A 57,671-nucleotide genomic window follows, 5' to 3' on the forward strand; every position below is an offset into this window, starting at 1 on the left:
TACGTGGTGTCATACTCCGTCTTGCACCCGGGGGGTTGGTGTGTGTGGGGGGGGGGGGGGGGGTATTTGGCTGGGGGGGGGGGGGGGGGGCCGCCCCCCCCCCCCCCCCGGACTTGGGCATAAACGCGCGGACTTGGGCATAAAAAGAAGCCGGTCCCCGAGGGGACCGGCTTCTTAAAGCAACCAGCTAGGTGGCCGCGCAATGGGGTATCCCCTGCTCGAGTGTGTTCGAGAGCTTGGGGAAGTTACGTCAGCGCGAGACCTTGCCGGCCTTGATGCACGAGGTGCAGGCGTTGAGGCGCTTCGGCGTCCCACTGATCACGGCACGCACACGCTGGATGTTCGGGTTCCAGCGACGGGGCGTACGGCGGTGCGAGTGGGAGATGCTGTTGCCGAAGCCCGGCCCCTTGCCACAGACGTCGCAGTTGGCAGCCACGGGTCACTCCAAAGACTTCAGATGCTCTTACGGTTGATCCCGGCATGCCGGGATCAGGATCGGAGGATCTGAGTGGCGGTGCCAGGGGGATGGCCCGATGGATATCGGGCAACCCGAGCAGCATACAACGGCTGCGTCGGTAGAACGAAACTACCATGGCTGGTGGGACCGCCCGCCCGGGCTCCGGACCTGGTCGGGGTCGGCTTCCGGGTCGCCTTTCGGACCGGGCCCGCTTTCCGGACGCTTACCTTCCGCGGTCTACTGTGCGGTGCCAGTCCAGCCGCTCGAGGAGGCGCAGGTGCCGCAGGTGCTCGACGTGATCGCGGTGCGCGCCTGGTGCTCACTCGCGCTGGAGGCGCTCGGCCGCGACCGCGCGGAGATAGACGCGATCAACGTGTATCCGGTCGCCGACGGGGACACCGGCACCAATCTCTATCTGACCCTGGAGTCCGCCCAGCAGGCGGTCGAGGCGGTCTTCGCCGGGCTCGGGGCGGGCCCCGAGCCGACCGCTCCCGCGCTCCCCGAAGTGATGCGAGCCATGGCGCACGGCGCCCTCATCGGCGCCCGGGGCAACTCCGGGACGATCCTCGCGCAGCTGTTCCGTGGCATGGCCCAGGTCCTCGCCGAGGGCGGGGCCAGTGAGGGAGATCACGCCGCGGGAGCCGACGCGGACGCCCTGCGGCTCGCGCTGGGCCGGGCCGCCGAGGCCGCGCGCGAGGCGGTCGCCCACCCCGTGGAGGGCACCGTCCTGACCGTGGCGACGGCGGCCGCGGAGGCCGCATCCGGGACTGAAGGGGGCTGCCGCGACGTCGTCCGTGCCGCCTACGAAGGCGCGTGCGTGGCGCTCGACGCGACGCCGGGGCAGCTCGCCGCCCTGGGCAGTGCCGGGGTCGTGGACGCGGGTGGGCGTGGGCTCGTGGCCGTCCTGGGGGCGCTGAGCGAGGCGGTCTCGGGGGAGGCGGTGCCGGTACGCCGGGGTGGAGCGGGCCCCCACGCGCGCGTGGCCGCCGTCCCCGATGGCGTACCGCTCGAATGCCCCGAGGGCGAAGGGAGCGAGGGCGAAGGGAGCGAGGGCGAAGGCGCGCCCGGTCCCGCCTTTGAGGTCATCTACCTGCTCGAAGCGGACGACAAGGCCGTGGCCCGGCTGCGGACCCGGCTCGACGCCCTCGGGGACTCGCTGGTCGTCGTCGGCGGGGACGGCCTGTGGAACGTCCACGTACACGTGGACGACGCGGGCGCGGCCGTGGAGGCGGGCGTCGAGGCCGGGCGCCCGTACCGCATCCGCATCACCCACTTCGGGCTCGGTGACGTGCACGCGACACATGCCTCGGCGCCGCGGGAGCGTGCGCAGCGGGCCGTGGTGGCGGTCGTGCCGGGCGACGGGCTCGCGGGGCTCTACCGGGAGGCGGGCGCGACGACCGTGCCCGACCGGCCCGGTGAGCCGCCCGCGAGCGGGGAGCTGGTCGACGCGATACGGCGGGCCCACGCGCGCGAGGTGGTGCTGTTGCCGAACGACGCCGAGCTGCGGCACACCGCCGCGGCGGCGGCCGAGCAGGCCCGCTCCGAGGGGCTGCGGATCGCGCTCATCCCGACCCGCTCGGCGGTCCAGGGCATCGCCGCGCTCGCCGTCCACGAGCCCGACCGGCGCTTCGACGAGGACGTCGTGGCGATGACCTCGGCCGCGGGCGCGACCCGGTACGGCGAACTGGCCGTCGCCGAGCGGCAGTCGTGGACCATGGCGGGAATCTGTCAGGCGGGCGACGTCCTCGGCCTCATCGACGGCGACGTGGCGGTGATCGGCGGCGAGGTCCCCGCGACGGCCCGCACGATCCTCGACCGGATGCTGGCGGCGGGCGGCGAACTCGTCACGCTCGTCCTCGGCGAGGAGGTCTCCGACGAGGTCGCGGGCGCGCTCGAACAGCATGTGCGCGAGTCCTACCTGGCCGTGGACACGGTGGTGTACCGCGGCGGGCGGCAGTCGGCGCTGATGCTGATCGGCGTCGAGTAGAGCTCTACCGGATGCCCTTGCGGCGCAGGTTCGTCCGCGTACCGGCGGCATCGAGCAGCTGATCGCGTCGACCTCGGCCGGGGTGCGCTCGGCGAGCAGGGCCTTGCCCAACGAGGCGTTCTTCGCTGCCACTTACCCCCTGGAACGTCCGGATCATCGTAGGCGACAGGGTGCCGGAAACCCTTGGCCCGACCCCCTGAAATCACATACGCAAGCCTTGTCTACGTACGTAGACGCGTGTCAGGATCCGATCATGGCTGACACTGAGAAGCACCGGATCTCCGAGGTGCGCGTGACGCCGGTGGCGTTCCGCGACCTTCCGCTGCTCAATTCCGTAGGTGTGCACGAGCCCTTCGCGCTGCGCTCGGTCGTCGAGGTCGTGACCGACAGCGGCCTGTGCGGGCTCGGTGAGTCCTACGGGGACCTGCCGCATCTGCGCCGACTGGAGCGGGCCGGGCAGCACTTGGTCGGCATCGACGTCTTCGACCTCAACGGCGTTTGGCGCGCGGTCAACGAGTCGCTGGCCGCCGACAGCGGCGTGGGCGGGCACGGGATGAGCGGGATGGTGACCGACAGCTCCCTCGCCGACCGGGTCGTCTCGCCCTTCGAGGTCGCCGCGCTCGACCTCCAGGGCAAGGTCGTCGGCCGCCCGGTGAGCGACCTGCTGGGCGGCGCCGTGCGCGACCGCGTCGCCTACAGCGCGTACCTCTTCTACAAGTGGGCCGGCCATCCGGGACAGGAGGAGGACGGGTGGGGCGAGGCGCTCGACCCCGAGGGGCTCGTCCGGCAGGCGCGGCGCATCATCGACGCGTACGGGTTCGGCGCGATCAAGCTGAAGGGCGGCGTCTTCCCGCCCGAGGAGGAGATCGAGGCGGTCCGCGCGCTGCGCGCCGCCTTCCCCGGACTGCCGCTCCGGCTCGACCCCAACGGGGCCTGGAGCGTGGCCAGTTCGGTCAAGGTGGGGCAGGAGCTCGACGGGGTCGTCGAGTATCTGGAGGACCCGACGCCCGGCATCGAGGACATGGCCCGCGTCGCGCGCGAGGTGTCGATGCCGCTCGCCACCAACATGTGCGTGGTCGCCTTCAAGCACCTGCCGCCCGCGGTGCGCCAGGAGGCCGTCCAGGTGGTGCTCTCCGACCACCACTTCTGGGGCGGGCTCCGGCGCTCCCAGCGGCTCGGCGCGATCTGCGAGACGTTCGGCATGGGGCTCTCCATGCACTCCAACTCGCATCTGGGCATCAGCCTCGCCGCCATGACGCACCTCGCCTCCGCGACCCCGAACCTCGACTACGCCTGCGACACGCACTGGCCGTGGAAGGACCCGGCCGAGGACGTCGTCGTGCCGGGCGCGCTCACGTTCGAGGACGGCGCCGTCGCCGTGCCCACCGCCCCCGGCCTCGGCGTCGAGCTGGACCGGGACGCGCTCGCCCGGCTGCACGAGCAGTACCTCACCAGTGGCATCCGCGAGCGCGACGACACCGCCTACATGCGCCGCTTCCAGCCGGAGTTCGACCCGACGGTGCCGCGGTGGTGAGCGGGGGAGCGGCGCGGCCGCTGGAGGTCCTGGTCACCGAACCGGTCATGGGGCGGTTCAGGGACGTACTCACCGAAGGCGGCGCGCATCGCTGGACCTTCGCGTACGGGGACGACCCCGAGGCCCGCGCCGCCGCCGCGGCCACCGCCGACGTCCTCGTGTGCTCGGCGGCCGACCGCGAGCTGCTGGCCGGGATGGGGCGGCTGCGGCTGCTGCACGTCACCGGGGCCGGCTACGACAAGATCCCGCTGGACGCGCTGCGGCCCGGGGTGCGGGTCGCGAACACCTTCCACCACGGCCGGTCCATCGCCGAACACGTGGTGATGGTGTCGATGATGCTGCTGCGCGACGTCGCGCGCGGCGAGCGGGACATGCGGGCCGGTGTCTGGCGCAACGCCGTCGTCGACGAGGGCTACCCCTTCGGCGGGGTCCTCGCCGGACGCACCATCGGTGTCCTCGGCATGGGCGAGATCGGCGGCGAAGTGGCGCGGGTGGCGGGCGCGTTGGGCATGCGGGTGCGTGCCGTACGGCGTGATCCGGGCGCTCCACCGCCTGCCGGTGCGGACCTGGAGTGGGTGGGCGGTCAGGACCGGCTGCACGAGCTGCTGGGCGCCTGCGACGTGGTCGTGGTGACGGTGCCGCTGAGCGAGGAGACGCGTGGGCTCGTGGACGCCGCCGCGCTCGCCGCGATGAAGCGCTCCGCCGTCCTCGTCAACGTCGCCCGCGGCCCGGTCGTCGACGAGAAGGCGCTGCACGCGGCGCTGAGCGACGGCACGATCGCCGGGGCGGGCCTCGACGTGTGGTGGCGCAACCCGCGCGAGCCCGCGGCGCCGCCGCCCTCGCACCTGGACTTCACCGGGTTCGCCAACGTGGTGCTCACGCCGCACCAGTCCGGCCACACCGAGGAGACCTTCCGCGGCCGGGCGGAGGACATCAGGTCGAACGTCGAGGCGCTCGCGGAGGGGCGGCCGCTGCGCAATCTGGTGCGGAGCTGACGGCCGTGTGCGGAGCTGACGGTCGTACCGCAGGTCAGGTCACACGAGTTGCTCCCCGATCAGCAGCACCGCCCCCAGCGTCGACACTCCGATCGCGGCCCAGCGCAGCCGGCGCGCGTCCATGAAGCGGTTGACGTAGCGCGAGAGCACGTAGCCGAGGACGGATGCGGGAGCGAGTACGGCCGACATCCGGAGCGTGTGTGAACCGATGGCCCCCGTGGTCGCCAGCGTCGCGACGGACAGCACCGAGCCGATGAGGAAGAAGCCGCTCATGGTGCCGCGCAGCACCGGTGCGTCCTTGCCCTGCCACACCAGGGCCATCGGCGGGCCGCCGATCGAGGTCGCGGTGCCGAGGAGCCCCGACGCGGAACCGGCGAGGACCAGGACCGGACGGTGCGGTCGCGGCGCCCAGCCGAAGCAGGTCAGTACGACGCCCAGGAGCACCACGCCGGACAGCATCAGGGCGAGGCCCTCGGGCGGCAGCGCGGTCACGAGCAGCGCCCCCGCGACGGTGCCGGGCACCCGGCCGACCAGCGCCCAGCCCGTGCCCCGCAGATCGATGTGCTGCCGCTCGGCCACCGTCACGAGGAGGGTGAGCACGCCCGCCTGGATGATCAGCGTTCCCGGCACGAGGGACGGGTCCACGACGGCGACCACCGGTGCGGCGAGCATCCCCATGCCGAAACCGATGGACGCCTGAAGACAGGACGCGAGCACCACCGCGACCGCGACGGCCAGATAGCCGGTGAGTGTCACGCGCCGTCGCCGCCCGCGGTCACCAGTCCCGAGGTCTCCTCCAGCGGATGGAAGCAGGCCGCCGTGTGCCCCGGGTCCCGTGGATCGACGGCCGGGTCGGGCGCCGCCGAGGCGCACACGTCGGTCGCCTTCCAGCAGCGGGTGCGGAAGCGGCAGCCGGACGGCGGCGAAAGCGGGGACGGCAACTCGCCCTGGAGGACGATGTGTTCACGGCGCGCGTCGGCGTCGAGGGACGGCGCGGCCGACATCAGCGCCGAACTGTACGGGTGCAGGGCGCGGTCGAAGACGGACTCCGTGTCGCCCTGTTCGACGACGCCGCCCAGGTACATCACCATCACACGGTCCGCGACGTGCCGGACCACCGACAGGTCGTGGGAGATGAAGAGGTAGCTGACGCCGAGCTGCCGTTGCAGGTCGTTGAGGAGGTTGAGCACCTGCGCCTGCACGGACAGGTCGAGCGCGGAGACCGGCTCGTCGCAGATGATGACGTCGGGGGAGAGGGCGAGCGCACGGGCGATGCCGATGCGCTGGCGCTGGCCGCCGGAGAACTCCTGCGGGTAGCGCTGCTCGTCACCCTTGCGCAGCCCGACGAGATCGAGCAACTCCCGTACGCGGGTGGAGCGTTCGGCCGCCGTGCGGTGCAGGGACCTGTGGGTGCGCCACGGTTCGCCGATGATCTCGCCGGCCGTCATCCGGGCGTTGAGCGAGGCGAACGGGTCCTGGAACACCATCTGGACCTGGCGCCGCCACGCCAGCAACTCCGCCCCCTTGAGCGCGAACGGGTCCACGCCGTCGAAGCGGACGCTGCCGCCGTCGGGCCGCTCCAGCATGAGCAGGGTGCGGGCGAGCGTGGACTTTCCGCAGCCCGATTCGCCGACGAGGCCGAGGGTCTCGCCGCGCTCCAGATCGAAGGAGATGCCGTTCAGGGCGCGCAGCCGGCGCCCCTTGCCTGCGCCCTGGGCCGGGAACGTCTTGGTGAGCTCGCGTACTTGGAGCAGCGGCTTGTCGGTCATCGGGTCACCTCGTCGGAGAAGTGGCAGGCGGCCGTGCGGTCCGGCGCGACCTCGGCCGGTTCGGGGCGCCGCGCGCGGCACAGGTCGCGCACCAGCGGGCAGCGGTCCTGGTAGACGCAGCCGGGTGGGATCGAGTGCAGGTCCGGCGGGGAGCCGCCGATGGACCGCAGCTCCTCGCCGCGTGCCGCGTGCACCGGCACCGAGTCCAACAGGCCCTTCGTGTACGGGTGTCGGGGCGCGCCGAACACCTCGCGTACGGGACCCGACTCGACGACCGTGCCCGCGTACATCACCACGACCTCGTCGGCCTGCTCGGAGACGAGGGCCAGGTCGTGGGTGATCAGTACGACGCTCATGTCCCGCTCCGCGCGCAGGTCCCGCAGCAGCTGCATGATCTGCGCCTGCACGGTCACGTCGAGCGCGGTCGTCGGCTCGTCGGCGAGGAGCACGGACGGCGAGAGGGCGACCGCGATGGCGATCAGGAGGCGCTGGCGCATGCCGCCGGAGAACTGGTGCGGATAGGCGTCCACCCGGCTCTCCGGCTCCGGGATGCCGACCCGCGCCATCAGCTCGATCGCTTCCTTGCGGGCCTGCTTGCGGGACATCCCGCGGTGGATGCGGAACGGCTCGGCGAGCTGGGTGCCCACCGTGTAGACCGGGTTGAGGGCGGTGAGCGCGTCCTGGAAGACGATGGCCAGCTCGGGCCCGGCGAGCGCGCGGCGGGTCCGTTCGTCGGCCGCGACCAGATCGGTGCCGTCGAGCAGTACCCGGCCCGCGCTCACCTCGGCGGCCGGGTCGAGCAGCGAGACGATGGCCTGCGCGGTCATCGACTTGCCGCAGCCGGACTCGCCGAGCAGGGCCAGCGTACGGCCGCGTCGCGCCCGGAAACCGACCTTGTCCACGGCGCGTACGGTGCCGTGCGGGGTGCGGATGTCGACGCTGAGGCCGTCCACTTCAAGGGCGGTTGCGGTCACGACGTGGCCTCCTTGGGAGCCGGGGCGGCGCGGCGTCGCGCCTTGCGGGGCAGTGCGAGACGCCAGCGCTGCGCGGGGTCGGTGGCGAGCCGCGCCCAGGAGGCGAGCACGGTCGCGGAGACCGTCGTGACGACGATGGCCAGGCCGGGGAAGAACGTCAGCCACCACGCGCTCTGCAAGTACGTCCGCCCCTGCGAGACCATCAACCCCCAGCTGACATCGGGCGGTTGGATGCCGATGCCGAGGAAGCTCAGCGAGGACTCGGCGAGCATCACGTAACAGAATTCGAGCGTCGCGAGGGTCAGCAGCGTCGGCAGCACGATCGGGAACACGTGCCGGCGGATGATCGCCCCGCTGGACGTGCCGAAGGTCCGCGCCGCGTCGACGAAGAGGCGGCTCTGCAGCTCGGAGGATTCGGAGCGGGCGGTGCGCAGATAGACCGGGAGCCGGGTGACGGTCAGGACGAGCACGAGGTTGGCGACGCTCGGCGAGAAGACGTACAGCACGACGACTGCCATGAGCAGCGAGGGGAAGCTCATGATGACGTCGGCCACGCGCATCGCGACCGTCTCCCTGCGGCCGCGGTGGTAGCCCGCCCACATGCCGATGACCGAGCCGACGGCCAGCGCGAGCAGCACCGCGGGCACGGCCACGCTGAACGTGGTGCGGGCGGCGACGATCAACCTGGCCAGCACGCTCTGACCGAGCGGATCGGTGCCGAGGACGCCCAGCCAGCCGTGGTCGAGGGAGAAGGGCGCCTGGTTGGCGTTCTTCAGGTCCTGGTCGGTGGCGGAGTCGCCGAGCAGCGGCGGGCCGAGGACCGCGGTGAGCGCGATCAGGACCAGCAGCACGGCCGCCACGGTGGCGACGCGGTCGCGCAACAGCATGCGCCACAAGGGGACTTGACTGCCGCGGGACGCGGAAGCGCCCTCCGTCAGGGCGGTCGGGGCATCGGAGGCGGGCTTGTCTGTCGAGGTACTCACGGCGTCCTCCTCAGGCCGTCGCCGTCTCGCGCACGCGCGCGTCGAGCAGCGCGTAGCAGACGTCGATGACGATGTTGAGCGCGAAGATGGTGATCGCGGTGATCAGCACCGCGGCCTGCAGCACCGCGAAGTCGCGGCCCAGGATGGAGTCGATCATCAGCTTTCCGATGCCCGGCCAGCCGAAGATCGTCTCCACCACCACGGCCCCGTTGACCAGCGAGACGGCGAGGTCGCCCGCGACGGTGAGCGCGGGCGCGGCGGCGTTGCGCAGCGCGTGGTGGCTGACCACGCGGACGCTCCCGGCCCCCTTGCTGCGTGCAAGGCGCACGTACGGTGCGGAGAGCGCGGAGACCATGGCGCCGCGCACCACCTGGGTGAGCACGCCGAGCGGCCGGATCACCAGCGTCGTCACCGGCAGCACCCACGAGAGCATCCCGTCGGTGACGCCCGAGGTGGGCAGCGCACCGAGCGTGACGGCGAAGATCCATACGCCGGTGATCGCGAACCAGAAGTCGGGGACGCTCGCGGCGGTCATGGACAGGAACGAAGAGACGCGGTCCGCAAGGGAGTTGGGCCGGAACGCCGCCCAACTGCCGATGGCCACCGCGCCGATCACGGCGATCAGCATCGTCGCGAAGGCGAGTTGCAGCGTGGCGGGGAAGGCCCGCAACGCCATCGTCGCCGCGGACTCGCCGGTACGCAGCGACTCACCGAAGTCCAGCTGGAAGACGCCACCGAAGTAGTCGGCGATCTGCTGCCAGATCGAATCGTCGAAACCATTGCGGGCGGCGAAGGCGGCGCGCTGGGCCGGGGTGGCGGACTCGGGCAGATACAAGGACGACGGATCGCCGGTGAGCCGCGCGAGCACGAACACCCCGAGGAGCACGGCGAGCAGCGGCAGGATGCTGGTGAGTGTCCGACGGCGGAGGAAGGGGAACATCGCTGTCCCTAGGTTCGGAGGGAGTTGGTCAAGCCCGGGAGGCTGGGCGGTCCGCTTCTCATGGAGGGCGAGGCGGCCCGTCTTTCAAGCCCCGCCGGCGATTGACGCGCGGGGCCTGTTTTCAAGTCCCGCCCTCGGAGGCGAGTCGGCGGGGCCTGTTTTCAAGTCCTGCCTTCGGAGGTGAGTCGGCGGGGCCCGCATTTCAAGCCCCTGCGGCGATTGAGCAGCGGGGTCCGGGGCAGCGCCCCGGGAGCGGAGGAGGTCCCACCGCCATCACTCGGCGTGGCGGAACTCGGCCAACCGCATCTCGTCCCCCGTCGCCGAGTTCGGCCGGTACCGAACCGCATCGCCCAACGCAGTGATCCCATACATGTGCGCCACATACGCGTACTGCGCAACCTCCACCGGCTCCCGGGCGAACACCTCCCCCAGCGCCCGCTGCCTCCGCTCCCCGGTGAGCGCCTCCGCCGCACGGATCTTCCGGTCGAAGGCCACCGTCCCGCCGGAGCTCTGGAACCCCTCGCTCAGCAGGTACTGGTCCATGGAGAAGGCAGCGTCACCGGCCTGGTTCCCGTGCTGGATGAGCAGCAGGTACGGCCCCGTGTCCTTGGGGAACGGCCGCTCCTGGAACTCCGTGCTGCCCGCGGTGTCCTTCATCTGGATCTTGACGTTGAGCCCGATCCCCGCCAGCTCGTTCTGGATGACCTGCACGGTCTCGTCGACCTTCGGGAAGAGCGCGGTCCGGCTGATCAGCCGGATCTGCTTCCCGACATCGACCCCGTCGGCCTTCGCCTCCGACAGGAGCTTGCGCGCTTTGGAGAGGTCGGTCGGCCAGGGCTTGAGACCCTTGTCGTACCCGGTGATCCCGGAGGGCACGAGCTGGGACGCGGCCTTGGCGTCGCCCTGGTAGAGGGAGTCGACGATGCCCTTGCGGTCGATCGCGTAGTTGATCGCCTGGCGCACCCGCTTGTCGTTGAGCGGCGCCTCACCGAGCTGCATGCGCAGCGCGGTGGTCTCGTTGTTCGGATACGTGACCGCGGTGTCGCCCGCCCCGTCCTGCGGGCCGAGCGAAGTGGCCACGTCCGCCTCGCCGTTGGTGACCATGGCGGCGCGGACGCTGCCTTCGGGGCGCCACTGGTAGAGGGCTTTGCGGTAGTCGGGCGTCTTGCCCCAGTACCGCTTGTTGGCGGCGAGGGAGAGCCGCAGACCCGGCTCCCAGTCGGCTATCCGGTACGGGCCCGTGCCGATCGGCTCGCGCACCTTCTTCTTCGCGTCGGTCGACGTCGGCACCATCTCGACGAAGGAGAGCCGCAGCGGCAGGATCGGGTCCGCCTCGGGGGTCGTCACCTTCAGCGTGCGGGCGTCGGGCGTCGACAGTTTCACGTCCATGTCCCCGAAGACGTAGCCCTCGACGTTGCAGCCGAGCTTCGAGTTGACCGCGCGGTCGATGGAGTACGCGGCGTCCTTCGCGTCGAACCGCGAACCGTCACTGAACCGGACTCCCTCGCGGACGGTGTACGTCCACTGGGTGGCGGAGGTGCGCTTCCAGGAGGTCGCGAGCTTCGGCCGGAGCTCGCCCGAACGCGGATCGCGCTCGGTCAGCGGCTCGGTGATGTTGGAGCGCACCACCACGCCGGTGGAGGTCAGCGAGGACTCGCAGGGTTCGAGGGTGGGCGGCTCCTCCGGCAGTACGACGCGCAGTGTGTCCTTGCCCGCCGTCACCGACGCGCTGTTGGCCACGGTGCAGCCGCTCGCGGCGAGCGTGCAGACGACGAGCGCCGACGCGAGGGCCGCCCGCCGGCGGAGCGCGCCGGCTCGGGCCCGGCCGGGGATGGGAACAGGGGGCATGGGGCTTCCTCCACCGCGACAGGCACCAGCATGTCCACGGATGTAGACGCCGTTTCAATTTGTGGACGCAAGGTAAGTGTAGTTTCTGAGACGCGTCAAGAGATTGCGCAGGCAGGGGAGTTGGTCGTGAGGCCCGCAAGGGATGGAGGATGACGTTCTCGTATGTAGACGCTATTCCTGTCCATGATCGACGTCTGCTAGCTTGCGGCCAGCCGGATTCATCCGCCAACGACCCTGGAGCCGCCCCATGGCCCGCTTCTCGCCCGATGATCTGCGCCGTGTCCTGGGCTCCGGTCTGCTGTCCTTCCCCGTCACCCACACCACGCCCGACCACTCCTTCGACGCGCCGGCCTACCGCGCGCACCTGCAGCGCCTGACCGGGTACGACGTGGCGGGCCTTTTCGCCCCGGGCGGCACCGGCGAGTTCTTCTCGCTGAGCCACACCGACGTCGACGCGGTGCTGCGGGCGAGCGTCGCCGAGGCGCGGGACGGGCTGCCGATCATCGGGGCGGCCGGATACGGCACGGCGACCGCGGTGGAGATGGCCCGGCGGGCGGAGGAGCTCGGGGCCGACGGCATCCTGCTGCTGCCGCCCTACCTCACCGAGGTCGGACAGGAGGGGCTCTACGAACACGTGGCCAGGGTCTGCGCGGCCACCTCGCTCGGCGTGATCGTGTACCACCGGGCCAACGCCCGCTTCAAGGCGCCGACCGTCGACCGGCTCGTCGCCCGGTTCCCCAACTTCATCGGGTTCAAGGACGGCGTCTGCGACATCGACCTCATGGCCCGGCTGCACGCCGAACACGACGGGCGGCTCGTCCTCATCGGGGGACTGCCGACGGCCGAGACCTACGCCCTGCCCTATCTCGAACTCGGCGCCACCACCTATTCGTCGGCCATCTTCAACTTCGCCCCGCAGTGGGCCTGCGACTTCTACGCGGCCGTGCGCGCCCACGACACGGCGCAGGTCTACGACCGGCTGCGCGAGTTCGTCCTGCCGTACATCGGCATCCGCGACCGGCAGCCCGGCTACGCGGTGTCGATCGTGAAGGCCGCCCTCACCGTCTCCGGGCACGGCGCGGGCCCGGTGCGCCCGCCGCTGACCGACCTCACCGAGGCCGAGCACAGCGAACTCGCCGCGCTCGTCAAGAAAGTGATCTGAACCGGCCCTGGACCGCGAGCCGGTCCGGGAAGGAGTTACCGCATGACCACGTCCTCCGCCGCCGCCGGCCGCGTCCTCGCGGTCGGCTCGCTGAAGCCCTCCCTCGCGCAGACCCTGCGCAGCACGTACGACGCCCTTGTCCTTCCGAAGGAAGGACCCGAACGCGACACCTTCCTGGCCGAGTACGCGGACGAGGTCGGCGTCGTCGTCACCTCCGGCCGTGCGGGTGTCGGCACCGGCCTCATGGCCGCCCTGCCGCGCCTCGGCGCCGTCGTCAACTTCGGGGTCGGCTACGACACCACCGACGTCGGCCTCGCCGTGGAACGCGGCATCGTGGTCAGCAACACCCCCGACGTGCTCACCGACTGCGTCGCGGACACCGCGCTCGGGCTGACGCTCGACGTGCTGCGGGGGATCTCCGCCGCCGACCGCTACGTACGCGCCGGCCGCTGGCCGGGTGAGGGGCCCGTCCCGCTGGCGCGGCGGGTCAGCGGCGCCCGGATCGGCGTGCTCGGGCTCGGCCGGATCGGGCGGGCCATCGCCACACGGTTCGCGGCCATGGGCTGCCCGATCAGCTACCACAGCCGCCGCGAGGTGCCCGGCGTCGACTACGCGTACGCCGCCTCGCCCGCGGAACTGGCCGCCTCCGTAGACGTGTTGGTGATCGCCACCTCCGGCGGCCCCGCCACCAGTGGGCTCGTCTCCCGCGAGGTCCTCGAAGCGCTCGGCCCGGAGGGCTACCTGGTCAACATCGCGCGCGGCAGCGTGGTCGACGAGGCGGCGCTCGTCGACCTCCTGACCAACGGCGGCCTCGCGGGCGCGGGCCTCGACGTCTTCGCCGCCGAACCGCACGTGCCCCAGCCGCTGCTCGCCCTGGACAACGTGGTGCTCACGCCCCATTTGGCCAGCGGCACCGTCCAGACCCGTGACGAGATGGAACGGCTGACGCTGGACAACCTGACCGCGTACCTGGCGCACGGGAAGCTGGTGACGCCGGTCCCCGAGATGGGCTGAGGCCCGTTTCGCCGGATGCGTTCGGCCATTGTCAGTGGCGTGGTGTGCAATGGATCTCGTGCCCGCGCTCGAAGAACCACTGAAGAAGGTGCTCGGCCCCGCCACCGCGAAGGTGATGGCCGAGCACCTAGGCCTGCACACGGTCGGGGACCTGCTCCACCACTACCCGCGCAGATACGCGGAGCGGGGCGAGCTCACCCGCCTCGCGGAGCTGCCGCTCGACGAGCATGTGACGGTCGTCGCGCAGGTCGCGACCGCCCGCATCCTGAAGTTCAACGGCGGCAGGGGCCAGCGCCTCGAAGTCACCATCACCGACGGCAGCGGCCAGCTCCAGCTCGTCTTCTTCGGCCGCGGCATCCACAAGCCGCACAAGGACCTGCTGCCCGGTACGCGCGCCATGTTCGCCGGCAAGGCCTCGGTCTTCAACCGGAAGATGCAACTGGCGCACCCCGCCTACCAGTTGCTCAACGCCGAGTCCTCCGACGAGGCGGCCGAAGCCGTCGGCTCGTGGGCGGGGGCGTTGCTGCCGATCTACCCGGCCACGGCCAAGCTGGAGTCCTGGAAGATCGCCAAGGCCGTCGACCTGGTGCTGCCCAGCGCGCGCGAGGCCGAGGACCCGCTGCCCGAGTCGCTGCGCGAGGGCCGCGGCCTCGTCCCGCTGCCCGAGGCCCTGCTCAAGATCCACCGGCCGCAGACGAAGGACGACGTCGCGGGCGCCCGGGACCGCCTCAAGTGGGACGAGGCGTTCGTCCTCCAAGTGGCCCTCGCCCGGCGCCGCTTCGCGGAGACCCAGCTGACCGCCGCCGCGCGTGCGGCGAAGCCGGACGGCCTGCTCACGGCCTTCGACGCGAAGCTCCCCTTCACGCTCACCGACGGCCAGCAGAAGGTCTCCAAGGAGATCTTCGACGACCTGGCCACCGAGCACCCGATGCACCGGCTGCTCCAGGGCGAGGTGGGCTCCGGCAAGACCATGGTCGCGCTGCGCGCCATGCTCGCCGTCGTCGACGCGGGCGGTCAGGCCGCGATGCTCGCGCCCACCGAGGTCCTCGCCCAGCAGCACCACCGGTCCATCACCGAGATGATGGGCGAGCTGGCGCAGGGCGGGATGCTGGGCGGGGCCGAGCACGCCACCAAGGTCGTCCTGCTCACCGGTTCCATGGGCATGGCCGCCCGCCGCCAGGCGCTGCTCGACCTGGTCACGGCCGAGGCGGGCATCGTCATCGGCACGCACGCGCTGATCGAGGACAAGGTGCAGTTCGACGATCTGGGCCTGGTCGTCGTGGACGAGCAGCACCGCTTCGGTGTGGAACAGCGCGACGCGCTGCGCTCCAAGGGCAAGCAGCCGCCGCACCTCCTGGTCATGACGGCGACGCCGATCCCGCGCACGGTCGCCATGACGGTCTTCGGCGACCTGGAGACGTCCGTCCTCGACCAGCTTCCGGCGGGCCGCTCGCCGATCTCCAGTCACGTGGTCCCGGCGGCGGACAAGCCGCACTTCCTCGCGCGCGCGTGGGAGCGCGTACGCGAGGAAGTGGAGAACGGGCACCAGGCGTACGTGGTCTGCCCCCGCATCGGCGACGACGAGGACGAGAAGAAGGGCAAGGCCAAGAAGTCCGCCGAGGACGAGGCGGAGAAGCGGCCGCCGCTCGCCGTGCTCGACGTCGCGGAGGAGCTGGCGCGCGGACCGCTCCAGGGCCTCAAGGTCGAGGTCCTGCACGGCCGCATGCAGCCCGACGACAAGGACGCCGTGATGCGCCGCTTCGCCGCGGGGGAGACGGATGTCCTGGTGGCGACGACCGTCATCGAGGTCGGGGTGAACGTGCCGAACGCGACGGCGATGGTGATCATGGACGCCGACCGGTTCGGCGTCTCGCAGCTCCACCAGCTGCGTGGCCGTGTCGGCCGTGGCTCGGCGCCGGGCCTGTGCCTCCTGGTCACCGAGATGCCGGAGGCCGCCCCCGCGCGGGCCCGCCTGGGCTCGGTCGCCGCCACGCTCGACGGTTTCGAGCTCTCCCGGATCGACCTGGAACAGCGCCGTGAGGGCGATGTGCTCGGCCAGGCCCAGTCCGGTGTCCGCTCCTCGCTCCGCATGCTGGCCGTGATCGAGGACGAGGAGGTCATTGCGGCGGCGCGGGAGGAGGCCACGAAGGTGGTCACAGCCGACCCGGCCCTCGACCGCCTCCCGGCCCTGCGCATCGCCCTGGACGCGCTGCTCGACGAGGACCGCGAACAGTACCTCGACAAGGGCTGACCCAACGCCACCCTCCCGGGGCCCCGCCCCAGACCCCGCTGCTCAATCGCCGCAGGGGCTCGAAGTGCCCATGCCGCCGCACCGGTTTGAAAGGCCTGCTCAAGCCCCTGCGGCGATTGAGCAGCGGGGTGCGGGGCAGAGCCCCGATCTTTTGGAGCCCCGCCGGCGATTGAGGCGCGGGGGCCGGGGCGGAGCCCCGTGGCGTAGGGGGACGGGTGCCGACAGGCGGTACCGGGGGCGTGGCTGACAAACTGGGGCCGCACCGATATCCGCCCAAGGACAAGGACGTACCAGCGCGATGACCCGCGTGATCGCCGGAACCGCCGGCGGACGCCGCCTCACCGTGCCGCCAGGCACCGGCACCCGCCCCACCTCTGACCGGGCACGCGAGGCCCTCTTCTCCACCTGGCAGGCCCTCCTCGGCGGCAGCCTCGCCGGCACCCGCGTCGCCGACCTGTACGCCGGCTCCGGCGCCGTCGCCCTGGAGGCACTCTCCCGCGGCGCCACCCACGCACTCCTCGTCGAGGCCGACGCCCGCGCCGCCCGCACGATCCGCGAGAACATCCGCGCCGTCGGCCTGCCAGGAGCAGAGGCACGTACCGGAAAAGCGGCACAAATCCTCGCGGGCCCGCCCCCAACCGCCCCCTACGACCTGGTCTTTCTCGACCCCCCGTACGCCGTCTCCGACGACGATCTTCGCGAGATTCTGCTCACACTCCGCACGCGGGGCTGGCTCGCGGACGAAGCACTCGTCACCGTGGAACGCAGCACCAGAGGCGGCGAATTCCGGTGGCCCGACGGCTTCGATGACCTGAGGTCCCGTCGCTACGGCGAGGGCACGTTTTGGTACGGTCGCGCCGCCTTGAACACCACCCTCACGTGCGACGACGCACGATGACCGGACCGGAGAGCGAGGGACTTCCCGTGCGCCGCGCAGTCTGTCCGGGGTCGTTCGACCCCATCACCAACGGCCATGTCGACATCATCGCGAGAGCCTCCAAGCTCTACGACGTCGTGCACGTCGCAGTGATGATCAACCAGTCGAAGCAGGGCCTGTTCACGGTCGACGAGCGGATCGACCTGATCCGCGAGGTCACCGCCGAATTCGGCAACGTCGAGGTGGAGGCCTTCCACGGTCTCCTCGTCGACTTCTGCAAGCAGCGCGACATCCCGGCCATCGTCAAGGGCCTGCGCGCCGTCAGCGACTTCGACTACGAGCTGCAGATGGCCCAGATGAACAACGGCCTGTCCGGCGTGGAGACCCTCTTCGTCCCCACCAACCCGACGTACAGCTTCCTGTCGTCCTCCCTGGTCAAGGAGGTCGCGGCCTGGGGCGGCGACGTCTCGCACCTGGTTCCGGCGCAGGTCCACGAGGCATTGACGGAGCGCCTTCCCAAGAAGTGACGCGCACCCGCACGTTGGGCTTACAGTCGTCTCGTCCGTCTCCAACACCCCAGCCGATTCCGGCGTCTAGACGAGAGAGTGGCGAGCACACGGTGGACGTGCAGAAGAAGCTCGACGACATCGTCGGCACGGTCGGCGGCGCGCGCTCGATGCCCATGTCGGCCTCGTGCGTGATCAACCGCGCCGACCTGCTGGCGATGCTCGAAGAGGTGCGCCAGGCGCTGCCCGGCTCCCTCGCCCAGGCCCAGGAGCTCATCGGCGGCCGCGAGCAGATGGTCGAGCAGGCCCATGCCGAGGCCGAGCGGATCATCGAGGGCGCGCACGCCGAGCGCGGCACCCTGATCGCCGACACGGAGATCGCCCACCGCGCCCAGGCGGAGGCCGACCGCATCCTCGCCGAGGCCCGCCAGGAGGCCGAGGAGGTCCGCGCGGAGGCCGACGACTACGTCGACTCCAAGCTGGCCAACTTCGAGGTCGTCCTCAACAAGACGCTCGGCTCGGTCGGCCGCGGCCGCGAAAAGCTGCTCGGCACCGGACCGGGCGTCGACGAGGCGGGCTACGAGGACGAGGACGCCCCCGAGCGCAGCCACGACCCGGAGACGTTGCGCCAGGACGCCGACGCGTACGTGGACACCAAGCTCGGCGCCTTCGAGGCGGTGCTCGCCAAGACGCTCGACGCCGTCGGCAAGGGCCGCCAGAAGCTGCACGGCCGCATCGCCAGCGACGACCTCGGCACGCTGACCCTGGACGGCGAGGGGCAGCCGCACACCAGCGACGCCGACTACCTGGCGGGCCTCGCCGACATCGGTGGCGCCCAGGCCCAGCAGTCGGCCGCGGCCCAGCCCCCGCAGCAGCCGCAGCCCCCGCAGGCCCCCCAGATCCCGTCCCAGGCCCCCGAGCCCGCGCCCGCGTACGCGCAGCAGGGCCAGGACCCGTACGGCGGCTACCAGCAGCAGCCCTACGTCCAGCAGGACGCCTACGGCACCTACCAGCAGGACCCGTACGCGGCGTACCAGCAGGACCCGTACGCGTATCAGCAGCAACAGCACCAGCAGCAGGACCCGTACGCGTACCAACAGCACCAGCAGGATCCCCAGCAGCTCCAGCCGCAGGCCCAGGACAGCGCGCTCGACGAGACGAGTCTGTTCGACACGAGCATGATCAGCCTGGAACAGATGCGCCAGTACGAGCAGGGGCGCTGAGCCGGTCCCGTACCGGGTTCAAGGGGCAGATTGGGCCGTGAGCCAAAGGTCCAGTACTCTGGTTCTTCGGTCGCGCGTAGCACGTGCGTTCCGAGCTGCCCGGATATTTCGGGGCGGCACCCCACATGAGCTTCGAAGAACGAAAGCAGGACCAGCCCTGAACACCCACCTCGACCACCGCAACCCGTTCGTGTTCGATACGCACGAGCTGGGTCGGCGTCCTGGTGCCATGCAGCGGCTGTCCCGCACGATCGACGCTCCCAAGGAGTTCGGCCTCCTGGGAGTCATCGAGGTGCCGGAAGGCGCCCCGGTGGAGCTCGACCTCCGCCTGGAGTCGGTCATGGAAGGTGTGCTTGTCACAGGCACCGCCCGTGCATCGGCCAAGGGGGAGTGCGTAAGGTGTCTGGAGCCGGTCGTCCAAGAGGTCGACGCGGACTTCCAGGAGATGTTCTCGTACCCTGACGCCGACGACCGGGGCCGCGCAAAGGCGGAACCGGCCGACGACGCCGAGGACGACGAGGACACGCTCTTTCTCGAGGACGGCTTGTTCGACCTCGAGCCGGTGCTGCGTGATGCGGTGGTGCTCGCACTGCCGATGCAGCCGGTGTGCCAGGAAGACTGTGAAGGTCTGTGCTCCGAGTGCGGAGTGCGGCTTTCGGACGAGCCGGGCCACCACCATGACGCCGTCGACATCCGTTGGGCGGCTTTGCAGGGACTCGCTGGCACCATCCAGGACGGCGAGAAGGACGAGATGAGCGGCGCCGAAGCGCAAGCGGGCGTCGACGAGAAGCAGGAGAAGTAGCCGTGGCTGTTCCGAAGCGGAAGATGTCGCGCAGCAACACGCGCCACCGCCGGTCGCAGTGGAAGGCTGCGGTCCCCACCCTGGTTTCGTGCGAGCGTTGCCAGGAGCCCAAGCTGCAGCACATCGCGTGCCCGGCTTGCGGCACCTATAACAAGCGCCAGGTCCTCGAGGTCTGAGCGGCTGGTGAGAGGCACAGTGTCGAGCCCCAAGAAGGCGGATGACGCCAAGAAAAAGGTGGACACGACAGCCTCGTCCCACACGCTTCTGGAAGGGCGGCTCGGGTACAAGCTCGAGTCCGCCCTTCTGGTGCGTGCGCTGACGCACCGTTCGTACGCGTACGAGAACGGTGGCCTGCCGACGAACGAGCGCCTGGAGTTTCTGGGCGACTCGGTCCTCGGCCTCGTGGTCACCGACACTCTCTACCGAACCCACCCCGACCTGCCTGAAGGCCAACTGGCCAAGTTGCGGGCCGCGGTGGTCAATTCGCGTGCACTTGCGGGGGTCAGCCGTGGGCTGGACCTGGGCTCCTTCATCCGGCTTGGCCGGGGCGAAGAGGGCACGGGTGGCCGGGACAAGGCGTCGATTCTCGCCGACACCCTTGAAGCGGTGATCGGTGCGGTGTACCTGGACCAGGGTCTGGACGCGGCGGGCGAACTCGTCCACCGGTTGTTCGACCCGCTCATCGAGAAGTCCTCGAATCTCGGTGCCGGCCTGGACTGGAAGACCAGTCTCCAGGAGCTGACGGCGACGGAGGGGCTCGGCGTGCCCGAGTACCTGGTCTCCGAAACCGGCCCGGATCACGAGAAGACCTTCACTGCTGCCGCCCGCGTCGGAGGCGTCTCGTACGGCACCGGCACCGGCCGCAGCAAGAAGGAAGCGGAGCAGCAGGCCGCTGAGTCCGCGTGGCGTGCGATTCGCGCTGCGGCGGACGAGCGGGCCGAGGCTGCGGCTGCGGTGGTCGATACGGCCCCCGGAGCGTAACCGCTCCGCTTCCTGAGCCCGCCCTTAACCGGCCCACCCGGTAGGGGCGGGCTTCGCATTTCCCCCCGCCCCCGGGGCTCCGCCCCGGCCCCCGCGCCTCAATCGCCGGCGGGGCTATTTATAGCCCCTGCGGCGATTGAGCAGGCCCGTCCGGCAGGACCCGGGGGCGTGCGCGATACGCTCCCCGGGCCCAGCCCACCCGCTCCCGTCCGGAGGACCCCCGTGCCAGAGTTGCCCGAAGTGGAGGTCGTCCGGCGCGGTCTCGAGCGGTGGGTGGCGCATCGGACCGTCGCGGAGGCCGAGGTGCTGCACCCGCGCTCCGTGCGCCGGCACATCGCGGGCGGCGAGGACTTCGCGGCCCGGCTCAAGGGGCGGACGATCGGCGAGCCGAGCCGCCGCGGCAAGTACCTGTGGCTGCCCCTGGAGGACTCGCACACCTCCGTCCTCGCCCACCTCGGCATGAGCGGCCAGCTCCTGGTGCAGCCGCACGACGCCCCGGACGAGAAGCACCTGCGCATCCGCATCCGCTTCGCCGACACGCAGACATCGGCCGCTACCGCGGCGGGCGACACTGAGCTGCGCTTCGTCGACCAGCGCACCTTCGGCGGCCTCTCGCTGCACGAAACCGACGACAACGGCCTCCCGGACGTCATCGCGCACATCGCCCGCGACCCCCTCGACGCGCTCTTCGACGACGCCGCGTTCCACACCGCGCTGCGCGCGAAGCGCAGCACCATCAAGCGGGCCCTGCTCGACCAGTCCCTCATCAGCGGCGTCGGCAACATCTACGCCGACGAGGCACTGTGGCGCGCGAAGCTGCACTACGAGCGCCCCACGGGCACGTTCACCCGCCCCCGCACGGCCGAACTCCTGGGCCACGTAAGGGATGTGATGAACGAGGCGCTGAGCGTCGGCGGGACGAGCTTCGACTCCCTGTACGTGAATGTGAACGGGGAGTCGGGATACTTCGACCGGTCGCTCGACGCGTACGGGCGCGAGGGGCTGCCGTGCCGGCGCTGTTCGACGCCCATGCGCCGGCGCGCGTGGATGAATCGGTCCAGTTACTACTGCCCGCGCTGTCAGCGCCCGCCGCGCACGATCGCGTAAGCGGTTCGCGATGCGTCAGTAGCCGAAGTCCTGCGTCCACCACGGCCCGCCCGAGCCGAAGTGCACGCCGACGCCCAAGGTCTTGAAGTCGCAGTTCAGGATGTTCGCCTTGTGGCCGGGGCTGTTCATCCAGGAGTCCATGACCGACTGGGCGTTGGCCTGGCCACGCGCGATGTTCTCGCCGCCGAGGTCCGTGATGCCCGCCTTCTTGGCGCGGTCCCAGGGCGTCGCCCCGTCCGGGTCCGTGTGGTCGAAGAAGTCCCGCGCGGCCATGTCGTCGCTGAACGCGGTGGCGAGTGAGGCGAGTCCGCTGTCCGCCGTCACCGGGGAGCAACCCACCTTGGAGCGCTCCTGGTTGACGAGGGCGAGGACCTGGGTCGATGCCGCCTTCTCCGACGAGGTCGCCGAGCCGCCACCCGCTGAGGAGGGCGCCTTCGTCCGCGCCGGCGCAGCGGGGGCGGACGTCGATGGGCTCGCGCTCTTCGTCCTCGTACCGCTGTCGTCCGCGGACCGGGACGGCTGCGTGCGCTTCGACGGTTCGGAGGACCGCGGCGCGGCGCTGGAGGCGGAGCGGGACGGCGTCGCGGACGGCGTGGCCCGCTCGGTGTCGCGGCTCGCGGCGGACGGCGCCCGGTCGTCGACCGCACCGCTCGTGCCGCCCTGCGCCGTGACGTCGGGGGAGTCCGCGGCCTGCACCCTGCTGCCGCTGTCGCCGCCGAACTTGAAGCCGCCGCCCCCCGGTATCAGGCCCGTGGTCACCGCGACCGCGCCCATCGCGACCGCGGCCGAGGCGCCGAGCAGACTGGTGCGCAGTGGGACGCCGTCGCGCCTCTTGCGGTGGTGGGAGGTGCCGGGCTGGGCGGGAGGCGTGGGGTGCGGCGGGTACTCCGCGTAGCCCTGCGCAAAGTCGCTCGCGTGCGGGCGGCCGGCGGCGGAGCGTCGGTGGCGTCCCATGTCCTTGCCTTCCTCGTCCTCTGGATCTTCGCGGGGTCGTCACTGTTGTGCGTGCTTCTCACTCGTACGAGTGAGGCGCGATGGTCGGGGACGCTACCCCAACTCCCCAGTGGGCGAAGTGCTCCGAGTGCTTTTGGCCGGTTAGCGTGCACCCATGAACGAAGAAGTACGGATCACCGCCTGGGTGCGGGGGCGCGTCCAACGTGTGGGTTTTCGGTGGTTCACCCGTGCACGTGCGCTGGAGATCGGCGGCCTGAGTGGTTTTGCTCTCAATCTGGAGGACGGGCGTGTCCAGGTGGTCGCCGAGGGGCCGAGCGACGGATGTCAGCAACTGCTCGACTGGCTCCATGGCGACGACACACCCGGCCGGGTCGATGGTGTGACTGAGATCTGGGACACCCCCCGTGGCGGCTACGACGGGTTTGCCATTCGCTGAGTCGTTACGGCAGGTGGGCCCGGGGGAGGGGGTGCGGGAAGTGCCGCGGGCACCTGCGTGCGGCAGAAACGCCCTGGTGGTTGCCAAGAACGGGGACTCGTGGCAGGCTCCGCGGGAACGGATGATCTCTACGCCCCCGGGCCCCGAACGTGAGGCCGTACCGCAGGTTCTGCGGCGCGAAGCCCCCGGTTTGCCCGCCAATACGGGGCGTGATCGTGTTGACCGTCAAACTTTTTGGTGAGACTCTGGAAGTCCCCGCGCACCTTAGCTGTTTGGCATGTGAGAACGGCAGCAATACAAGAAGTGCCAAGCACCGCGGGTGCGATTCCCTCACGACCCACACCGCTTCGGTCGGTCACGCATTGTGGAGGACCATCCATCATGGCAAAGGCGCTTCTCGGTTACGTCGGCGGCAGCGACCCGCGACTTCTCGCCGAGATGCGACGGCTCCAGCAGCGCGTCCAGGATCTCGAATCCGAGCTCGGCCGTATTCAGGCCGAGAACGACACGCTCGCGGCTGCCGCTTCTCACGACTCTCTCATCGAGGGTATCGACGTACCCCAGGCGGAGCCTGCGCTCACCTGACCACTCCCAGCGATCTGGGTGGTCGGGCGCCGCCCGTAAACAGCCGCTCGACAGAGCCATCCAAGGGACGCTTCGGCGTCCCTTTTCTCTCTCGACCCTGCTCCCAGGCGCCCCCGCGCACCGTTTCCCCTGACGTTCTCTACGTCTGATGTGCCCTGCATGTTCCCGGGTGAAACCGTGGGTTCATGGAGTGAGACAGGGGTGCCGGGTAGAGTCCGACGGCGTGCACCTCAAGGCCCTGACCCTGCGCGGGTTCAAATCGTTCGCCTCGGCCACCACGTTGCGGTTCGAGCCGGGCATCACCTGTGTCGTGGGTCCGAACGGCTCGGGCAAGTCCAATGTCGTGGACGCCCTGAGCTGGGTCATGGGGGAGCAGGGCGCCAAGTCGCTGCGCGGCGGCAAGATGGAGGACGTCATCTTCGCCGGCACCACCGGGCGGCCGCCGCTCGGCCGCGCCGAGGTCTCGCTCACCATCGACAACTCCGACGGCGCGCTGCCCATCGAGTACGCCGAGGTCACCATCACGCGGATCATGTTCCGCAACGGCGGCAGCGAGTACCAGCTCAACGGCGACACCTGTCGACTTCTCGACATCCAGGAGCTGTTGTCGGACTCCGGCATCGGCCGCGAGATGCACGTCATCGTCGGTCAGGGCCAGCTCGACGGCGTGCTGCACGCCGACCCCATGGGCCGCAGGGCGTTCATCGAGGAGGCCGCGGGCGTCCTCAAGCACCGTAAGCGCAAGGAGAAGGCGCTGCGGAAGCTGGACGCGATGCAGGCCAACCTCTCGCGCGTACAGGACCTGACCGAGGAGCTGAGGCGGCAGCTGAAGCCGCTGGGCAGACAGGCCGCCGTCGCGCGGCGGGCCGCCGTGATCCAGGCCGACCTGCGCGACGCGCGGCTGCGGTTGCTCGCGGACGACCTCGTACGGCTGCGGGGAGCGCTCAGCGCCGAGGTCGCCGACGAGGCGGAACTGAAGCGGCGCAGGAGCGCGGCCGAGGAGGAGCTGAAGAAGGCGCTGCTGCGGGAGGGGCACCTGGAGGACGCGGTCCGGCAGTTGACGCCCCGGCTGCAGCGGGCGCAGCAGTCCTGGTACGAGCTGTCGCAGCTGGCCGAGCGGGTGCGCGGGACGGTGTCGCTGGCCGACGCGCGGGTCAAGAGCGCCACGTCGGCGCCCACCGAGGAGCGGCGCGGGCGTGAGCCCGAGGAGCTGGAGCGCGAGGCCGCGCGGGTGCGCGAGCAGGAGGCCGAGCTGGAGGCCGCCCTCGAAGCGGCGCAGATCGCGCTCGACGAGACGGTCTCCCACCGGGCCGATATGGAACGGGAGTTGGTGGCCGAGGAGCGCCGGCTCAAGGATGTCGCACGGGCCATCGCCGACCGGCGGGAGGGTCTCGCCCGCCTTCAGGGGCAGGCCAACGCCGCGCGTTCGCGGGCCGCCGCCGCGCAGTCCGAGATCGATCGGCTCGCGGCGTCCCGGGACGAGGCGCGGCAGCGGGCGGTCACCGCGCAGGAGGAGTACGAGCAGCTGCAGGCCGAGGTCGACGGGCTCGACGCCGGTGACGAGGAGCTGTCCACGCGGTACGAGGAGGCCAGGGCCGCACTCGCGGAGGCGGAGGCCGCGCTCACTGCCGCGCGGGAGGCCGCCACGTCCGGGGAGCGGGGGCGCGCGGCCCTCGCGGCCCGCCACGAGGCGCTCGCGCTCGGACTGCGGCGCAAGGACGGCACGGGTGCGCTCCTCGACGCGAAGGACCGGCTGACCGGGCTACTCGGCCCGGCCGCGGAGCTGCTGTCGGTGGCGCCGGGCTACGAGGTCCCGTTGGCGGCGGCCTTCGGCGCGGCCGCCGACGCGATCGCGGTAACCACCCCCACAGCCGCCGCCAACGCCATCCGCCTCCTCCGAAAACAGGACGCCGGCCGGGCGTCCCTGCTCCTGACATCCGACCCGGGCTCCGACCCCACCGGCCCCGCCTCCCCCACCTCTCCGCCGCTGGACGCTTCCGCTACGGTCTCCACCAACCAAGCCGCTTCCCTTCAGGGTGCTCCCCCTGACCCCTCCGCTACAGGCCGCACAAACCAAGCCTCTTCGGTGCTGGGCGCTTCCCTTGAGGGCTCCGTTGCGGGCCGCACAAATCAAGCCCCGCCGGCGATTGAGGCGCGGGGTCTGGGGCAGAGCCCCAGCGGTGCCGCGCACACCGGCCCTCGGGGCCCGCACCCCGACGCCGCCGAACTCGTCCGCGGCCCCGCCGAGTTGCTGTCCGCAGTACGACGCCTGCTGCGCGACACCGTGGTCGTAGGAACCCTGGAGGACGCCGAGGACCTGGTGTACGCCAGGCCCGAGCTGACCGCGGTGACCGCCGAAGGGGACCTGCTCGGGGCACACTTCGCACACGGCGGCTCGGCCGGCGCACCGAGCCTCCTGGAAGTGCAGGCATCCGTCGACGAGGCCGCCGCCGAACTGGAGGAGCTGGCCGCCCAGTGCGAACGCTGGGCCGAGGCACAGCACACCGCGGCCGAACGCCGCACCGAGTGCGCCGCACTCGTCGAGGAGTTGGGGCAGCAGCAGCGGGTCATGGAGCGCGAGCGCTCCGGCCGCGCCCAGCAGCTCGGCGCACTCGCCGGACAGGCCCGCGGCGCCGCGGGCGAGGCCGAGCGCAGCGCCGCCGCGGCGGCCAAGGCGCAGGACGCGCTGGAGCAGGCCGCGGCGGACGCCGAGGAGCTGGCGGAGCGCCTCGCGGTGGCCGAGGAACTGCCCGCCGACGAGGAACCCGACACCTCCGTGCGCGACCGCCTCTCCGCGGACGGGGCCAACGCGCGGCAGACGGAGATGGAGGCGCGCCTCCAGGTACGTACCCACGAGGAGCGCGTCAAGGGCCTCGCGGGCCGCGCCGACTCGCTCGACCGGGCCGCCCGCGCCGAGCGCGACGCACGCGCGCGTGCCGAGCGACAGCGCGCCCGCCGCCAGTACGAGGCCGCCGTCGCCGAGGCCGTCGCCTCCGGCACCCGGCAGCTGCTCGCGCACGTCGAGGTGTCCATCACCCGGGCCGACGAGGAGCGGACCCTCGCCGAGCGGGCGAAGGCGGCGCGGGAGCAGGAGCTCGGCACCGAGCGGGCCCGCGGCCGCGATCTCAAGGAAGAACTCGACAAGCTGACGGATTCGGTCCACAAGGGCGAGGTACTCGGCGCCGAGAAGCGGCTGCGGATCGAGCAGCTGGAGACCAAGGCGCTGGAGGAACTCGGTGTCGAACCGGCCGGACTTGTCGCGGACTACGGTCCCGACCAGCTCGTACCGCCCTCGCTCCCCGCCGAGGGCGAGGAGCTGCCGGAGGACCCGCAGCACCCGCGTAACAGCCCCCGCCCGTTCGTTCGTTCGGAGCAGGAGAAGCGGCTCAAGTCCGCGGACCGCGCGTACCAGCAGCTCGGCAAGGTCAACCCGCTTGCGCTCGAGGAGTTCGCGGCGCTCGAGGAGCGCCACAAGTTCCTCAGCGAGCAGCTGGAGGACCTTCGGAAGACGCGCGCCGACCTGCTTCAAGTGGTGAAGGAGGTCGACGAGCGTGTCGAGCAGGTCTTCACCGAGGCCTACCGGGACACGGCGCGCGAGTTCGAGGGCGTCTTCAGCCGGCTGTTCCCCGGCGGTGAGGGGCGGCTCGTCCTGACCGACCCCGAGAACATGCTCACGACGGGTGTCGATGTCGAGGCCCGCCCGCCGGGCAAGAAGGTCAAGCGGCTGAGCCTGCTCTCGGGCGGTGAGCGGTCCCTGACCGCGGTGGCGCTGCTCGTCGCCATCTTCAAGGCGCGGCCGAGCCCGTTCTATGTGATGGACGAGGTGGAGGCGGCGCTCGACGACACCAACCTGCAGCGCCTCATCGGCATCATGCGGGAGCTGCAGGAGGCCTCGCAGCTCATCGTGATCACGCACCAGAAGCGCACGATGGAGGTCGCCGACGCGCTGTACGGCGTCTCCATGCAGGGCGACGGTGTGTCGAAGGTCATCAGCCAGCGGCTGAGCTAGACCGTCGCCCTGGACCCCCTAGCAGTGTTCAAGTCTTGAACATGTTGCGACACTCCCATGCCTGAAATTCACAGGACCCGAAGTATTGACTTCAAAACATGAAGGCATAGTCTCTGCAACGTTGCTTTTACCTTCAGGTGGTGGGTGGCGTGAACGTGTGCGCCACTGGAATCGGATCTGAAGGGCTCGCCCCCACCCCCGGCAGCGAGGCCGGTGGCCCGAGGAGTACATGTGACCAGCAGTGCGGCACCGACAACGGGAGCCAGGCAGGAACAGCCCGGCAATCTCCGACGTGTCACCTTGATCGCGGCAGGTGCCGCCATGGGTGGCTTCCTCTTCGGCTATGACAGCTCAGTCGTCAACGGAGCCGTCGAAGCCATCCGTGACCGGTGGGACATCGGCTCCGGGACCCTCGCCCAGGTCATCGCCATCGCGCTGCTCGGCTCGGCCGTCGGCGCGGCGACCGCCGGACGGATCGCCGACCGGATCGGTCGCGTGCGGTGCATGCAGATCGCGTCCGTGCTCTTCATCATCAGCGCCCTCGGCTCGTCCATGCCGTTCGCGCTGTGGGATCTGATGCTGTGGCGCATCATCGGCGGTTTCGCCATCGGCATGGCCTCGGTGCTCGGCCCGACGTACATCGCCGAGGTCGCGCCGCCGGCCTATCGAGGCCGGCTCGGCTCCTTCCAGCAGGCCGCCATCGTGCTCGGCATCGCCGTCTCGCAGCTGGTCAACTACGGTCTGCTGAACGCCGCGGGCGGCGACCAGCGTGGTGAGCTGCTCGGCCTGGAGGCCTGGCAGGTGATGCTCGGGATCATGGTGATCCCGGCCGCGCTCTACGGCGTGTTCACCTTCATGATCCCGGAGTCGCCGCGCTACCTGCTGGCCAAGGGACGGTCCGAAGAGGCCCGCAAGGTCGTCCGGCAGGTCGAGGGCGACGGCGCCGACGCCGAGGCCCGCATCGCCGAGATCGAGCACGGCATGAAGAACGAGCGCCTGTCGACCTTCAGGGACCTGAAGGGCAGCTTCATCTTCAAGCCGATCGTGTGGGTCGGTATCGGCCTCGCGGTCTTCCAGCAGTTCGTCGGCATCAACGTCGCGTTCTACTACTCCTCGACTCTGTGGCAGTCGGTCGGCGTCGACCCGACGGACTCGTTCTTCTACTCGTTCACGACGTCGATCATCAACATCATCGGCACCGTCGTGGCGATGCTCCTGATCGACCGGGTCGGCCGCAGGCCGCTCGCGCTCATCGGCTCCGTCGGCATGGTCATCGGTCTGGGCTGCGAGGCCTGGGCGTTCTCCTCCGACCTGGTCAACGGCCAGCTGCCGACCGCGCAGGGCTGGGTCGCCCTGATCGCCGCCCACTGGTTCGTCTTCTTCTTCGCGATGAGCTGGGGCGTCATCCTCTGGGTCATGGTCGGCGAGATGTTCCCGCCGAAGATCCGTGCCACCGCCATCGGCGTCGCGTCGATGTTCAACTGGATCGCGAACTACCTCATCACCGCGACGTTCCCGTCCCTGTCCGACTGGAACCTGGGCGGTACGTACGTCATCTACACCGTGTTCGCGGCCCTCTCCATCCCCTTCACCCTGAAGTTCGTGAAGGAGTACAAGGGCAAGACACTGGAGGAGGCGGAGACGGTCTGACCGTCACGCCTCCCTCCCCGGGACCCGGGGAGATGGGTCAAGTCCCCGCTGCCATCTCCCCGCTGACGTCACTGCCCCGGCTCATCGACCCGATCACTGGTCCTTGAGCCGGGGCAGTACGTTTTCGCAGTACAGCTGCAGGCTGCGGCGGCCCTCGTCCAGGGGCATGCCGCCGGAGAGCGGATGCAGGATGTAGTTGTCGAGCCCCTGCGCCACGCACTCGTCGGGCGTGAGCACCCGGTAGACGCCCTCGGCCCGCAGCTCGTCGACCGTCGATGCCCCGGATTTCACCGCGGACTTGATGTCCCCCGACTGCCAGGACGCGTACGTCTGCGCCTCGTGCAGGAAGTGTTCGCCGTGCTCGGCCCAGGTGCGGTCCGGGTCGTCGGAGAGGTGCAGGAGCGGGGTCACCTTCCCGGGCATCATGGTCCAGCCCTCGGTCCCGTACTCCTCGAGGCGTTCCTTGTAGTACGCCTCGATCTCCGGCAGATGTGCGCTCGGGAAGAACGGGAGGCCGAGCCTGGCCGCCCGGCGTGCGGCCGCCTGCGAGGAGCCGCCGACCAGGAGCAGCGGGTGCGGCTGGGTGAACGGGCGCGGGGTGACCCGGACCCGGCGGCCCCGGTAACTGAACTCCTCGCCGGTCCAGGCCTTGAGCAGCGTTTCGAGCAGCTCGTCCTGGAGCTTTCCGCGGCGCTTCCACTCCACGTCGAACTGGGCGTACTCCTCGGGCCGGTAGCCGATCCCGGAGACTGTCACCAGGCGGCCGCCGCTGACCAGGTCGAGCACGGCGATGTCCTCGGCGAGGCGGAGCGGGTCGTGCAGCGGGCCGATGATCGCGGAGACGGTGACCGCGATGCGCTTCGTGGCGCCGAGGACCGCGCCCGCGAAGGTGAAGGGCGAGGGCAGCCAGTTGTTGGCGACGCCGTGGTGCTCCTCGGTCTGCACCGTGTCGATGCCCTGCTCGTCGGCGTAGCGGGCCATCTCGACGGCCGCCTGGTAGCGGGCGGCGAGTGTTTCGGGTGTGCCGGCGGGGTCGACGAGGTTGAACCGTACGACGGACACGGGCATGGAAAAGTCCCCCTCCGCGAGGCGTGCAGCCGGATGTGTGGAGGGGGACGTTAGCTGACGGAGCGTCAGGAGGCCATGGCTTCGGCCGCGTCGGCCTCGGCCGGGGCCCCGGTGGTGTCGGCCGGCTTGGGCAGCGCCAGGTACAGCAGGCCGGAGACGACGATCGTGACGATCCAGCCGAGGCCGTACTCACCGATGAAGTTGTTCGAGGCGAGCGGCCCCGAGAACCAGGTCGACGACGTGAACAGCAGGCCGACGACCAGGCCGACCGCCCAGGCGACGCACGCGGCGGGGGAGAAGCCGCCCTTGTACCAGTACGCGCTGGTGCGGGTGGTGTCGATCAGGGCCGCCGCGTCGTAGTGCTTGCGCGTGAACATGTCCGCGCCGAAGACGCCGACCCAGGCGGAGAAGGCCACGGCGAGCAGCGAGAGGAAGGAGATGAACGAGCTCATGAAGCTCGTCGCGACCAGCATCAGGATGGCGCCGAAGACCAGCGAGATCACCGCGTTGATGGAGACGGCCCAGTGCCGCGGCACCTTGAAGCCGAGGGTCTGCGCGGTGAACCCGGCGGAGTACATCGACATGGCGTTGATCAGCAGCATGCCGACCAGCGCGATCAGCAGGTACGGCACCGCGATCCACATCGGCAGGATCTCGCCGAGGAAGGAGACCGGGTCCTGGGCCGAGGCCAGGTCCGGGGTGGAGACCGCCATCACGGCCCCCATCAGAACCATCGGCAGCACGACGATGCCCGCGCCGCCGATCGAGTTCCCGATGATCCCCCTGGTGGAGGCGGTGCGCGGCAGGTAACGGGTGAAGTCGGGGGAGGACGGGATCCAGCTGACGCCACCGGCGGCGATCATGCCGATGCCCGCGACCATCAGCGACGTCTGCCCGGCGCGCTGCCCGAAGACCTCGGACCAGTCGGTGTTGATGACCAGGTAGATCAGCACCAGGACCGAGAAGACGCCGAAGAAGTACGTCGCGTACTTATTGCACTTCTGTACGACGTTGATGCCGAGGCCCGAGATCGCGAACGTGACGCACACGAACACCAGGAGGGTGACGATCACCAGGAAGTTGTTCTGCTTGATGCCGAACAGGATGTCCAGGACGGTGAGCACGGCGTACGCGCCGGTCACCGCGTTGATCGTCTCCCAGCCCCAGCGCGCGACCCAGATCAGCGAACCGGGCAGCAGATTCCCGCGCTGACCGAACACCGCGCGGGACAGCGCCATACCGGGAGCCCCACCACGCTTGCCCGCGATGCCGATCAGGCCCACGAGGCCGTACGACACGATGGGCGCCGCGATGGCCACGACGATGGCCTGCCAGAAGTTGAGCTTGTAGCTCACGACGAGGCTCGCGCCCATCGTGAGAAGAAGCACGCTGATGTTGGCGGCGACCCAGGTGGGGAAGAGCTCGCGGGTCTTGGCGGTGCGCTCGGCGTCGGGGACGGGCTCGATGCCGCGTGTCTCCAGCGCGCCTTCGGCTTCGGCGGTCTTGCTCATGCGGTGGGGTTCCGTGCCTCTCGCTCGGCTCGGCCGTGGGGGACAGCGAGCCGGTGGGGGGTGACGGGCCCGCAGGGCCCTTGTGGAGTGCTGTCGCGATCCGGCGTGGTGTCCTGATCGCGTTGGACTCTACGCGCGTTGATGCGGCGACTGCCATCGTACTTTAGTCCGAGTCGAACCCGTCGGAGCCCTTTGTCCTTTGGGTGAAGGTACGAACACGGCTTGGGCGGGGCCCATGGCTGATACTGGACGAGTTATGGAAACCGTCATCCTTGCTGTAGTCATCGCCGTGGTCGTGATCGGTGCGCTCGGCGGGCTCGTGATCGGCAGCCGCAAGAAGAAGCAGCTGCCCCCGTCCCCGCCGTCGGCGCCCGACATCACCACCGCCCCGCCCACCGAGCCGCACGTCGGCGAAGAGGCCGAGACGCCGCGCGACGAAGCGCGGCGCACGATCGAAGAGGTCGACCTCCCCACCGCCGAGCCGGCCGTAGAGGAGGAACCCGAGGCCCCGGCCGCCGCGGAGCCCGCCGCTCCCGAGGTCGAGGTACCGGAGCCCGCCGCGGGCCGTCTCGTGCGGCTGCGCGCCCGCCTTTCCCGGTCGCAGAACGCGCTGGGCCAGGGCCTGCTCACCCTCCTGTCCCGCGAGCACCTCGACGAGGACACGTGGGAGGAGATCGAGGACACGCTGCTCACCGCCGACGTCGGCGTGCAGCCCACCCAGGAGCTCGTCGAGAACCTGCGTGAGCGCGTCAAGGTGCTCGGCACCCGCACGCCGGACGAGCTGCGCGCGCTGCTGCGCGAGGAGCTCCTCAAGCTGCTCGTCCCCGAGTTCGACCGCACCGTGAAGACCGAGGGTTTCGCCACCGAGGGGACCACTCCCGGCATCGTGATGGTCGTCGGTGTCAACGGCACCGGCAAGACCACCACCACCGGCAAGCTCGCGCGCGTGCTCGTCGCCGACGGCAAGAACGTGCTGCTCGGCGCCGCGGACACGTTCCGTGCGGCCGCCGCCGACCAGCTGCAGACGTGGGGCGAGCGGGTCGGTGCGCGCACCGTGCGCGGCCCCGAGGGCGGCGACCCGGCGTCCATCGCCTTCGACTCCGTCAAGGAGGGCATCGAGGAGGGCGCCGACGTCGTCCTGATCGACACCGCGGGCCGGCTGCACACCAAGACCGGCCTCATGGACGAGCTCGGCAAGGTCAAGCGGGTCGTGGAGAAGCACGCTCCGCTCGACGAGGTGCTGCTCGTCCTCGACGCGACGACCGGGCAGAACGGTCTGGTCCAGGCCCGCGTGTTCGCCGAGGTCGTCGACATCACGGGCATCGTGCTGACCAAGCTGGACGGTACGGCCAAGGGCGGCATCGTCGTGGCCGTGCAGCGCGAGCTGGGCGTGCCGGTCAAGCTCGTGGGTCTCGGCGAGGGCCCCGACGACCTGGCGCCGTTCGAGCCGGAGGCGTTCGTGGATGCGCTTATCGGAGACTAGCGGAGGCGCTCTTCGTGCTTGGCGGGGAACTGCGGTCCGGTTGTTGCCGGTCGTGGTTCCCCGCCTTTGTTATGCGCAGGGCGAGCGGTGCGCCACGTAGGCCAGCGTTCCCAACAGGAGCCTCGCCTGCGGGGGTTGGCTCGCGGTGTCCAGGGACGGCGGCCGCAGCCAGGACGTCGGGCCGAGCCCCCCGCGGTCCGACGGCGGGGCCGTGACGTACGCGCCGGCGCCCAGCGCGTGCAGGTCGAGGGCCGCGTCGTCCCAGCCCATCCGGTAGAGCAGCGTGGGGAGTTCGGCCGCGGCTCCCGGTGCCACGAAGAAGTGGGCGCGGCCCTGCGGGGTGGCGACGACCGGTCCGAGCGGGACGCCCATGCGCTCCAGGCGGATCAGGGCCCGGCGGCCCGCGGCCTCCGGTACATCGATCGCGTCGAAGGCCCGGCCGACCGGCAGCAGCACCGCGGCGCCGGGGAACCGGCCCCAGGACTCGGTCACTTCGTCGAGCGTGGCCCCCGCCGGCACCAGCGCGGCCGGGTCGAGGGGGTGGGCCCCGGGAGCCGGGCAGTCGGCCTTTCCGCAGGAGCACGCGGAGCCGACGGCGCGGGCGCCGGGCACCACGTCCCAGCCCCAGAGGCCGGTGAACTCCGCCACCGTGGTGCAGTCCGAAGCGCGGCCGGACGTGCGGCCGCGGCGACGTGAGCCGGTGCGCATCTCACGCATGCCGCCGATCGTGAAGCCCATGCCCCCTCCAACACATCCCGTACGCCGACGGTTACGCGGCGGAATCGGATCGTTACCCGATGTGCGCGCCGCCCCGGCCGGACCGGAGCCGATTCGCATTCGGGGTGGTGCGCCCGGTGTCGCGCGCCCCCGTCCACCCTCGTCCGCCTACTTCCGGCTGTCGTATGTCAAGTGAATCGCGTGGGGCGGCTGCTGGGTTCATTCGAAGGGGTGGCGAATGGTGGCGTTTCCGTGTTCGCCCTCGCCGGAGGGGTGATCGTAGGATTACTTTCAGTGCATGAGCCCTCAGGGTGCACGCACCCGTGGGTATGCCGGAGGCAAGTCGGTTTCCTGTTCGAGGAGTGACAACTGCCGGACGGGGAGCCGGGTTTGACGGCATCCTGGTAGGGCTTGCGGGCAAGAGTGTGGAGAACAATGGTCGACGGGGCTTCACACACAGCGGCTTAGACGGCAGGGATGGGGGCGTTCCAGTGGGCGGCAGCGGCGGTGGCGTCACGAACGCCGAGAAGCGCCCGAACGAGCTGCTCGGTTCGTGGTTCGTGCGCAGTGGCTGGTCCAAGGGCGAGCTGGCGCGCCAAGTGAACCGGCGGGCCCGGCAGTTGGGGGCGAACCACATCTCCACGGACACCTCGCGCGTGCGCCGCTGGCTCGACGGGGAGAACCCGCGCGAGCCGATCCCGCGGATCCTCAGCGAGCTGTTCTCCGAGCGCTTCGGCTGCGTCGTCGCCGTCGAGGACCTCGGCCTGCGCGCCGCGCACCAGGCGCCCTCGGTGTCCGGTGTCGATCTGCCCTGGACGGCCCCGCAGACCGTGGCGCTCATCGGCGAGTTCTCCCGCAGCGACCTGATGCTCGCGCGCCGCGGTTTCCTCGGCAGTTCGCTCGCGCTCGCCGCGGGCCCCTCGCTGATCGAGCCGATGCAGCGCTGGCTGGTGCCGACCCCCGGCGCCTCGGCCAGGCCGGAGCCGGAGCCGGTCACGCAGCGTCGTGGGAACCGGCTGTCGAAGCCGGAGCTCGACCTCCTGGAGTCGACCACGGTGATGTTCCGCCAGTGGGACGCCCAGTGCGGCGGCGGCCTGCGCCGCAAGGCCGTCGTCGGCCAGCTCCACGAGGTGACCGACCTGCTGCAGGAGCCGCAGCCGGAGGAGACGACGCGGCGCCTGTTCAAGGTCGCCGCCGAGCTCGCCGAGCTGGCCGGCTGGATGAGCTACGACGTGGGCCTGCAGCCCACCGCCCAGAAGTACTTCGTGCTCGCCCTGCACGCCTCCAAGGAAGCGGGCGACAAGCCGCTCGGCTCGTACGTGCTCAGCAGTATGAGCCGGCAGATGATTCACCTCGGCCGTCCCGATGACGCCCTCGAACTCATCCACCTCGCCCAGTACGGCAGTCGCGACTGCGCCAGTCCCCGCACCCAGTCCATGCTGTATGCGATGGAGGCCCGCGCGTACGCGAACATGGGGCAGCCCGGCAAGTGCAAGCGCGCCGTGCGGATGGCCGAGGACACCTTCACGGACGCGGACGACTGGGACGACCCGGACCCCGACTGGATCCGCTTCTTCTCCGAGGCCGAACTGCACGGCGAGAACAGTCACTCGTACCGGGATCTCGCGTACGTGGCGGGCCGCAGCCCCACGTACGCGTCGATGGCCGAACCCGTGATGAAGCGCGCCGTCGAGCTGTTCGGGAAGGACGCCGAGCACCAGCGTTCGTACGCGTTGAACCTGATCGGGATGGCGACCGTGCACCTCCTGCAGAAGGAGCCCGAGCAGTCCACGGTGCTCGCCGGGAAGGCCCTGGAGATCGCCAGGAAGGTGCGCTCCGAGCGGGTCAACACCCGGATCCGCAAGACCGTCGACACCGCGACGCGGGACTTCGGTGACATCGCCGAGGTCATCGACCTCACGGAACAGCTCGCGCTCCACCTGCCGGAGACCGCCGAAGCCGCGGTCTGACGGCGGGGGAGCACCCCACAGACACCGGCCACGGCCACCGTCCCGAAACAGCCCGACTCGGCTCCCCTACGCCAGGTCATCGCGGACGGAGGTCGTGGTCGGTCCGTTTCCGGCATTTCATCCACCCGTAACACCCGCGGGCTCATCGTCACTACGGCGAAACATCAGGGGGCGCGAACGGAAACGGCGCTGCAGCAATGTCATGGCGCATAACCGGCCCCATGACGAGGAGACGCCGATGGCTGCAGCCATCACGCTGGCGGCAGACGCACCCACACTGTCGCCCGCCAATACAGGCTTCATGCTGATCTGTTCCGCCCTGGTGATGCTGATGACACCGGGACTCGCCTTCTTCTACGGAGGCATGGTCCGCGTCAAGAGCACCCTGAACATGCTGATGATGAGCTTCATCAGCCTCGGGATCGTCACGATCCTGTGGGTGCTGTACGGCTTTTCCGTAGCGTTCGGCACCGACAGGGGCTCGCTCCTCGGCTGGGACGGCGACTTCGTCGGGCTCAGCGGGATCGGCCTCACCCAGCTCTGGGACGGCTACACGATCCCGGTCTATGTGTTCGCGGTCTTCCAGCTGATGTTCGCGGTGCTCACACCCGCGCTGATCAGCGGCGCGCTCGCGGACCGCGTGAAGTTCAGCGCCTGGGGGCTGTTCATCGCGCTGTGGGTCACGATCGTGTACTTCCCGGTCGCGCACTGGGTGTGGGGGACCGGCGGCTGGGCCTTCGACCTCGGGGTGATCGACTTCGCCGGTGGTACGGCCGTGCACATCAACGCGGGCGCCGCGGCGCTCGGCGTGATCCTCGTCATCGGCAAGCGCGTCGGCTTCAAGAAGGACCCGATGCGGCCGCACTCGCTGCCGTGGACGATGCTCGGCGCCGGTCTGCTGTGGTTCGGCTGGTTCGGCTTCAACGCCGGCTCGTGGCTCGGCAACGACGACGGCGTCGGCGCGCTGATGTTCATCAACACACAGGTCGCGACCGCCGCCGCCATGCTGGCCTGGCTGGCCTACGAGAAGATCCGGCACGGCGCGTGCACCTCGCTCGGCGCCGCGTCCGGCGCCGTCGCAGGGCTTGTCGCCATCACTCCTTCCGGTGGTTCCTGCTCGCCGCTCGGCGCGATCGCCATCGGCGCCATCGCCGGTGTGCTGTGCGCGATGGCCGTGGGCCTCAAGTACAAGTTCGGCTACGACGACTCGCTCGACGTCGTCGGCGTCCACCTGGTCGGCGGCGTCGTCGGCTCCCTGCTCGTCGGCTTCTTCGCCACGGGCGGCGGCCAGTCCGACGCGGCAGGCCTCTTCTACGGAGGCGGCCTCGACCAGTTCTGGAAGCAGTGCGCGGGCGTCGGCGGCGTCCTCGCCTACTCGCTGATCGTCTCCGCGGTCCTCGCCCTCGCCCTCGACAAGACCATCGGCATGCGGGTCGACGAGGACGACGAGGTCTCCGGCATCGACCAGGCCGAGCACGCCGAGACCGCGTACGACTACAGCGGCGCGGGCGGCGGCACCGTCGCCCGCCAGGCCGTCCCCGCCCCGAAGGACCCACAGAACACGAAGAAGGTCGACGCATGAAGCTGATCACCGCGGTCGTCAAGCCGCACCGGCTCGACGAGATCAAGGAGGCCCTCCAGGCCTTCGGCGTCCAGGGCCTGACCGTGACAGAGGCCAGCGGGTACGGCCGTCAGCGCGGGCACACCGAGGTCTACCGCGGCGCCGAGTACACCGTCGATCTGGTACCCAAGATCCGTATCGAGGTCCTGGTCGAGGACGACGACGCCGAGCAACTGCTCGATGTCGTGGTGAAGGCCGCGCGGACCGGCAAGATCGGCGACGGCAAGGTCTGGGCGGTCCCCGTCGAGACGGCCGTGCGGGTGCGCACCGGCGAACGTGGCCCGGACGCGCTGTAACGGACATGGACGGAACGGGAGTCGCCGGGTGACGAGCGTGAACGACGTACGTGCTGAATCAGAGGATTCCGGACTCGGCGGCTATGCGGCGGCCCGGCTGCGCCTTCTCCAGGGGGAGGCGCGGTCCGGGCCGCCGCGCCGTGCCGCCCTCGCGGAGCTGACCGACGACTGGCTCGCCGAACTCTTCGGCGCCGGGGCGCCGGGCGTCTCCCTCGTGGCGGTCGGCGGGTACGGGCGCGGCGAACTCTCCCCGCGCAGCGACCTCGACCTGCTCCTGCTGCACGACGGCTCGGCGGACCTCAAGGAGGTTGCCGCGCTCGCCGACCGCATCTGGTACCCGGTGTGGGACCTGGGCCTCGCCCTCGACCACTCCGTCCGTACGCCCTCGGAGGCGCGCAAGACCGCGGGCGACGACCTCAAGGTGCAGCTCGGCCTGCTCGACGCCCGGCACCTCGCGGGTGACCTCGGGCTCACGGCGGGCCTGCGCACCGCCGTGCTCGCGGACTGGCGCAACCAGGCGGTGCGGCGGCTGCCCGAACTGCGCGAGCTGTGCGAGGAACGGGCCGGGCGCCAGGGCGAGTTGCAGTTCCTCCTCGAACCCGACCTGAAGGAGGCGCGGGGCGGGCTGCGGGACGCCACCGCGCTGCGCGCCGTCGCCGCCTCCTGGCTCGCGGACGCCCCCCGCGAGGGCCTCGCCGACGCGCGGCGCCGGCTCCTCGACGTACGGGACGCCCTGCATCTGGCGACCGGGCGCGCCACCGACCGGCTCGCGCTCCAGGAGCAGGACCAGGTCGCCGCGGAACTCGGCCTGTTGGACGCCGATACGTTGCTGCGGCAGGTGTACGAGGCCGCGCGCACGGTGTCGTACGCCAGCGACGTCACCTGGCGGGAGGTGGGGCGGGTGCTCAAGTCCCGCTCCGTCAAGCCGCGTCTGCGAAAATTGGCAAGGGAGCGGAGCGACTTCCTTAGAAGGGCGGTGGTGGGCGACGGGCGGGCGCTCGGCGGCGGGAAGTCGGCGCCGGTCGAGCGTTCGCCGCTCGCCGAGGGCGTCGTCGAGATGGAGGGGGAGGTGGTGCTCGCCCGCGCCGCCAAGCCCGAGCGCGACCCGGTGCTGCCGCTGCGCGCCGCCGCCGCTGCCGCCCAGGCCGGACTGCCGCTGTCCCCGCACGCGGTACGGCGGATGGCCGCCGCTGCCCGCCCGCTGCCCGCGCCCTGGCCCGCCGAAGCCCGCGAACAGCTGGTCACGCTGCTCGGCGCGGGCCGGCCGACCATCGACGTGTGGGAAGCCCTTGAGGCCGAGGGACTGATCACCCGGCTGATCCCGGACTGGGAGCGGGTGCGGTGCCGCCCGCAGCGAAATGCCGTGCACACATGGACCGTTGACCGGCACCTCGTCGAAACCGCCGTCCAGGCATCCGAGTTGACCCGCCATGTGCACCGGCCCGACCTGCTGCTCGTCGCGGCGCTGCTGCACGACATCGGCAAGGGCTGGCCGGGGGACCACTCGGTCGCGGGCGAGACCATCGCGCGGGACGTCGCCGCGCGGATCGGCTTCGACCGGGCCGATGTCGCCGTGCTCGCCTCCCTCGTACGGCACCACCTGCTGCTCGTCGAGACCGCCACGCGGCGCGACCTGGAGGACCCGGCGACCGTACGGTCCGTCGCGGACGCGGTCGGCTCGGTCGGCACGCTCGAACTGCTGCACGCGCTGACCGAGGCGGACGCCCTGGCGACCGGCCCGGCCGCGTGGTCGTCCTGGCGGGGCTCGCTCGTCGCCGATCTGGTCAAGCGGGTCGCGGCGGTGCTCGCGGGGGACGAGCCGGTCGACCCGGACGACGCGGAGCCGACCGCCGAGCAGGAACGGCTCGCGGTGGAGGCGCTGCGTACGGGCGGGCCCGTGCTCGCGCTGCGGGCGCAGACCGACGCCGTACCGACCGAGGCGGAGGGAGACGCCGAACCGGAGCCGCTCGGCGTCGAGTTGGTGATCGCGGTGCCGGAGCAGGACGGGGTGCTTCCGGCCGTCGCCGGGGTGCTCGCGATGCACCGGCTGACCGTGCGGACGGCGGAGCTGCGGGCGCTGACACCTCCGGAGGGGGTGGAGGGAGTCGCCCTGCTGCTCGACTGGCGGGTCGCCGCCGAGTATGGCTCGCTGCCGCAGGCCGCGCGGCTGCGCGCCGATCTCGTACGGGCCCTCGACGGCTCGCTCGACATCGCGGCGCGGCTCGCCGAGCGGGACGCCGCGTATCCGCGCAGGCGCGGTGTGGTGGCGCCGCCGGCCCGGGTGACGGTGGCCTCCGCGGGCTCGCGGCGGGCGACGGTGATCGAGGTGCGGGCGCACGACGCGCCGGGTCTGCTGCACCGCATCGGGCGGGCGCTCGAGGGGGCCGGGGTGCGGGTGCGCTCGGCGCATGTGTCGACGCTGGGCGCCAACGCGGTCGACGCGTTCTACGTGGCCGGGGGCGACGGCGGGCCGCTGCCCTCGCAGGAGGCGGTGTCCGTGGCGCGGGGCGTGGAGGAGGCGCTGCGGGGGTGAGCCATGGGTGAGCGGGGCCGGGGAGTGCGCACCCCGGCCCCGGCCGTCTCACTTGCCGATGAAACCGTTCGTACGCAGGAAGTACAGCGCGGCCTGATCGGCGCTCTTCCCCTCCAGGTCGACCATCCCGTTGAGCTTGATGATGGTCTTCTCGGTGAGCGCGTCACCGAGCTTCTTCGACAACTTCGTGAGCTGCGGGTACTTCTTCGCGGTCTCGTCGCGCACGGTCAGCGCGGCCAGCTCCGTCGTGAAGTGCCCCTTGTCGTCGTCCAGGACCTTCAGGTCCAGGGACTCCAGGCGGGCATCCGTCGTGAACACCTCGGCGAACTTGCAGGGGCTGCCCTTCGCCACGTTCACAAAGTTCAGCGCGAACGCGTTCTGGTAGACCTGCGGCGCCCCGAACTTCAGCTTGTACGGGCTCTGTTCCAGCGCCGACAGTTCACGGTCCAGGAACTCCGAGGCCCCGCAGAGCGTGGCGTCCTCCGGGTGGTCCTTCGCCAGCTTCGCCAGGTCGCTGATCGAGTCGACCCTGCCCGCACGGCCCGTCGCGTCGGAGGCGCGGGCGATCGTGTACTGGTTGCCGAACCGGGCCGGGCCCAGCCACTTGATCTTGTGCTTCTTCAGGTCCTCTTTCGACGTCGCCGCGAACTGCGCGGTGCTGCCCTGCACGGGCTTGTCGTGCTGCAGGAACTGGGTCCAGCCGGTGCCGGAGTAGTCCCAGTACATGTCGATGTCGCCGCCCTGCAGCGCGCTGCGCGCGATCGTCGTGCCTTGCAGCCCCGTCTGGTCCTTGGTGCTCGCCCCGGCGGCCTCCAGCGCGTACTTCGTGATCTTGCCGAGGATCTGCTGCTCGGTGAACTCCTTGGAGCCGACCGCGAAGTGCGCGCCCTTCAGGTCGACGTCCTTGGCGATCGAGCCGCCGTCGAGCTGCTTCTGGCTCGCCGTCCGCGGCAGGTTGTCGGTCCCGCCCGATCCGCCGGTGTCCGTGCAGCCGGTCAGCGCGGCGCCGCCGAGCAGGGCGGCGCACAGGACGACCGAGACCTTGGCGCGCGCAGTGGCCGGTCCGCTTCGCATGGATGTCTTCACTTCTCTCACAGGCCCCTTCTCACAGACCGCGCGGGCGCAGCAGGTTCTCGACGATCCCGGCGACCCAGTCCACGAGCAGCGCGAGTACGGCCACGAGCACACTGCCGGTGACCAGGACCAGGTTCCGGCTGGAGTTGATCCCGTTCGAGATCACATCGCCGAGGCCGCCGGCCCCGATGAACGTCGCGAGCGCGACCGTGCCCACCGTGATCACCAGTGCCGTACGGATACCTGCGAGCATCACCGGTACCGCGAGCGGCAGTTCGATCCGGCGCAGCACCTCCCACTTCGTCATCCCCATGCCCTGGGCGGACTCGAGGACCGACGGATCGACCTGCTGAAGGCCCGCGATGGTGTTGCGCAGCACCGGCAGCACCCCGTACGCGACGAACGCGATCAGCGCGATCTGCGTCACCCCGAGGCTGACGAAGGCCACCGCGAGCAGCACGATCAGGCCGAGCGAGGGCAGTGCCTGCCCGATGCTGGCGAGTCCGAGGACGGGCCCCGCGAGGGGGCGGGCCCAGCGGCGGGTGAGCAGCACGCCGAGCGGGATGGCGATCACCAGGATGAACACCGTGGCGACCGCGGTCAGTTCGAGGTGCGTGAGGGTGCGGCTGAGCAGGTAGTCCGCGTTCAGGCTGCGCAGCTCGATCTGGTCCTTCTCCTGCCCGGAGACGTACCAGGCGAGGAGCGCGAGGACCACGGCGAGGGCGAGCGGGGTGAGGACGAGGCGCCACAGCGGCGGCAGGACGCGGGTGCGGTCCGATGGTTTCGCGACCGTGGGGACGTCCTCGACGAGTGCCTGGGTCACGGCCGGGCCCCCTGGAGCAGTCCGGAGGCGCCGTCGGTGTGGATCAGCGTCCGCAGGGTGTCCAGGGTGACGACGCCCCGGTAGCGGCCGATGTCGTCCACGACCGTCAGCGCGGACGCGTTCACTGCGAGCAACTCGTCGAGCGCGTCGTACAGGCTCGTGGCCGGGCCGAGCGGAGAGATCAGCGGCAGCCGCGTGCCACCACCGGCGGGCAGCCAGCCGACGGGGCGGCGGTCCTCGTCCAGGACCACCACGAACTCGCGGTCGCTGTCGGCAGCCGCGTCCTGCTGCGCCTCGGCGCTCGCCGATTCGGCGACGGTGGGCCACAGCGGCACGTCGACGTTCCCGAGCCGGGTCAGCGAGAGACGGCGGACGGCCGCGCCCGACCCGATGAAGTCCGTGACGAACTCGCTGGCGGGCTCGGCGAGGATCTTCTCCGGGGTGTCGTACTGGACGACATTGCCGTGCTCGGCGAAGACGGCGATCTTGTCGCCCATCTTCACGGCCTCGTCGATGTCGTGGGTGACGAAGACGATCGTCTTGCGCAGCTTCGACTGGATCTTGAGGAACTCGTTCTGCAACGCCTCGCGGTTGAGCGGGTCGATGGCGCCGAAGGGCTCGTCCATGAGCATCACCTGCGGGTCGCCGCCGAGCGCGCGGGCGACGCCGACGCGCTGCTGCTGGCCGCCGGAGAGCTGCTTCGGGTAGCGGCCGCGGTACGTGTCCGGGTCCAGGCCCACCATGTCGAGCAGCTCGTCCACGCGCGCGTGGACGCGTTTTTTGTCCCAGCCGAGCAGGCCGGGCACGGTGGCTATGTTCTGGGCGACCGTCTGGTGCGGGAAGAGCCCGGACTGCTGGATCGCGTAACCGATGCGGCGGCGCAGCTCGTGCACCGGGATCGTCGTGACGTCCTCGTCGGCGAGGTGGATGCGGCCGGACGTCGGCTCGATCAGCCGGTTGATCAGCTTCATCGTCGTGGTCTTGCCGCAGCCGGAGGGGCCGACGAAGACGACGATCTTCCCCTCGGGGACCTCCAACGTCAGGTCGTCCACCGCCGGACGCTCCTGCCCCGCGTAGGACTTGGTCAGCCGGTCGAGCCGGATCATCGGGTGACCCCCTTCGGAGTGGTCAGACGGTTGAGCAGGGCGAAGAGCAGATCGAAGAGCAGCGCGAGGACGACGATGGCGAGCGCGCCCTCGAGCGTCAGATAGACGGCGAACGGGGTGCCCGCGCTGGCGAGTCCGTCGAGGATGAGCTTGCCGAGACCGGGGCCGTTCACGGCGGCAGCGATCGCGGCGATGCCGAGCAGCATCTGCGTCGCGACCCGCAGGCCGGTGACGACCACGGGCCAGGCCAGCGGGAACTCGATGGTGGCGAGGACCTTCAGCCGGGTCATGCCCATGGCGTTGGCCGACTCGACGACGGCCGGGTCGATCTCGCGCAGGCCGACCACGGTGTTACGTATGACGGGCAGCAGCGCGTACAGCGTCAGGGCCACCACGGAGGGGCCCGTGCCCAGGCCGAGCGGCGTGATCAGCAGGCCGAACAGCGCGTAGGACGGGATCGTCAGCAGCAGCCCGGCCGTTCCGAGCACAGCGGCGCGCGGCGCCTTCGTCCGGTACGTCAGGATCGCCACCGGCACGCCGATGAGTACGGCGAGGGCCAGTCCTTCGAGGACCAGCAGGATGTGCGCGAGCGTGGCGTCGAGCACATCGGGCCAGTTGCCCTGGAAGTAGTCGAAGAAGTTCACGACGGCCTCCCTTGGGGTGCCGGTGGCCTGCGTACTGGCCGTGACGGCCGGTCCGCAGAGGGAGCGAGGGAGGTCATCTGTGAGCTCCAGTTCACGTCAGAGGTGTGTACGGCGGTCTGCCGCACGGCTGTTGGTGGCGGTTCCGGACACGACCGGGCACGCCCCGGCCCGGGGCGAAGGAGAGGGGTGGTGTCGAAACCTGAAGGCGCCTACCCAGTCGGGCGCCACTGATGTGCACGGGTTTACGGAACCGCTGGGACCGTAATTATGGTGAACGTCCTGGTCACGCCCTGGTCACGCCGGGGTGTCCGCGGCGGATATGGAGGCGTATGCACTGTTTTTTCGTACGTGGGTGCGACCTGTGGGGCGCATCGGCACCGGGCCACTGACCACGGCACCGCGGGCGGATACCCTGGAGAGCGACCTGTCCCTTAAGCCCCCGACCCGAGGATTCGCGACCGCCGTGTTCGACACTCTCTCCGATCGCCTCGCAGCGACATTCAAGAACCTCCGCGGCAAGGGGCGCCTCAGCGAGGCGGACATCGACGCCACGGCGCGCGAGATCCGGATCGCCCTCCTTGAAGCCGACGTGGCCCTGCCCGTCGTCCGCGCCTTCATCAAGCAGATCAAGGAGCGGGCGACCGGCGTCGAGGTCTCCCAGGCCCTGAACCCCGCCCAGCAGGTCATCAAGATCGTCAACGAGGAGCTCATCGGCATCCTCGGCGGCGAGACCCGCCGGCTGCGTTTCGCCAAGACCGGCCCGACCGTGATCATGCTCGCGGGTCTGCAGGGTGCGGGTAAGACGACCCTCGCGGGCAAGCTGGGCCTCTGGCTCAAGTCCCAGGGCCACTCGCCGCTGCTCGTCGCCTGTGACCTCCAGCGCCCGAACGCCGTGAACCAGCTGAGCGTCGTCGCCGAGCGCGCCGGCGTCGGCATCTACGCGCCCGAGCCGGGCAACGGCGTGGGCGACCCGGTCAAGGTCGCCAAGGACTCCATCGAGCACGCCAAGGCCAAGGTCTACGACGTCGTCATCGTCGACACCGCGGGCCGCCTCGGCATCGACCAGGAGCTGATGCAGCAGGCCGCGGACATCCGCGACGCCGTGCGCCCGGACGAGGTCCTCTTCGTCGTCGACGCCATGATCGGTCAGGACGCGGTCAACACGGCCGAGGCCTTCCGTGACGGAGTCGGCTTCGACGGTGTGGTGCTCTCCAAGCTCGACGGTGACGCCCGTGGTGGTGCCGCGCTCTCCATCGCACAGGTCACCGGCAAGCAGATCATGTTCGCCTCCAACGGCGAGAAGCTGGACGACTTCGACGCGTTCCACCCGGACCGCATGGCGTCCCGCATCCTCGGCATGGGCGACATGCTCACGCTGATCGAGAAGGCCGAGCAGACCTTCTCGCAGCAAGAGGCCGAGAAGATGGCCTCGAAGCTGGCCTCCAAGAAGGGCCAGGACTTCACGCTCGACGACTTCCTGGCGCAGATGGAGCAGGTCAGGAAGATGGGCTCCATCTCCAAGCTGCTCGGCATGATGCCCGGCATGGGCCAGATGAAGGACCAGATCAACAACCTCGACGAGCGCGATGTCGACCGCACGGCTGCCATCATCAAGTCGATGACCCCGGCCGAGCGCGCGGACGCCGCGATCATCAACGGCTCGCGTCGCGCCCGTATCGCCAAGGGCTCCGGCGTCGAGGTCAGCGCGGTCAAGAACCTGGTCGAGCGGTTCTTCGAGGCCCGCAAGATGATGTCCCGCATGGCTCAGGGCGGCGGCATGCCGGGGATGCCGGGCATGCCCGGCTCGGGCGGTGGCCCCGGCAAACAGAAGAAGCAGCAGAAGAAGGCCAAGGGCAAGCAGCGCTCCGGCAACCCCATGAAGCGTCAGCAGCAGGAGAAGGACGAGGCCGCCCGGCGCGCGGCCGCCGCCGAGGCGGGCGGCGCCCTCGGCCTGCCCGGCGCGGGCCAGCAGGACCCGAAGGACTTCGAGCTCCCCGACGAGTTCAAGAAGTTCATGGGCTGAGACCTCAGCCGCTGTAAGGGGCGTCCGCCATTGCGGGCGCCCCTTACGCATGTCCACGAGTGGCGCGCCCCCTGCACCTGTGCGGTCATGGGCGGAAGGCCTTGGGTCCGTGACGGCACCCGAGGGCCGCAGGTGGCAGGAGGAGAGGCAGGCGTGGCGAACCCCGTACCCCCGCGCGATCGGACGGATCAGCCCTGGCGGTCCGAGGGCGCGCCGCCCCCTCCGCCCCCGCAGGGGCCCAAGCGCAAGATGCCCGGCGGCTGGGGCGGCCTCATCCTGACGGCCCTGATCGTCTACCTCATCGCCAACCTGGTGCTGTCGTTCTTCAACGAGGGCGACGAGCCGACGGTCTCGTACACCGAGTTCAGCAAGCAGGTCGCGGCCGACAACGTCACCAAGATCTACTCCAAGGGCGACGCGATCCAGGGCGAGCTCAAGAAGGAGAAGCCCACACCCAAGGACAGCGACAGCAAGCGCAAGAACTACACCAAGTTCACGACGCAGCGCCCGGCCTTCGCCGATGACGACCTCTGGGCCAACCTGGAGAAGCACGACGTCACGGTGACGGCCGAACCCGTCGTCCAGGAGCGCAGCTTCCTGTCCAACCTGCTCATCTCGCTCGCCCCGATGCTCCTCCTCGTCGTGCTGTGGGTGTTCATCGCGCGGCGCATGAGCCAGGGGGGCATGGGAGGCGGCGCCGGCGGCATGCTCGGCCGCAAGCAGCCGCCCAAGCCCGTCGAGCTCGAACCCGGCAAGAAGCGCACCACCTTCCAGGACGTCGCCGGCATCGACGAGGTCAAGGGCGAGCTCGACGACGTCGTCGACTTCCTCAAGAACCCGCAGGACTACCGGGCCATGGGCGCCAAGATGCCGCGTGGCGTGCTCCTCGCGGGCCCGCCCGGCACCGGTAAGACGCTGCTCGCGCGGGCGGTCGCCGGCGAGGCGGGAGTGCCGTTCTTCTCGGCCTCCGCCTCCGAGTTCATCGAGATGATCGTCGGCGTCGGCGCCTCGCGCGTACGGGAGCTGTTCGCCGAGGCCCGCAAGGTCGCCCCGTCGATCATCTTCATCGACGAGATCGACACCATCGGCCGGGCCCGCGGCGGTGGCGGCGGCATGGGCGGCCACGACGAGCGCGAGCAGACCCTCAACCAGATCCTCACGGAGATGGACGGCTTCTCCGGCTCGGAGGGCGTCATCGTCATCGCGGCGACCAACCGCGCGGACGTCCTCGACCCGGCGCTGACCCGGCCGGGGCGCTTCGACCGCATGGTCACCGTCTCGCCGCCGGACCGCGACGGCCGCGAGTCCATCCTCAAGATCCACACCCGGGACATCCCGCTGGCCCCCGATGTCGACCTCACCCAGGTCGCCCGTACGACCCCGGGCATGACCGGCGCCGACCTCGCGAACCTGACCAACGAGGCCGCGCTGCTCGCCGTCAAGCGCAAGGAGAAGCAGGTCGGCCAGTCGGAGCTGTCCGAAGCGCTCGAAAAGGTCCAGCTCGGCGCCGAACGGCCGCTGGTGATGCCCGACGACGAGCGCCGCCGCACCGCCTTCCACGAGAGCGGCCACGCCCTCCTCGGCATGCTGCAGCCCGGCGCCGACCCCGTCCGCAAGATCACGATCGTGCCGCGAGGCCGCGCCCTCGGCGTCACGCTCTCCACCCCGGACTCCGACAAGTACGCGTACACGGAGGAGTACCTCAGGGGCCGCATCATCGGCGCCCTCGGAGGCATGGCGGCCGAACACGTCGTCTACGGAGTCATCACGACCGGCGCTGAGAACGACCTGGAGCAGGTCACCAACATCGCCCGCGGCATGGTCGCCCGCTGGGGCATGAGCGAGAAGGTCGGCCGCCTGTCCGCCCTCCCGAGCGACGCCCAGCAGGCGTACGGGCTGTCCGCCGCCCCCGACACCCTCGACACGATCGACGGCGAGATGCGCCGCATCGTGGACGAGTGCTACGAGGAGGCGTGCCAGAAGCTGCGCGACAACCGGGACAAGCTCGACGCACTGGCCGAGGCGCTCATGGAGAACGAGACGCTGGAGGAGGCGGACGCGTACCGGATCGCCGGCGTCGCGCGCTTCACCAAGGACTGAACCGGCAGCCTGTCCCTCGGGCCCGCACGCCGCATGGTGTGCGGGCCTTCGGCTTGTGGCGTCTCCTCGTGGTGTCTCACGGCGTGTTGTGGCGTCTCACGGCGTGCGGGCTATCAGGTACCTGAACACATTGGGCATCCACACCGTGCCGTCGGCGCGCACATGGGCCCGCAGCGCCTCGGACACCTCCTTGTCGACCTGCGCCGGGTCCGTCGCCCCCACGGCGGCGTCGAACAGGCCCGTCGAAAGCAGCCCGCGCACCGCGCTCTCGGCGTCCGCGTACCCGAAGGGGCACGCCACCCGGCCGGAACCGTCGGGCCGCAGCCCCGCCCGCTGAGCGACCTCCTCCAGGTCGTCACGGAGTGCCGGGCGCCAACTACCCGTACTACGTAGAGGGTCGGCGAGTTTTGTGGCCACCCGTAGGACGGACGAGGTGGCACAGCGCTCCGGAGGGCCCCAGCCGACGAGCACCACGGCGGCGCCCCGGTCTGCCAGGGGTGCCACGCTCTCCAGGCGCGCCGAAAGCCCCTCGGAGTCCCCGGCCACACACCCGATCGGCCGGAATCCGGTGATCACGTCGTACGGGGCTCCGCCGGGATCGGTCGCGGTGAGATCGGCGGCGTCGGCCGTCGTGAGCCGGGCGTCCGCGGCCTCCCGCGGCGCGGAGGCGTCGGGCAGCAGCCGCTCCTCGGCCAGGGCGAGGAGCTCGGGATGCGAGGGCTCGACGCCGGTGACGGCCGCGCCGCGCGACGCCGCCATCAGGAGCGCGAGCCCGGAGCCGCAGTCGAGCCCGAGGAGCCGGGTGCCCGCACCGACCTCCAGGCGCTCGTAGACCGCTTCGTAGAGCGGCACCAGCATCCGTTCCTGAATCTCCGCCCAGTCACGCGCGCGTGCGCACAAATCCGTCCGCGGCGCGGGGGCCGTGTGAGGGAGGTGCCGCCGCACGAGCGTAGGTGTCATCGAAAGTGCCCCAATCCACCGAGAGATACCGAGAGTTGTCGCCGTGCCGACTGCCCGTACGCGTGGCGTCCGACCGTGTTCGCGCGCTGCTCGCGCTCCCCCCCCCCCGTAAGCCAGAAAACTCCGCAACGTCCGCCGCGTCTAGGGGGTGATTGGCAGGCGCGGCGACAATGCGCGTGTGCACCGTCGTGCGCCCCCGGGAGGTCATATGACGGGCGCACGCGGGTGGCCCCGGGCATACGGGCGAAAAGGATTCGAGTGCTCCACGGCCCGCGCCGTAGCATCCGCGCCATGGCCAAACCCCGCGTTCTCACGCCCCGGACGGAAGACTTTCCGCGCTGGTACCAGGACCTGATCACCAAGGCCGAACTGGCCGACAACGGCCCGGTGCGCGGCACCATGGTCATCCGACCGTACGGCTACGGCCTGTGGGAGCGGATGCAGCGGGAGATGGATGACCGCATCAAGGAGACGGGCGCGCAGAACGCGTACTTCCCGCTCCTGATCCCGCAGTCGTACCTCACCAAGGAGGCCGACCACGTCGAGGGCTTCGCGCCCGAGCTGGCCGTGGTCACGCACGGCGGCGGCAAGGTGCTGGAGGAGCCCGCCGTCGTCCGCCCCACCTCCGAGATGGTCGTCAACGCCTCCTTCGCCAAGTGGGTGCAGAGCTACCGGGACCTGCCGCTGCTCATCAACCAGTGGGCGAACGTGGTCCGCTGGGAGCTCAGGCCCCGCCTCTTCCTGCGTACGACGGAATTCCTCTGGCAGGAGGGCCACACGGCGCACGCGACCTACGAAGAGGCGCGCGACTTCGCGGCGCGCATCCACCGGGACGTCTACGCGGACTTCATGGAGAACGTCCTCGCGATGGACGTCCTCCTGGGGCGGAAGACGACCAAGGAGCGCTTCGCCGGCGCCATCAACACCCTCACCCTCGAAGGGATGATGGGCGACGGCAAGGCCCTCCAGATGGGCACGAGCCACGAACTCGGCCAGAACTTCGCCAAGGCGTTCAACACGCGCTTCCTGTCCAAGGACGGCACGGAGGAGCTGGTCTGGCAGACCTCCTGGGGCTCGACGACCCGCATGATCGGCGCGCTGGTGATGATGCACGGCGACGACAACGGGCTGCGCGTCCCGCCCCGCCTCGCGGCCACCCAGGTCGTCGTGCTCGCCGTCAAGGACGACGAGGCGGTGCTCCACAAGGTGCGCGAAATCGGCGACGTACTTAAGAAGGCGGGAATCCGTGTCCACGTGGACGACCGCACCGACACCCCCTTCGGCCGCCGCGCCGTCGACTGGGAACTGAAGGGCGTGCCCGTACGCGTCGAGGTCGGGCCCCGCGACCTGGAGAACGGCACCGCGATGCTCGCCCGGCGCATCCCCGGCGGCAAGACCCCGGTCGCCCTGGAGGCGCTGGTCGCCGTGGTGCCCAAGATCCTGGAGGAGGACCAGGCGCTGCTGCTCGCGCAGTCACGGGAGCGGCGGCGGCTGCGGACGACCGACGTGGCCACGGTCGCCGAGGCCCTGGAGGCGACCTCCGCGGGCGGTTGGGCGCGCATCCCGTGGGCCACCCTCGGGGAGGCGGGCGAGAACGAGCTCGCCGGGCACGGCGTCTCCGTACGGTGTCTGATCACCCCCGAAGGGGCGGTGCCGGACGCCGACGACGCGGCCGGTAACGTCGCGGTCGTCGCACGCGCCTACTAGGCGCGCGTAGCCGGAGGGCGCCCGCGAAGACGGAGGGCGTTCGTGAAGGCGTACGTGCCACTACGCACCACCTTGGTGTGAGCTGTGCGCCTTCTCCGTACATTTGCGCACCCGCCCTCCTCGGGACGCATCAGTGGGAACTGACTGGTACGTGCAAATTATTTGGGATGCCCCGGAATAGGAACACGGAGGCCCCCCGGCTCGTTGTCACGACGTGAGCACGACACCACCTGTCCTCGCCGCAGAACTGGCAGGGGCGTGGGCCGACATTCAGCGGCACCACCCCGAGCTGCCGGATCTTGCCGCGCCCGAATCCCTGATCGGCGAGTCGTCGTCCGCCTGTGGACGCGAGCTCTCCTTCGAACGACTCCTTCATGAGGCAGTCCACGGCATCGCAGCCGCGCGCGGAATCCGCGACACCTCGCGCGCCGGCCGCTATCACAATCGCAGATTCCTGGCCATCGCCGAGGAGTTGGGCCTCGACCATCCAGAGGAACCACACCCCAGCAGCGGCTTCTCGCTGGTCACGCTCAACCCGGAGGCGAAGCAGCGCTACCGCCAGACGATCGAGCGGATCCAGCGCGCACTGAAGGCGCACACCGTGGCGACCGCCGCGGACACCAAGCGAAGCTTCCGCGGCCCCGCCGCTCGGCACGGCTCCTCCGGGGGCGGCGTCCGCGTCAAGGCGGTCTGCGACTGCGGGCGCAACGTCCGAGTGGTGCCGTCGGTGCTCGCCCAGGCCCCGATCATGTGCGGCGGCTGCGGAAAGCCGTTCCGCATCCCGGAGATCGTCGGTGTCGCGGCGGGCTGAGGGCCGTGTTCCTGGTGGGGGGCCGGACCGGAGTTCGGTCACCCCCACGGCATGTGGCACAATGGCTAGCTGTACTCGACAGTCGCATAGGACCCCTCTCTCCTCCGGCTGACGCGTCCGTCGGGCACTCGGGTACCGCAACCCCACGCGGCAATCTCGCCGTGCCCACCCACGTCAAGACCAGGAGACACCACTCCCGTGGCAGTCAAGATCAAGCTGAAGCGTCTGGGCAAGATCCGCGCGCCTCACTACCGCATCATCGTCGCCGACTCCCGCACCCGCCGTGACGGCCGTGCGATCGAGGAGATCGGCCTGTACCACCCGGTGCAGAACCCGTCGCGCATCGAGGTCGACTCGGAGCGTGCGCTGTACTGGCTGGGTGTCGGCGCGCAGCCGACCGAGCCGGTCATGGCCATCCTCAAGCTCACCGGTGACTGGCAGAAGCACAAGGGTCTGCCCGCCCCCGCGCCGCTGAAGGTCGCCGAGCCGAAGGCCGCCCGCCCCTCCTTCGAGGCGCTGGCCACCGAGGACGGTCCCAAGGGTGAGGCCATCACCCAGAAGAAGAAGGCTGAGAAGAAGGACGAGGCCGCTGAGGCCCCGTCCGAGTCGACCGAGGCCTGAGCATGCTCGAGGAGGCTCTTGAGCACCTCGTGAAGGGCATCGTCGACAACCCCGACGACGTGCAGGTCGCCTCGCGCAACCTGCGCCGGGGGCGCGTCCTCGAGGTCCGGGTCCACCCCGACGACCTCGGCAAGGTGATCGGCCGCAACGGCCGCACCGCGCGCGCTCTGCGTACCGTCGTGGGTGCCATCGGCGGCCGTGGTGTCCGCGTCGACCTCGTCGACGTCGACCAGGTTCGCTGAGAAAAGTTGAACACCGGCTCGGGCCGGGGAGGGCTTACGAGCCGTCCCCGGCCCGATTCGTTTGAGCCGCCTTCGGCGGCCTGACAGGAGAGTTTCCGACGTGCAGTTGGTAGTCGGGCGCATCGGTCGCGCCCACGGCATCAAGGGTGAGGTCACCATCGAGGTGCGCACCGACGAGCCCGAGCTGCGGCTCGGCCCCGGCGCGCGACTCGCCACCGACCCGGCCTCCACCGGGCCGCTCACCATCGAGTCCGGCCGGGTGCACAGCGGCCGGCTGCTGCTGCGCTTCGAGGGCGTACGGGACAGGACCGCGGCCGAGGCGCTGCGCAACACCCTCCTGATCGCCGCGGTGGACCCCGAGGAACTGCCCGAGGAAGAGGACGAGTTCTACGACCACCAGCTCATGGACCTCGACGTCGTCCTCGCCGACGGCACCGAGGTCGGCCGGATCACGGAGATCTCACACCTGCCCTCGCAGGACCTGTTCATCGTGGAGCGGCCCGACGGCAGCGAGGTCATGATCCCGTTCGTCGAGGAGATCGTCACCGAGATCGACCTCGAAGAGCAGAAGGCTGTCATCGACCCGCCGCCCGGGCTGATCGACGACCGCGCGGAGATCGCGTCGTCGCGCGAGGAGTCGCCGCGCGAAGAGGAAGAGGGGGACGGGTCCGCATGAGGCTCGACGTCGTCACGATCTTCCCCGAGTACCTTGAGCCGCTGAACGTCTCCCTCGTCGGCAAGGCACGCGCGCGTGGTCAACTCGACGTCCACGCGCACGACTTGCGGCAGTGGACCCACGACCGGCACAACACGGTCGACGACACCCCCTACGGCGGCGGCCCCGGCATGGTCATGAAGACCGAGCCGTGGGGCGAATGCCTCGACGACGTACTCGCCGAAGGGTACGAGAGTGGCGCTCAGGGGCCCGTCCTGGTCGTCCCCACGCCCTCGGGGCGCCCCTTCACCCAGGAACTCGCCGTGGAGCTCTCCGAGCGCCCCTGGCTGGTCTTCACGCCCGCGCGCTACGAGGGCATCGACCGCCGCGTCATCGACGAGTACACGACCCGTATGCCGGTCTACGAGGTCTCCATCGGTGACTACGTCCTCGCGGGCGGGGAGGCCGCCGTGCTCGTGATCACGGAGGCCGTGGCGCGCCTGCTGCCCGGCGTACTCGGCAACGCCTCCTCGTACGAGGACGACTCCTTCGCACCGGGCGCGATGGCCAACCTCCTGGAGGGGCCCGTCTACACGAAGCCTCCCGAGTGGCGCGGCCGGGACATCCCCGACGTGCTGCTCAGCGGCCATCACGGCAAGATCGCCCGCTGGCGCCGCGACGAGGCGCTGCGCCGCACCGTGCGCCACCGGCCCGATCTGATCGAGCGCACCGACCCCAAGGCCTTCGACAAGAAGGACCGCGAAATGCTCTCGATCCTGGGCTGGGGGCCGCGCCCCGACGGACGATTTGGGCCGACGCCCGAGATCGTGGAAGAATAGGCCGCTGCTGTACGTCCAGCCTGCGCCCCTGCCACAGGGGGAACGACGCAAGGCCCGACGCGAACAGCTACCGAAACTCATCGCATACCTCCCGCCGATGACCTGTGGCATCGGCGAAGAAAGCAGACGATCATGGCTAACCTGCTCGACTCCGTCGACTCCGCTTCCCTGCGCAGCGACGTCCCGGCCTTCCGCCCCGGCGACACCGTCAACGTCCACGTGCGCGTCATCGAGGGCAACCGCTCCCGTGTGCAGCAGTTCAAGGGCGTAGTCATCCGCCGCCAGGGCGCCGGCGTCCGCGAGACCTTCACGGTCCGCAAGGTCTCCTTCTCCGTCGGCGTCGAGCGCACCTTCCCGGTGCACACCCCGATCGTCGAGAAGATCGAGCTCGTCACCAAGGGCGACGTCCGCCGCGCCAAGCTGTACTACCTCCGTGACCTGCGCGGCAAGGCCGCGAAGATCAAGGAGAAGCGCGAGAACTGAGCCGCTCGACGCCCCCAGAGGGCGTCGGCGCATCTCGCCTGCGGCGTCCACAGTGCGGCCGGATAGCATCTGGCCTCGATGGACACCGAAGCACAGCATGAGGAGCGCGACCGCTCCTCCGAGCCCCATGAGGACACCTCACCGGGCGAGGAGGACCGGTCGCGCTCCTCTTTGCTCTCCGGGGTGGTCGACTGGCTGCCGGGCGGCCGCATCACCCTGACCCTGCTGCTGTGCCTGGCCTGCCTGCTGGCCCTCAGCGTCTTCGTGGCGCAGCCGTTCCAGATCCCCAGCGGCTCCATGGAGAGCACATTGAGGGTCGGGGACCGCGTTCTCGTAAATAAGTTGGCGTACCGTTTCGGTGCCGAGCCGACCCGTGGCGACGTGGTCGTCTTCGACGGCAGCGGGTACTTCGGCGAGGGCGACTACATCAAGCGCGTCGTGGGCACGGGGGGAGACCGGGTGGTCTGCTGCGACAGCAAGGGGAGGATCGAGGTGAACGGGAAGTCCGTGGACGAGCGCGCCGTGCTGCACGCCACGGACGCGCCTTCGGAGGTGCCGTTCAACATCGTGGTTCCCGAGGACACCCTCTTTCTGCTCGGTGACCATCGCAGCGACTCCCGTGACTCCCGCGACTACTTGGGCGCACCTGGCGGCGGGTTCGTCCCCCTGGACCAGGTCATCGGCAAGGCCCAGTGGATCGCGTGGCCGACCGGGCACTGGCACTCCTTGTCCCGTACGGACCTCTACGCGCGCGTGCCTGCACCCGGCGGCGCGCATGGGTAGGCGGGGCAAATCGCGCAGTCACCGCGGCGACGAGCGGCTGCCCACCGGCAGCCGGCCCACCAGCGGCCCCGAGCAGCAGGGCAGGGCCGAGCGGCGCAAGCTCGCCCGCAAGGTGAAGCGCCGCCGACGGCGCTCCGTACTGAAGGAAATACCCCTCCTCATAGGCGTGGCCCTGGCCATCGCGCTCGTCCTGAAGACGTTCCTGGTGCAGGCCTTCGTCATCCCGTCGGGCTCCATGGAACAGACGATCAGGATCGGCGACCGGGTTCTGGTCGACAAGCTCACTCCCTGGTTCGGCGCGCAGGTGCAGCGCGGCGACGTCGTCGTCTTCAACGACCCGGGGAAGTGGCTCGAGCAGGAGGCCGGCCAGAAGACGGAGCCCCCGGTCGGCGTGAAGCAGGTCAAGGAAGGCCTGACCTGGATCGGGTTGCTGCCGTCCGACAATGAACGCGACCTCATCAAGCGGGTCGTGGGCGTCGGCGGCGACACCGTGAAGTGCTGCGACACAAAGGGCCGCGTCACGGTGAACGGGACACCGCTCGAAGAGCGTGCGTACATCCATCCCGGTAACGCCCCCTCGAAGTTCGACTTCTCTGTGAAGGTGCCCAAGGGGCGCCTGTTCGTGATGGGCGACCATCGCGCCAACTCCGCGGATTCCCGCTATCACCTCACCGAGGCCTTCAACGGGACGGTGTCGGAGGAGTCCGTCGTGGGGCGGGCCCGGTTCATCGGGTGGCCGATCGGTCACTGGACCTCGCTGTCGGAGCCGCCGACCTTCGCGGCCGTGGCCGACGCGCAAGGAGGCGGGTCGACCGCCGCCTCAGGAACGTCGCATAGGGTGGCCTCCACGTACGGTGCCGGACCGGGCTCGAACGCTTCGGATTCGGAACGATTTATCCCCCTCCCGACCCCTGCGGAACTCCCGCTCGTTATGGGAGTGGTGGGCCTGCATCGGATACGGATCAGGCGGCGGCACGGAGTGAGGAGTGGATGTGGGGGACTTGGCGGTCGGCGCACGGTCAGGGCATGGCCCCGAAGAGGAGCCCGGGCGATCCGACGACGTGGCGGGTCAGGACCCCGCGGGCCGGGCGCCCGAGGCGGGTGACGGCTCGACGGCCGGGCCCATGGGCGAGGCGGAGTCGAGCAGTGGGTCGAAGGGCGGACCCAAGAAGGCGCGTTCCTTCTGGAAGGAACTGCCGCTCCTCATCGTCATCGCGCTCGTCCTCGCGCTGGTGATCAAGACGTTCCTGGTCCAGGCGTTCTCGATCCCTTCGGCGTCGATGGAGAACACGCTGAAGATCGGCGACCGGGTGCTGGTCGACAAGCTCACCCCGTGGTTCGGCTCGGAGCCGGAGCGCGGCGAGGTCATCGTCTTCCACGACCCGGCGAGCTGGCTCGAGGGCGAGCCGACGCCGGAGCCGAACGCCGTCCAGACGGTGCTCAGTTGGGTCGGCCTGATGCCGTCCGCGGACGAGAAGGACCTCATCAAGCGCGTCGTCGGCGTCGGTGGCGACACCATCGAGTGCAACGGCACGGGACCGCTCAAGGTCAACGGCAAGGCGCTGAACGAGCCGTACGTCTACCCGGGCAACACCCCGTGCAGCGACGACAACGCCGGTGGAACGTTCAAGGTGAAGGTTCCCCAGGGCAAAGTTTGGGCCATGGGTGACCACCGCCAGGACTCCATGGACTCGCGCTACCACCAGAACGACAAGAACGGCGGCTTCGTCCCCGTGGACAACGTCGTGGGTCGCGCCATCGTCGTAGCCTGGCCGCCCACGCACTGGTCGATGCTGCCGGTGCCGGACACCTTCGACCAGTCCGGTCTCAACGCCGTGGCGAACGCGGCTCCGGGCGCGCTCGGGCTCGCGGGTGCGGCGCCGCTGGTGCTGTGGCGCAGGCGCAAGATCAATCAGCGCGTTACCGAGGGGAACACCAGGGTTTCTGCGGCTGGTGGCGCCCGGTAGGGTGCCGTCCCAGATCGCCGATCTTCCGTGGTCCGCACCGTTCCGGGGCTGGTTCGACGAGATCGATTTCTCCGAACCGCGGGAGCAACTGGGATGAGCAGGACACGTCGTACGAATGAGGGTCACGGCAGGACCGGCAGCGCGCTGTCCGGTATAGCCGTGGCCCTCGGCTGTGTGTTGTTCCTGGGTGGGTTCGTCTGGGGCGCGATTCTGTACCAGCCGTACACCGTGCCCACCGACTCCATGGACCCGACGATCAAGGCGGGTGACCGGGTGCTCGCGGAGCGGATCGACGGCGGCGAGGTCAAGCGCGGCGATGTCGTCGTCTTCCAGGAGAACTCCTGGGGAAACGTTCCGATGGTCAAGCGCGTGGTCGGCGTCGGCGGTGACAAGATCGCCTGCTGCACGCAGAAGAAGCTGACCGTGAACGGCGAGCAGATCGACGAGCCGTACCTCCCGAAGGGTGAGAGCGCCTCACTTACCGGCATCAAGACGACGACCGTCCCGCAGGGCCGGCTCTTCCTGCTCGGCGACCACCGCGCCGACTCGCTGGACTCCAGCGCGCACATCGGTGACAGCGAGAACGGCTC

The 57,671-nt window shown here is 70.3% G+C and carries 51 protein-coding genes (1 of these 51 running past the window's edge); 35 read left to right on the forward strand and 16 right to left on the reverse strand.

Translation table 11 applies throughout. From position 1 onward, the window contains the following. Window positions 1-250: 250 nt before the first annotated feature. Window positions 251-436: a 50S ribosomal protein L28 gene (gene rpmB, locus ABT004_RS15245; protein WP_266714523.1), complete on the reverse strand. Its 186-nt coding sequence runs from the start codon at window positions 434-436 to the stop codon at window positions 251-253. 268 nt (window positions 437-704) lie between these two features. On the opposite strand from rpmB, the gene ABT004_RS15250 reads away from it, so the two are divergent. From ABT004_RS15250 to ABT004_RS15260, 3 genes are all read left to right on the forward strand, one after another. Further along, window positions 705-2,444: a DAK2 domain-containing protein gene (locus ABT004_RS15250; RefSeq protein ID WP_351336215.1), complete on the forward strand. Its 1,740-nt coding sequence runs from the start codon at window positions 705-707 to the stop codon at window positions 2,442-2,444. A gap of 253 nt (window positions 2,445-2,697) precedes the next feature. Continuing rightward, a complete protein-coding gene (locus tag ABT004_RS15255; RefSeq protein ID WP_351336217.1) occupies window positions 2,698-3,978 on the forward strand; it encodes a glucarate dehydratase family protein in 1,281 nt (426 codons plus the stop codon). After that, window positions 3,972-4,973 (forward strand): 2-hydroxyacid dehydrogenase, encoded by a 1,002-nt coding sequence (locus ABT004_RS15260; RefSeq protein ID WP_351336219.1) that lies wholly within the window; start codon window positions 3,972-3,974, stop codon window positions 4,971-4,973. The genes ABT004_RS15255 and ABT004_RS15260 overlap by 7 nt, the downstream gene beginning before the upstream one ends. A gap of 39 nt (window positions 4,974-5,012) precedes the next feature. Here ABT004_RS15260 and ABT004_RS15265 read toward each other — a convergent pair whose 3' ends face one another. The 6 genes from ABT004_RS15265 to ABT004_RS15290 form a co-directional block, all read right to left on the reverse strand. Continuing rightward, complete coding sequence (locus ABT004_RS15265) at window positions 5,013-5,729, reverse strand: sulfite exporter TauE/SafE family protein (RefSeq protein WP_351336220.1); 717 nt, start codon at window positions 5,727-5,729, stop codon at window positions 5,013-5,015. Next, a complete protein-coding gene (locus ABT004_RS15270; RefSeq protein WP_351336222.1) occupies window positions 5,726-6,742 on the reverse strand; it encodes an ABC transporter ATP-binding protein in 1,017 nt (338 codons plus the stop codon). The genes ABT004_RS15265 and ABT004_RS15270 overlap by 4 nt, the downstream gene beginning before the upstream one ends. Next, on the reverse strand, window positions 6,739-7,716 hold the full coding sequence (locus ABT004_RS15275; RefSeq protein WP_351336225.1) for an ABC transporter ATP-binding protein: 978 nt from the start codon (window positions 7,714-7,716) through the stop codon (window positions 6,739-6,741). Before ABT004_RS15275 ends, ABT004_RS15270 begins: the two co-directional genes overlap by 4 nt. Beyond that, window positions 7,713-8,699, reverse strand: a complete 987-nt coding sequence (locus ABT004_RS15280) for an ABC transporter permease (protein ID WP_351336228.1) — start codon at window positions 8,697-8,699, stop codon at window positions 7,713-7,715. The genes ABT004_RS15275 and ABT004_RS15280 overlap by 4 nt, the downstream gene beginning before the upstream one ends. Window positions 8,700-8,709: 10 nt before the next feature. Further along, window positions 8,710-9,639: an ABC transporter permease gene (locus ABT004_RS15285; protein WP_351336231.1), complete on the reverse strand. Its 930-nt coding sequence runs from the start codon at window positions 9,637-9,639 to the stop codon at window positions 8,710-8,712. Window positions 9,640-9,912: 273 nt separating this feature from the next. Continuing rightward, on the reverse strand, window positions 9,913-11,487 hold the full coding sequence (locus ABT004_RS15290) for an ABC transporter substrate-binding protein (protein ID WP_351336234.1): 1,575 nt from the start codon (window positions 11,485-11,487) through the stop codon (window positions 9,913-9,915). A gap of 247 nt (window positions 11,488-11,734) precedes the next feature. Here ABT004_RS15290 and ABT004_RS15295 point away from each other — a divergent pair, with 247 nt between their 5' ends. From ABT004_RS15295 to mutM, 10 genes are all read left to right on the forward strand, one after another. Beyond that, window positions 11,735-12,649, forward strand: a complete 915-nt coding sequence (locus ABT004_RS15295; RefSeq protein WP_351336238.1) for a 5-dehydro-4-deoxyglucarate dehydratase — start codon at window positions 11,735-11,737, stop codon at window positions 12,647-12,649. Between the two features lie 42 nt (window positions 12,650-12,691). Next, window positions 12,692-13,663 carry a 2-hydroxyacid dehydrogenase gene (locus ABT004_RS15300; RefSeq protein ID WP_351336240.1) on the forward strand — a complete coding sequence of 324 codons (972 nt, stop codon included), beginning with the start codon at window positions 12,692-12,694 and terminating at the stop codon, window positions 13,661-13,663. A 49-nt stretch (window positions 13,664-13,712) separates the two neighbouring features. Continuing rightward, window positions 13,713-15,914, forward strand: a complete 2,202-nt coding sequence (gene recG, locus ABT004_RS15305) for an ATP-dependent DNA helicase RecG (protein ID WP_351336243.1) — start codon at window positions 13,713-13,715, stop codon at window positions 15,912-15,914. Window positions 15,915-16,212: 298 nt separating this feature from the next. Continuing rightward, window positions 16,213-16,812: a 16S rRNA (guanine(966)-N(2))-methyltransferase RsmD gene (rsmD, locus tag ABT004_RS15310; protein WP_351336246.1), complete on the forward strand. Its 600-nt coding sequence runs from the start codon at window positions 16,213-16,215 to the stop codon at window positions 16,810-16,812. 26 nt (window positions 16,813-16,838) lie between these two features. Then, window positions 16,839-17,318 (forward strand): pantetheine-phosphate adenylyltransferase, encoded by a 480-nt coding sequence (gene coaD / locus ABT004_RS15315; protein WP_351336249.1) that lies wholly within the window; start codon window positions 16,839-16,841, stop codon window positions 17,316-17,318. A 92-nt stretch (window positions 17,319-17,410) separates the two neighbouring features. Beyond that, window positions 17,411-18,520: a F0F1 ATP synthase subunit B gene (locus tag ABT004_RS15320; protein WP_351336251.1), complete on the forward strand. Its 1,110-nt coding sequence runs from the start codon at window positions 17,411-17,413 to the stop codon at window positions 18,518-18,520. A 103-nt stretch (window positions 18,521-18,623) separates the two neighbouring features. Further along, window positions 18,624-19,322 (forward strand): YceD family protein, encoded by a 699-nt coding sequence (locus ABT004_RS15325; RefSeq protein ID WP_451188188.1) that lies wholly within the window; start codon window positions 18,624-18,626, stop codon window positions 19,320-19,322. Between the two features lie 2 nt (window positions 19,323-19,324). Next, complete coding sequence (rpmF, locus tag ABT004_RS15330; protein WP_030361955.1) at window positions 19,325-19,498, forward strand: 50S ribosomal protein L32; 174 nt, start codon at window positions 19,325-19,327, stop codon at window positions 19,496-19,498. Between the two features lie 7 nt (window positions 19,499-19,505). Then, on the forward strand, window positions 19,506-20,303 hold the full coding sequence (rnc, locus tag ABT004_RS15335; protein ID WP_351336254.1) for a ribonuclease III: 798 nt from the start codon (window positions 19,506-19,508) through the stop codon (window positions 20,301-20,303). Between the two features lie 222 nt (window positions 20,304-20,525). Further along, on the forward strand, window positions 20,526-21,410 hold the full coding sequence (gene mutM / locus ABT004_RS15340) for a bifunctional DNA-formamidopyrimidine glycosylase/DNA-(apurinic or apyrimidinic site) lyase (RefSeq protein WP_351336256.1): 885 nt from the start codon (window positions 20,526-20,528) through the stop codon (window positions 21,408-21,410). Window positions 21,411-21,425: 15 nt separating this feature from the next. Here the strand turns inward: mutM and ABT004_RS15345 are convergent, their stop codons facing one another. Then, window positions 21,426-22,364, reverse strand: coding sequence for a CAP domain-containing protein (locus ABT004_RS15345; RefSeq protein WP_351336258.1), 939 nt, complete (start codon window positions 22,362-22,364; stop codon window positions 21,426-21,428). A 154-nt stretch (window positions 22,365-22,518) separates the two neighbouring features. Between ABT004_RS15345 and ABT004_RS15350 the strand changes: the two genes are divergently transcribed. From ABT004_RS15350 to ABT004_RS15365, 4 genes are all read left to right on the forward strand, one after another. Further along, entirely contained in the window at window positions 22,519-22,800 is a 282-nt protein-coding gene (locus ABT004_RS15350) for an acylphosphatase (RefSeq protein WP_351336261.1), read from the forward strand. Between the two features lie 381 nt (window positions 22,801-23,181). Beyond that, window positions 23,182-23,385, forward strand: coding sequence for a hypothetical protein (locus tag ABT004_RS15355; RefSeq protein ID WP_351336264.1), 204 nt, complete (start codon window positions 23,182-23,184; stop codon window positions 23,383-23,385). 223 nt (window positions 23,386-23,608) lie between these two features. After that, a complete protein-coding gene (locus tag ABT004_RS15360) occupies window positions 23,609-27,394 on the forward strand; it encodes an SMC hinge domain-related protein (RefSeq protein WP_351336266.1) in 3,786 nt (1,261 codons plus the stop codon). Between the two features lie 231 nt (window positions 27,395-27,625). Beyond that, a complete protein-coding gene (locus tag ABT004_RS15365; RefSeq protein WP_351336269.1) occupies window positions 27,626-29,044 on the forward strand; it encodes a sugar porter family MFS transporter in 1,419 nt (472 codons plus the stop codon). Between the two features lie 93 nt (window positions 29,045-29,137). Here the strand turns inward: ABT004_RS15365 and ABT004_RS15370 are convergent, their stop codons facing one another. Both ABT004_RS15370 and ABT004_RS15375 read right to left on the reverse strand, forming a co-directional pair. Continuing rightward, window positions 29,138-30,112 (reverse strand): LLM class flavin-dependent oxidoreductase, encoded by a 975-nt coding sequence (locus ABT004_RS15370; RefSeq protein WP_351336271.1) that lies wholly within the window; start codon window positions 30,110-30,112, stop codon window positions 29,138-29,140. A gap of 65 nt (window positions 30,113-30,177) precedes the next feature. Beyond that, window positions 30,178-31,623 (reverse strand): cytosine permease, encoded by a 1,446-nt coding sequence (locus ABT004_RS15375; RefSeq protein ID WP_351336273.1) that lies wholly within the window; start codon window positions 31,621-31,623, stop codon window positions 30,178-30,180. 256 nt (window positions 31,624-31,879) lie between these two features. On the opposite strand from ABT004_RS15375, the gene ftsY reads away from it, so the two are divergent. Then, window positions 31,880-33,106: a signal recognition particle-docking protein FtsY gene (gene ftsY, locus ABT004_RS15380; RefSeq protein WP_351336276.1), complete on the forward strand. Its 1,227-nt coding sequence runs from the start codon at window positions 31,880-31,882 to the stop codon at window positions 33,104-33,106. A 69-nt stretch (window positions 33,107-33,175) separates the two neighbouring features. On the opposite strand, the gene ABT004_RS15385 is transcribed toward ftsY, so the two are convergent. Then, entirely contained in the window at window positions 33,176-33,844 is a 669-nt protein-coding gene (locus ABT004_RS15385; protein WP_351336279.1) for a bifunctional DNA primase/polymerase, read from the reverse strand. 470 nt (window positions 33,845-34,314) lie between these two features. Between ABT004_RS15385 and nsdA the strand changes: the two genes are divergently transcribed. From nsdA to ABT004_RS15405, 4 genes are all read left to right on the forward strand, one after another. Beyond that, a complete protein-coding gene (nsdA, locus tag ABT004_RS15390; RefSeq protein WP_351336282.1) occupies window positions 34,315-35,793 on the forward strand; it encodes a transcriptional repressor NsdA in 1,479 nt (492 codons plus the stop codon). Between the two features lie 238 nt (window positions 35,794-36,031). Next, a complete protein-coding gene (locus ABT004_RS15395; RefSeq protein WP_351336285.1) occupies window positions 36,032-37,375 on the forward strand; it encodes an ammonium transporter in 1,344 nt (447 codons plus the stop codon). After that, a complete protein-coding gene (locus ABT004_RS15400; RefSeq protein ID WP_266714579.1) occupies window positions 37,372-37,710 on the forward strand; it encodes a P-II family nitrogen regulator in 339 nt (112 codons plus the stop codon). The genes ABT004_RS15395 and ABT004_RS15400 overlap by 4 nt, the downstream gene beginning before the upstream one ends. A 28-nt stretch (window positions 37,711-37,738) precedes the next feature. Further along, a complete protein-coding gene (locus ABT004_RS15405; RefSeq protein ID WP_351336288.1) occupies window positions 37,739-40,243 on the forward strand; it encodes a [protein-PII] uridylyltransferase in 2,505 nt (834 codons plus the stop codon). Window positions 40,244-40,291: 48 nt separating this feature from the next. Here ABT004_RS15405 and ABT004_RS15410 read toward each other — a convergent pair whose 3' ends face one another. From ABT004_RS15410 to ABT004_RS15425, 4 genes are read right to left on the reverse strand one after another with little or no spacing between them, the layout of a single operon-like run. Continuing rightward, window positions 40,292-41,317, reverse strand: a complete 1,026-nt coding sequence (locus ABT004_RS15410) for a glycine betaine ABC transporter substrate-binding protein (RefSeq protein WP_351336291.1) — start codon at window positions 41,315-41,317, stop codon at window positions 40,292-40,294. Window positions 41,318-41,348: 31 nt separating this feature from the next. Continuing rightward, on the reverse strand, window positions 41,349-42,140 hold the full coding sequence (locus ABT004_RS15415; protein ID WP_351336294.1) for an ABC transporter permease: 792 nt from the start codon (window positions 42,138-42,140) through the stop codon (window positions 41,349-41,351). Further along, the gene (locus ABT004_RS15420; protein ID WP_351336297.1) at window positions 42,137-43,246 is read right to left on the reverse strand and encodes an ABC transporter ATP-binding protein; all 1,110 of its coding nucleotides are present in this window, start codon (window positions 43,244-43,246) and stop codon (window positions 42,137-42,139) included. Before ABT004_RS15420 ends, ABT004_RS15415 begins: the two co-directional genes overlap by 4 nt. Continuing rightward, complete coding sequence (locus tag ABT004_RS15425; protein WP_351336300.1) at window positions 43,243-43,890, reverse strand: ABC transporter permease; 648 nt, start codon at window positions 43,888-43,890, stop codon at window positions 43,243-43,245. The genes ABT004_RS15420 and ABT004_RS15425 overlap by 4 nt, the downstream gene beginning before the upstream one ends. Before the next feature lie 463 nt (window positions 43,891-44,353). Between ABT004_RS15425 and ffh the strand changes: the two genes are divergently transcribed. After that, window positions 44,354-45,913, forward strand: coding sequence for a signal recognition particle protein (ffh, locus tag ABT004_RS15430; RefSeq protein WP_351336303.1), 1,560 nt, complete (start codon window positions 44,354-44,356; stop codon window positions 45,911-45,913). Window positions 45,914-46,066: 153 nt separating this feature from the next. Next, entirely contained in the window at window positions 46,067-48,013 is a 1,947-nt protein-coding gene (gene ftsH / locus ABT004_RS15435; RefSeq protein ID WP_351336305.1) for an ATP-dependent zinc metalloprotease FtsH, read from the forward strand. Window positions 48,014-48,109: 96 nt separating this feature from the next. Here the strand turns inward: ftsH and ABT004_RS15440 are convergent, their stop codons facing one another. Beyond that, window positions 48,110-48,973: a class I SAM-dependent methyltransferase gene (locus tag ABT004_RS15440; RefSeq protein ID WP_351336308.1), complete on the reverse strand. Its 864-nt coding sequence runs from the start codon at window positions 48,971-48,973 to the stop codon at window positions 48,110-48,112. Between the two features lie 291 nt (window positions 48,974-49,264). Here ABT004_RS15440 and proS point away from each other — a divergent pair, with 291 nt between their 5' ends. The 11 genes from proS to lepB (ABT004_RS15495) all read left to right on the forward strand — a co-directional run. After that, entirely contained in the window at window positions 49,265-50,680 is a 1,416-nt protein-coding gene (gene proS / locus ABT004_RS15445; protein ID WP_351336311.1) for a proline--tRNA ligase, read from the forward strand. Between the two features lie 214 nt (window positions 50,681-50,894). After that, the gene (locus ABT004_RS15450; protein ID WP_351336314.1) at window positions 50,895-51,491 is read left to right on the forward strand and encodes a hypothetical protein; all 597 of its coding nucleotides are present in this window, start codon (window positions 50,895-50,897) and stop codon (window positions 51,489-51,491) included. A 198-nt stretch (window positions 51,492-51,689) separates the two neighbouring features. Continuing rightward, window positions 51,690-52,112 (forward strand): 30S ribosomal protein S16, encoded by a 423-nt coding sequence (gene rpsP / locus ABT004_RS15455; protein WP_351336316.1) that lies wholly within the window; start codon window positions 51,690-51,692, stop codon window positions 52,110-52,112. A gap of 2 nt (window positions 52,113-52,114) precedes the next feature. Continuing rightward, window positions 52,115-52,354, forward strand: a complete 240-nt coding sequence (locus ABT004_RS15460; RefSeq protein ID WP_014176063.1) for an RNA-binding protein — start codon at window positions 52,115-52,117, stop codon at window positions 52,352-52,354. A 100-nt stretch (window positions 52,355-52,454) separates the two neighbouring features. Further along, window positions 52,455-53,030, forward strand: coding sequence for a ribosome maturation factor RimM (gene rimM, locus ABT004_RS15465; RefSeq protein ID WP_351336319.1), 576 nt, complete (start codon window positions 52,455-52,457; stop codon window positions 53,028-53,030). After that, window positions 53,027-53,848, forward strand: coding sequence for a tRNA (guanosine(37)-N1)-methyltransferase TrmD (trmD, locus tag ABT004_RS15470; RefSeq protein WP_351336322.1), 822 nt, complete (start codon window positions 53,027-53,029; stop codon window positions 53,846-53,848). The genes rimM and trmD overlap by 4 nt, the downstream gene beginning before the upstream one ends. A 132-nt stretch (window positions 53,849-53,980) precedes the next feature. Then, window positions 53,981-54,331 carry a 50S ribosomal protein L19 gene (gene rplS / locus ABT004_RS15475; protein ID WP_351336325.1) on the forward strand — a complete coding sequence of 117 codons (351 nt, stop codon included), beginning with the start codon at window positions 53,981-53,983 and terminating at the stop codon, window positions 54,329-54,331. A 78-nt stretch (window positions 54,332-54,409) separates the two neighbouring features. Beyond that, window positions 54,410-55,114, forward strand: a complete 705-nt coding sequence (gene lepB / locus ABT004_RS15480; protein ID WP_351336327.1) for a signal peptidase I — start codon at window positions 54,410-54,412, stop codon at window positions 55,112-55,114. After that, window positions 55,107-56,219: a signal peptidase I gene (lepB, locus tag ABT004_RS15485; RefSeq protein WP_351336330.1), complete on the forward strand. Its 1,113-nt coding sequence runs from the start codon at window positions 55,107-55,109 to the stop codon at window positions 56,217-56,219. The genes lepB (ABT004_RS15480) and lepB (ABT004_RS15485) overlap by 8 nt, the downstream gene beginning before the upstream one ends. Next, entirely contained in the window at window positions 56,107-57,081 is a 975-nt protein-coding gene (gene lepB / locus ABT004_RS15490) for a signal peptidase I (RefSeq protein ID WP_351336333.1), read from the forward strand. Before lepB (ABT004_RS15485) ends, lepB (ABT004_RS15490) begins: the two co-directional genes overlap by 113 nt. A 93-nt stretch (window positions 57,082-57,174) precedes the next feature. Further along, window positions 57,175-57,671 carry the 5' portion of a signal peptidase I gene (lepB, locus tag ABT004_RS15495; protein WP_351336335.1) on the forward strand. It continues 241 nt past the right edge of the window, so 497 of the gene's 738 nt are visible here — the first part of the coding sequence; the start codon lies at window positions 57,175-57,177; the stop codon falls past the right edge of the window.

Source organism: Streptomyces sp. NPDC002790, from assembly GCF_040295505.1.
GTDB lineage: Bacteria > Actinomycetota > Actinomycetes > Streptomycetales > Streptomycetaceae > Streptomyces.

Coding starts and splice junctions, on each gene's coding strand:
- ABT004_RS15255 (WP_351336217.1), top strand. CDS start 2,698: ATGGCTGACACTGAGAAGCACCGGATCTCCGAGGTGCGCGTGACGCCG.
- ABT004_RS15270 (WP_351336222.1), bottom strand. CDS start 6,742: ATGACCGACAAGCCGCTGCTCCAAGTACGCGAGCTCACCAAGACGTTC.
- ABT004_RS15285 (WP_351336231.1), bottom strand. CDS start 9,639: ATGTTCCCCTTCCTCCGCCGTCGGACACTCACCAGCATCCTGCCGCTG.
- ABT004_RS15290 (WP_351336234.1), bottom strand. CDS start 11,487: ATGCCCCCTGTTCCCATCCCCGGCCGGGCCCGAGCCGGCGCGCTCCGC.
- ABT004_RS15295 (WP_351336238.1), top strand. CDS start 11,735: ATGGCCCGCTTCTCGCCCGATGATCTGCGCCGTGTCCTGGGCTCCGGT.
- ABT004_RS15300 (WP_351336240.1), top strand. CDS start 12,692: ATGACCACGTCCTCCGCCGCCGCCGGCCGCGTCCTCGCGGTCGGCTCG.
- recG (WP_351336243.1), top strand. CDS start 13,713: ATGGATCTCGTGCCCGCGCTCGAAGAACCACTGAAGAAGGTGCTCGGC.
- rsmD (WP_351336246.1), top strand. CDS start 16,213: ATGACCCGCGTGATCGCCGGAACCGCCGGCGGACGCCGCCTCACCGTG.
- ABT004_RS15345 (WP_351336258.1), bottom strand. CDS start 22,364: ATGGGACGCCACCGACGCTCCGCCGCCGGCCGCCCGCACGCGAGCGAC.
- ABT004_RS15350 (WP_351336261.1), top strand. CDS start 22,519: ATGAACGAAGAAGTACGGATCACCGCCTGGGTGCGGGGGCGCGTCCAA.
- ABT004_RS15355 (WP_351336264.1), top strand. CDS start 23,182: ATGGCAAAGGCGCTTCTCGGTTACGTCGGCGGCAGCGACCCGCGACTT.
- ABT004_RS15370 (WP_351336271.1), bottom strand. CDS start 30,112: ATGCCCGTGTCCGTCGTACGGTTCAACCTCGTCGACCCCGCCGGCACA.
- ABT004_RS15375 (WP_351336273.1), bottom strand. CDS start 31,623: ATGAGCAAGACCGCCGAAGCCGAAGGCGCGCTGGAGACACGCGGCATC.
- ftsY (WP_351336276.1), top strand. CDS start 31,880: ATGGAAACCGTCATCCTTGCTGTAGTCATCGCCGTGGTCGTGATCGGT.
- ABT004_RS15385 (WP_351336279.1), bottom strand. CDS start 33,844: ATGGGCTTCACGATCGGCGGCATGCGTGAGATGCGCACCGGCTCACGT.
- ABT004_RS15395 (WP_351336285.1), top strand. CDS start 36,032: ATGGCTGCAGCCATCACGCTGGCGGCAGACGCACCCACACTGTCGCCC.
- ABT004_RS15400 (WP_266714579.1), top strand. CDS start 37,372: ATGAAGCTGATCACCGCGGTCGTCAAGCCGCACCGGCTCGACGAGATC.
- ABT004_RS15410 (WP_351336291.1), bottom strand. CDS start 41,317: ATGCGAAGCGGACCGGCCACTGCGCGCGCCAAGGTCTCGGTCGTCCTG.
- ABT004_RS15420 (WP_351336297.1), bottom strand. CDS start 43,246: ATGATCCGGCTCGACCGGCTGACCAAGTCCTACGCGGGGCAGGAGCGT.
- ABT004_RS15440 (WP_351336308.1), bottom strand. CDS start 48,973: ATGACACCTACGCTCGTGCGGCGGCACCTCCCTCACACGGCCCCCGCG.
- proS (WP_351336311.1), top strand. CDS start 49,265: ATGGCCAAACCCCGCGTTCTCACGCCCCGGACGGAAGACTTTCCGCGC.
- ABT004_RS15460 (WP_014176063.1), top strand. CDS start 52,115: ATGCTCGAGGAGGCTCTTGAGCACCTCGTGAAGGGCATCGTCGACAAC.
- trmD (WP_351336322.1), top strand. CDS start 53,027: ATGAGGCTCGACGTCGTCACGATCTTCCCCGAGTACCTTGAGCCGCTG.
- rplS (WP_351336325.1), top strand. CDS start 53,981: ATGGCTAACCTGCTCGACTCCGTCGACTCCGCTTCCCTGCGCAGCGAC.
- lepB (WP_351336327.1), top strand. CDS start 54,410: ATGGACACCGAAGCACAGCATGAGGAGCGCGACCGCTCCTCCGAGCCC.
- lepB (WP_351336330.1), top strand. CDS start 55,107: ATGGGTAGGCGGGGCAAATCGCGCAGTCACCGCGGCGACGAGCGGCTG.